General features: G+C 32.9%; 42 protein-coding genes and 1 pseudogene (1 of these 43 running past the window's edge). 12 read left to right on the forward strand and 31 right to left on the reverse strand.

Annotated elements, in window-relative coordinates:
- Window positions 1-623: 623 nt before the first annotated feature.
- The 8 genes from RCH18_RS01590 to RCH18_RS01625 all read right to left on the reverse strand — a co-directional run bounded on the left by RCH18_RS01590 (window position 624) and on the right by RCH18_RS01625 (window position 11,087).
- On the reverse strand, window positions 624-893 hold the full coding sequence (locus RCH18_RS01590; RefSeq protein WP_326935012.1) for a hypothetical protein: 270 nt from the start codon (window positions 891-893) through the stop codon (window positions 624-626).
- A gap of 130 nt (window positions 894-1,023) precedes the next feature.
- A complete protein-coding gene (locus RCH18_RS01595) occupies window positions 1,024-1,644 on the reverse strand; it encodes a hypothetical protein (RefSeq protein ID WP_326935013.1) in 621 nt (206 codons plus the stop codon).
- A gap of 86 nt (window positions 1,645-1,730) precedes the next feature.
- Window positions 1,731-1,967: a hypothetical protein gene (locus RCH18_RS01600; protein ID WP_326935014.1), complete on the reverse strand. Its 237-nt coding sequence runs from the start codon at window positions 1,965-1,967 to the stop codon at window positions 1,731-1,733.
- Between the two features lie 39 nt (window positions 1,968-2,006).
- Window positions 2,007-5,666: an MBG domain-containing protein gene (locus RCH18_RS01605; RefSeq protein WP_326935016.1), complete on the reverse strand. Its 3,660-nt coding sequence runs from the start codon at window positions 5,664-5,666 to the stop codon at window positions 2,007-2,009.
- An 11-nt stretch (window positions 5,667-5,677) separates the two neighbouring features.
- Window positions 5,678-6,661: a hypothetical protein gene (locus tag RCH18_RS01610; protein ID WP_326935017.1), complete on the reverse strand. Its 984-nt coding sequence runs from the start codon at window positions 6,659-6,661 to the stop codon at window positions 5,678-5,680.
- Window positions 6,662-6,672: 11 nt separating this feature from the next.
- The gene (locus tag RCH18_RS01615) at window positions 6,673-7,650 is read right to left on the reverse strand and encodes a hypothetical protein (protein WP_326935018.1); all 978 of its coding nucleotides are present in this window, start codon (window positions 7,648-7,650) and stop codon (window positions 6,673-6,675) included.
- Window positions 7,651-7,968: 318 nt separating this feature from the next.
- The gene (locus RCH18_RS01620; RefSeq protein ID WP_326935019.1) at window positions 7,969-8,934 is read right to left on the reverse strand and encodes a hypothetical protein; all 966 of its coding nucleotides are present in this window, start codon (window positions 8,932-8,934) and stop codon (window positions 7,969-7,971) included.
- A gap of 341 nt (window positions 8,935-9,275) precedes the next feature.
- Window positions 9,276-11,087: a hypothetical protein gene (locus tag RCH18_RS01625; protein WP_326935020.1), complete on the reverse strand. Its 1,812-nt coding sequence runs from the start codon at window positions 11,085-11,087 to the stop codon at window positions 9,276-9,278.
- Between the two features lie 1,563 nt (window positions 11,088-12,650).
- On the opposite strand from RCH18_RS01625, the gene RCH18_RS01630 reads away from it, so the two are divergent.
- Window positions 12,651-14,096, forward strand: a complete 1,446-nt coding sequence (locus RCH18_RS01630) for a LysM peptidoglycan-binding domain-containing protein (RefSeq protein ID WP_326935021.1) — start codon at window positions 12,651-12,653, stop codon at window positions 14,094-14,096.
- Between the two features lie 56 nt (window positions 14,097-14,152).
- Here the strand turns inward: RCH18_RS01630 and RCH18_RS01635 are convergent, their stop codons facing one another.
- Entirely contained in the window at window positions 14,153-14,662 is a 510-nt protein-coding gene (locus RCH18_RS01635; RefSeq protein WP_326935022.1) for a pyridoxamine 5'-phosphate oxidase family protein, read from the reverse strand.
- Window positions 14,663-15,497: 835 nt separating this feature from the next.
- On the opposite strand from RCH18_RS01635, the gene RCH18_RS01640 reads away from it, so the two are divergent.
- A complete protein-coding gene (locus RCH18_RS01640; RefSeq protein ID WP_326935023.1) occupies window positions 15,498-16,502 on the forward strand; it encodes a TlpA family protein disulfide reductase in 1,005 nt (334 codons plus the stop codon).
- Between the two features lie 160 nt (window positions 16,503-16,662).
- Here RCH18_RS01640 and RCH18_RS01645 read toward each other — a convergent pair whose 3' ends face one another.
- Window positions 16,663-17,706, reverse strand: a complete 1,044-nt coding sequence (locus RCH18_RS01645) for a glycosyltransferase family 9 protein (RefSeq protein ID WP_326935024.1) — start codon at window positions 17,704-17,706, stop codon at window positions 16,663-16,665.
- A gap of 759 nt (window positions 17,707-18,465) precedes the next feature.
- Here RCH18_RS01645 and RCH18_RS01650 point away from each other — a divergent pair.
- A complete protein-coding gene (locus RCH18_RS01650; RefSeq protein WP_326935025.1) occupies window positions 18,466-18,693 on the forward strand; it encodes a CDGSH iron-sulfur domain-containing protein in 228 nt (75 codons plus the stop codon).
- Between the two features lie 292 nt (window positions 18,694-18,985).
- Here RCH18_RS01650 and RCH18_RS01655 read toward each other — a convergent pair whose 3' ends face one another.
- The 4 genes from RCH18_RS01655 to RCH18_RS01670 all read right to left on the reverse strand — a co-directional run bounded on the left by RCH18_RS01655 (window position 18,986) and on the right by RCH18_RS01670 (window position 25,534).
- Complete coding sequence (locus RCH18_RS01655; protein ID WP_326935026.1) at window positions 18,986-19,519, reverse strand: hypothetical protein; 534 nt, start codon at window positions 19,517-19,519, stop codon at window positions 18,986-18,988.
- Between the two features lie 392 nt (window positions 19,520-19,911).
- On the reverse strand, window positions 19,912-21,030 hold the full coding sequence (locus tag RCH18_RS01660; protein WP_326935027.1) for a M12 family metallopeptidase: 1,119 nt from the start codon (window positions 21,028-21,030) through the stop codon (window positions 19,912-19,914).
- Window positions 21,031-22,394: 1,364 nt separating this feature from the next.
- Entirely contained in the window at window positions 22,395-25,181 is a 2,787-nt protein-coding gene (locus RCH18_RS01665) for a PAS domain S-box protein (protein WP_326935028.1), read from the reverse strand.
- A 203-nt stretch (window positions 25,182-25,384) separates the two neighbouring features.
- Entirely contained in the window at window positions 25,385-25,534 is a 150-nt protein-coding gene (locus RCH18_RS01670; RefSeq protein WP_326935029.1) for a hypothetical protein, read from the reverse strand.
- A gap of 1,241 nt (window positions 25,535-26,775) precedes the next feature.
- On the opposite strand from RCH18_RS01670, the gene RCH18_RS01675 reads away from it, so the two are divergent.
- Window positions 26,776-27,219, forward strand: a complete 444-nt coding sequence (locus RCH18_RS01675) for a hypothetical protein (RefSeq protein WP_326935030.1) — start codon at window positions 26,776-26,778, stop codon at window positions 27,217-27,219.
- A gap of 82 nt (window positions 27,220-27,301) precedes the next feature.
- On the opposite strand, the gene RCH18_RS01680 is transcribed toward RCH18_RS01675, so the two are convergent.
- From RCH18_RS01680 to RCH18_RS01705, 6 genes are all read right to left on the reverse strand, one after another.
- Window positions 27,302-29,806, reverse strand: a complete 2,505-nt coding sequence (locus tag RCH18_RS01680; RefSeq protein ID WP_326935032.1) for a beta-N-acetylglucosaminidase domain-containing protein — start codon at window positions 29,804-29,806, stop codon at window positions 27,302-27,304.
- Window positions 29,807-30,363: 557 nt separating this feature from the next.
- A complete protein-coding gene (locus RCH18_RS01685) occupies window positions 30,364-31,638 on the reverse strand; it encodes a peptidylprolyl isomerase (protein WP_326935033.1) in 1,275 nt (424 codons plus the stop codon).
- A gap of 32 nt (window positions 31,639-31,670) precedes the next feature.
- The gene (locus RCH18_RS01690) at window positions 31,671-32,795 is read right to left on the reverse strand and encodes a peptidylprolyl isomerase (RefSeq protein WP_326935034.1); all 1,125 of its coding nucleotides are present in this window, start codon (window positions 32,793-32,795) and stop codon (window positions 31,671-31,673) included.
- Between the two features lie 16 nt (window positions 32,796-32,811).
- A complete protein-coding gene (gene gldI, locus RCH18_RS01695; RefSeq protein ID WP_326935035.1) occupies window positions 32,812-33,468 on the reverse strand; it encodes a gliding motility-associated peptidyl-prolyl isomerase GldI in 657 nt (218 codons plus the stop codon).
- A 4-nt stretch (window positions 33,469-33,472) separates the two neighbouring features.
- Window positions 33,473-34,477 (reverse strand): DHH family phosphoesterase, encoded by a 1,005-nt coding sequence (locus RCH18_RS01700; RefSeq protein ID WP_326935036.1) that lies wholly within the window; start codon window positions 34,475-34,477, stop codon window positions 33,473-33,475.
- 60 nt (window positions 34,478-34,537) lie between these two features.
- The gene (locus tag RCH18_RS01705; RefSeq protein ID WP_326935037.1) at window positions 34,538-35,794 is read right to left on the reverse strand and encodes a voltage-gated chloride channel family protein; all 1,257 of its coding nucleotides are present in this window, start codon (window positions 35,792-35,794) and stop codon (window positions 34,538-34,540) included.
- Between the two features lie 350 nt (window positions 35,795-36,144).
- On the opposite strand from RCH18_RS01705, the gene RCH18_RS01710 reads away from it, so the two are divergent.
- The 7 genes from RCH18_RS01710 (at window position 36,145) to yidC (ending at window position 45,615) form a co-directional block, all read left to right on the forward strand.
- Window positions 36,145-36,813: a hypothetical protein gene (locus RCH18_RS01710; protein WP_326935038.1), complete on the forward strand. Its 669-nt coding sequence runs from the start codon at window positions 36,145-36,147 to the stop codon at window positions 36,811-36,813.
- A 56-nt stretch (window positions 36,814-36,869) separates the two neighbouring features.
- The gene (guaA, locus tag RCH18_RS01715; RefSeq protein ID WP_326935039.1) at window positions 36,870-38,399 is read left to right on the forward strand and encodes a glutamine-hydrolyzing GMP synthase; all 1,530 of its coding nucleotides are present in this window, start codon (window positions 36,870-36,872) and stop codon (window positions 38,397-38,399) included.
- 128 nt (window positions 38,400-38,527) lie between these two features.
- Window positions 38,528-40,453, forward strand: a complete 1,926-nt coding sequence (locus RCH18_RS01720; protein WP_326935040.1) for a LysM peptidoglycan-binding domain-containing protein — start codon at window positions 38,528-38,530, stop codon at window positions 40,451-40,453.
- 171 nt (window positions 40,454-40,624) lie between these two features.
- Window positions 40,625-41,026 carry an OsmC family protein gene (locus RCH18_RS01725; protein ID WP_326935041.1) on the forward strand — a complete coding sequence of 134 codons (402 nt, stop codon included), beginning with the start codon at window positions 40,625-40,627 and terminating at the stop codon, window positions 41,024-41,026.
- 612 nt (window positions 41,027-41,638) lie between these two features.
- Window positions 41,639-41,872 carry a DUF3820 family protein gene (locus RCH18_RS01730; RefSeq protein ID WP_326935176.1) on the forward strand — a complete coding sequence of 78 codons (234 nt, stop codon included), beginning with the start codon at window positions 41,639-41,641 and terminating at the stop codon, window positions 41,870-41,872.
- Between the two features lie 164 nt (window positions 41,873-42,036).
- Complete coding sequence (locus RCH18_RS01735; protein ID WP_326935042.1) at window positions 42,037-43,650, forward strand: CTP synthase; 1,614 nt, start codon at window positions 42,037-42,039, stop codon at window positions 43,648-43,650.
- 54 nt (window positions 43,651-43,704) lie between these two features.
- A complete protein-coding gene (yidC, locus tag RCH18_RS01740) occupies window positions 43,705-45,615 on the forward strand; it encodes a membrane protein insertase YidC (RefSeq protein WP_326935043.1) in 1,911 nt (636 codons plus the stop codon).
- 786 nt (window positions 45,616-46,401) lie between these two features.
- Here yidC and RCH18_RS01745 read toward each other — a convergent pair.
- On the reverse strand, window positions 46,402-47,364 hold the full coding sequence (locus RCH18_RS01745; protein ID WP_326935044.1) for a fasciclin domain-containing protein: 963 nt from the start codon (window positions 47,362-47,364) through the stop codon (window positions 46,402-46,404).
- Between the two features lie 335 nt (window positions 47,365-47,699).
- Here RCH18_RS01745 and RCH18_RS01750 point away from each other — a divergent pair, with 335 nt between their 5' ends.
- On the forward strand, window positions 47,700-48,422 hold the full coding sequence (locus RCH18_RS01750) for a toxin-antitoxin system YwqK family antitoxin (RefSeq protein WP_326935045.1): 723 nt from the start codon (window positions 47,700-47,702) through the stop codon (window positions 48,420-48,422).
- A 144-nt stretch (window positions 48,423-48,566) separates the two neighbouring features.
- On the opposite strand, the gene RCH18_RS01755 is transcribed toward RCH18_RS01750, so the two are convergent.
- From RCH18_RS01755 to RCH18_RS01800, 10 genes and pseudogenes are all read right to left on the reverse strand, one after another.
- Window positions 48,567-49,829 (reverse strand): alginate export family protein, encoded by a 1,263-nt coding sequence (locus RCH18_RS01755; RefSeq protein ID WP_326935046.1) that lies wholly within the window; start codon window positions 49,827-49,829, stop codon window positions 48,567-48,569.
- A 6-nt stretch (window positions 49,830-49,835) separates the two neighbouring features.
- Window positions 49,836-50,504 (reverse strand): SCO family protein, encoded by a 669-nt coding sequence (locus RCH18_RS01760; RefSeq protein ID WP_326935047.1) that lies wholly within the window; start codon window positions 50,502-50,504, stop codon window positions 49,836-49,838.
- A 28-nt stretch (window positions 50,505-50,532) separates the two neighbouring features.
- Window positions 50,533-51,306 carry a formylglycine-generating enzyme family protein gene (locus RCH18_RS01765; RefSeq protein ID WP_326935048.1) on the reverse strand — a complete coding sequence of 258 codons (774 nt, stop codon included), beginning with the start codon at window positions 51,304-51,306 and terminating at the stop codon, window positions 50,533-50,535.
- A 27-nt stretch (window positions 51,307-51,333) separates the two neighbouring features.
- Window positions 51,334-51,657: pseudogene (locus RCH18_RS01770) on the reverse strand (c-type cytochrome); the annotation flags it as partial.
- Between the two features lie 90 nt (window positions 51,658-51,747).
- The gene (gene nirK / locus RCH18_RS01775; RefSeq protein WP_326935050.1) at window positions 51,748-53,238 is read right to left on the reverse strand and encodes a copper-containing nitrite reductase; all 1,491 of its coding nucleotides are present in this window, start codon (window positions 53,236-53,238) and stop codon (window positions 51,748-51,750) included.
- A 97-nt stretch (window positions 53,239-53,335) separates the two neighbouring features.
- The gene (locus RCH18_RS01780) at window positions 53,336-53,584 is read right to left on the reverse strand and encodes a cytochrome C oxidase subunit IV family protein (protein ID WP_326935051.1); all 249 of its coding nucleotides are present in this window, start codon (window positions 53,582-53,584) and stop codon (window positions 53,336-53,338) included.
- 3 nt (window positions 53,585-53,587) lie between these two features.
- On the reverse strand, window positions 53,588-54,169 hold the full coding sequence (locus RCH18_RS01785; RefSeq protein ID WP_326935052.1) for a cytochrome c oxidase subunit 3: 582 nt from the start codon (window positions 54,167-54,169) through the stop codon (window positions 53,588-53,590).
- Between the two features lie 20 nt (window positions 54,170-54,189).
- Entirely contained in the window at window positions 54,190-55,155 is a 966-nt protein-coding gene (locus RCH18_RS01790; protein ID WP_326935053.1) for a DUF438 domain-containing protein, read from the reverse strand.
- 7 nt (window positions 55,156-55,162) lie between these two features.
- The gene (locus RCH18_RS01795; RefSeq protein WP_326935054.1) at window positions 55,163-56,938 is read right to left on the reverse strand and encodes a nitric oxide reductase activation protein NorD; all 1,776 of its coding nucleotides are present in this window, start codon (window positions 56,936-56,938) and stop codon (window positions 55,163-55,165) included.
- Window positions 56,939-57,050: 112 nt separating this feature from the next.
- Window positions 57,051-57,671: the 3' portion of a CbbQ/NirQ/NorQ/GpvN family protein gene (locus tag RCH18_RS01800; protein ID WP_326935055.1), read on the reverse strand. Its footprint extends 159 nt past the window's final position; only the last 621 of its 780 coding nucleotides appear in the window; its start codon lies beyond the right edge, outside the window; it ends in the stop codon at window positions 57,051-57,053.

The following is a 57,671-nucleotide window of genomic DNA, read 5'->3' on the forward strand; positions in this document are numbered from 1 at the left end:
TTTGAATATACTTTAATTGGCTATTGATTTTTTGTCCAGTTGAGCGTAGTCGAAACGTAAAAATGTTTAGTAATGCGTATAGATCTTTTAGCTATACAATTTACTAGACATTTTTTTTTGGAGCTAATTCTTCTCTGGTCTTTTTGGAATGTTCCAAGTATTTTTACACCACTTCATCTTTGAATATACTTTAATTGCTATTGATTTTTTGTCCGGTTGAGCGTAGTCGAAACCCTTTTTACAACTCATATATTCTCGACTAAAACTTGTCCTGGGCGCAGACGAAGGAGCCTGTCCTGAGCGCAGACGAAGGGCTCGATTTGACAAGAAACAAAACGGTAAATTTAGGATCAGTTATGGCAATAAATTATTGTCGCATTTAGCTGATGTAGTTTAGTTACTTATATGTTCTTGATGTACAACCAGTCAACCATCCTTTACCTTATAAAATTCAAAACTTTTAAAAGATTACATTAAAAACTTATATGGCTTATCTGGTAAAAAACAGCCACATTATTTTCTTCTAATTACTTAGTTAAGTTGTGAATACAAAAAAAAGAGAACCTTTAGCTCTCTTTTTAATCGCCTAACGTTATGTTGTTAGGTAGTATTAAATCATCTTGTTACTCTAATTTGAATTTATTTCCTAATCGCTGATTGACGATTCCCATTCCTACATAAAGCACGGGTGAAATTAAGGTTGCCTGAAGTTCGCCTATATAAACTTTTAATTGTTCATGATTTTTTAGAACGCCAAAAAACCAATCTAATAGTCCAGCAGAAACTAAAATAAACATCCCTCCTAAATGGATAAAATGCCATAACAACGCCATCCACCGCACCTCTATTTGACCTAAAAACTTGGTACCTATTAAATATACTGTTAGCGTCATAGAAAATTTAATCACGTCTCGCGTTTTTCTTTCAAACAGATGCATATTATTGTTTTCAAAAAAATAAAGATGATAACACGTATATAAAATGACGATCAGGATAAACCCAATAAACCATTTTTGTAAAGAATTAGGTTTTTTCAACGTTCACTGTTTTAAAGGTTACACCCTTAGCAAAATAATACCAAAGTATAAAAATCGAAAAATACACCATTATCTTGAATATAAAATGATGTGCAATATCAAAGTAAGTGTTGTAATGCAATAAAATAGCAACTAAACCAGCACAACGAAATATATTAACGAGATGGATAATCACTAGTCCATAAAAGCCAAATAGCAATTTCCGTTTTAAAGTAGCTGGTAAGGCGATTATAAATAGTAAATAAAGAACTAATAGTTGCAGTCCATTGCACACATCAGCAATACGCATTACCACCCGTTCCTGAAAATAGATATGGCTTGTCTTACCTACAAAGGATTGACCTTCAATTTGATTCTTTGTTATTAAAAATTGTGCGTGAAAATCATCAGATTGATAGAGCTGATTAAGTACCCATGCTGAACTCTTACCCACAAAATCAGTCAGTGGCTGATCGATTGTTCTAGGTTCATATAAAACAAAATTATAAAGACATTGCCAGAAAATAGAGAGCAAAGCAGCTTTTAAGATAAAAACCCGAATAGATTTGGGAAAATGCTCTAATTCTTGAACAATAATAGTCTTTAAACTTATAGCCAAATTTTTCATATAAAGTGTGTTAAACTACTAAATGGAATAATAAACAAAATCCCAATTGCGATAACACAATTGAGATTTTATTTTGATCTACTTTTTTATACCGTACTATTACTATATTTCTTGCGAATAGCATAATAACCTACCGCTGCACTTACAAGCACAAAAGGCAGAATCCAATCATCTACAGGAGCAGCGGGAGTGGTACCGGAAAAATCATTATCTCCTGTTAAATTATCATTAGGATTTTGACCTCCAGGACCTTGCGCAAATCCAATTGAACTTGTCACTACTAAAAACAGAGTGAGTATTGCTTTTCTTAAATTATTTTTCATTTGTTTAAATTATTTAATGTAGAATTATTTTTCTACGGTTTAGTAAATTACTTTTTTAGTTACTACTTTATTCGTGTCAGTGGTAACTTGTATGAGCAAGGTTTGTTCGGCTATAATTAGGTTTTTTATAGTAGTTGTAGTGGAATTCACTGTTTTTTGCTCTGCAATTAATTGTCCTGATAAATCAAATACTTTTACATTTTTGATAATAGCAGTTCCTGCATTGATGTGTAATGCACCATTTTGCTTATAGACATAAATCGCATTTTCATTAGTGGTTAGATCATCTAAACCAAGAGTTGACGCTGTTTTATATGTTAATTTAAAACGATTATTAAAAGTTCCTACAGCAGTAGTAAAGATGTATGCTGTACTTTGTAAGTTTGTTTCAATACCCGTAAGTGCATCCACTAGAAAAACGCTTTGCCCTTTGTCAAACAAACCTTCTACTTTGTCTTTAGCAATCGTATAATCACCTGCAACATTTGTCTTAAAGTTTAGTGACACTACATCAGCATCGGTAAATTCTGGACGACCTTGTATCACATATTCTTCGTTGTCAATATCCGAAGTCAAAGCGATTGGGCTGTCATTTATATATTTACCGTCAATGCCCATATCAACCCCTGTAGTAGCACCAGCCATATAGGCTATCAAAATCTGGTTTACCGCATCTTTTCCTTTAGAAAGATTAATCCAAATTTTGTCTTTTTCAGATTTTGATGTAGTTCTTAAAAAAGTTGCTGTATTAGCTGTACGCATTGCATTGGTAAATGTAATGGTTCCTGATGTTGGGGGCGTTGTAATAAATCCTTGACCTACAGCAATACTTCCACTAGGAGTATATCCGCCATTGGCAACTTCACCTGCTAAAGTGTAAGTAGCATAGGAAGATCCACCGTTTGTACTATTTTTATTTCTCCAAAAATAAAGTGTACCTATTCCAGTATTGCTATTTATAAATTTAGTGGCATCAATAGCTGAAGGGTATGGATTTCCAATTGCGTTATACGTCCCACCTTCAAGACCAGTTAAACTGATTGTCCCATTATTTAAAACTCCCGTAAACTGCCCTTTGAACACTAATTGCGTAGTTCCTTTAAAATAAGTAGAACCGGTCCCTAAGCTAGTAGGGTTTTCATTTGGCATTCTAATCAAGTATCCTTTTCCTAAAGAAAATGGAGTAGAGGCAGCATTTTTCACACTGTTGTATAAGTTAGTAAGTGCATTATAGGTATAAAAACGAATGTTAAGTTCTCCAGCGTTACTTGTAAATGGTGAAAAAGGAGCTAAATACGCATTTGGATTGCTTACCGGTGATGACCACAAGGTATAATCCAATCTAAATAAAGGATTACTGTCGCGTTTTACTACCGCATTTCCAGTGTTAAGAACGTCGCTTATTTGAATTAAATTGGCACCACTCTCAATCACTAAATTGTTTTCGCCAGCGTTATTAATCACTTCATTAGTTACCGTTAGGCTGTGTGGTGAAGAAAGGATTAGGGACGCTGCCTCGTTTATGCTAACTTTCTTAGCTGAAAAACCGTTTCCTACTGTTTTAGAGTTATACGCTCCAGCAATGATCGCCTCAATAGCACTATCAGGCGAACCATGAGACCATGCTGTGCCGTCCCATGTTGTGGTTCCTATAATAGTTAGTGTTCCATTTACATAGGTAAAGTTATAATTATTAGAAGTGGCATAACCACGAGGAGTAACAGCATAAGTGCCAGCAGTTTCGCCTGTTTGACGCGTAAAGGCAAGTGTACCATTTAAATTACTTTGGGTTTCATTATTAACAAAGCCTGAATAGGAAACAGAATATGCAGGTTCAGTTCTACCAGTCATCTTAAACGTGTCATTAGCAGTTACGGTCAAGGCTGCTTTGTTAATACTAAAGTTTACCGTTTTTTCATCGATATAATTTCCAGCTCCTGTTATCGTAATGGTTGCTTCTCCAGCGTTGATATTGTTTATATATTTTGTAATAGTATAATCAGTATTAGCCAGCAAAGTTTTGCTTCCGTATTGTACTACTGGCGTTGGTGTTTGTGATAAACCACTATACAATACTCCAGCCATTGGATTTACTGTAATGTCAGTAGAAACTGATTTTCTTGTAATATTCAAAAATCCTGCGCTGTACGTAATTGCATAATTAGGAGCTGATAAACCGCTAGCCGTAATAGCATAACCGCCAACATTCTCACCTGGAAATCTAGTAAAAGCTATTGTTCCTGTTAAAACTGATGACGAATCACCATTTACATATCCGGTAGTTGTGGCCGTGAATGTAGGATCAACCGTTGCAAAAACCTTTGTAGTCCAATCTACTGCAACCGCAAGAGGAGCAGGATTAATACTAAAGTTTGTTGTTCTAGTGCCACTGTAGTTTCCAGTTCCTGTGATTGTAATGGTCGCAGTTCCTGCATTTTTATTGTTGGCGTAGGATAGACTGTAGTTAGTGTTATTTACTAAAGTAGTCCCATTTTTTATTACCGGCAATACATTTTGAACAACGCCATTATAAGTTACTGGTGAAATTGGATCTACCGCAAGATCGCTAACTGACTTAGCTGTGATGCTGAAAGTTCCAGCTGTATAGCTTATCGTATAATTAGCAGAAGTATAACCTGCAGCCGTTATAGCATAAGAGCCAACATTCTCGCCTGCAATTCTAGTAACAGCTAGTGTTCCTGTTAAGTTAGCTCCGGCAGTCTCGTTATTTACAAAACCGCTATAGCTTACTGTCAATATAGGATCAACTTCGCCAAAAACTTTGGTCTTGTTGTCTGCAACAATGCTTAACGGAACAGCTTTTATGACAAAAGTTATAGTTCTAGTAAGGCCATAATTACCCGCTCCATTAATAGTGATGGTCGCCGTTCCTACATTTTTATTGTTGCTGTAGGTCAAGGTATAATCCTGATCTTTTGTTAAAACGGTAGTTCCTTCTTTTACAATTGGCTCTAAATTTTGTGACAATCCATTATAATTTACATCTGCTAGTGCAGCAACCGTAATATCTGTGGCAGCAATTGATTTTTGAGCATTGGCAATCATAAACTTAGTATTCTGCAAGGCGCCAGTATAACCAGTATAGGTTAAAACGTTTGTGCTTTCATCGATAACAGTATTGGCTGCTGGAAGTGACTTCCAAACCCCCAATGTCGTATTATAAACATACAAACGCTTGTTTGTAATTTGTGTCGTTTCTAAGCTCTCCCCCCAAGAAAAGGTTAAATCATGCACATCAGCCGCCACTGCATCTGCACTTGACAGGGTCCATTGTAGCGGTATAGCTGTATAAAAAGGATGATTCATTTGCGTTAAGCTCGCATTGTAGGTTTTGGTGGTGTTTTTATTCACTACCGCTACATCAGCCTTCGTTCTATTTGTTGCAACGAGCACATCCATATAAAAGTTTGCCGTGGTATTAATAGCCACATCGCGCACTTCATATTTTGACGTGCTATTCTCCATTAATACTTGACGCGTTGCAGGAGCTACGTTATATAATGACACCCCTTGTGGCAGTGACATTGTATTTGCAGCAGATCCAGCCATTTTTACACCACCCACCGAAGAAAAAGTACTAGCAGGTTGTATATAAATAATTTCACTTCCCTTAGAAACAAAGCTTTGGCTAAAGACAAAGTATGGGAAGAATACTAATAATAAAAATATTTTTTTCATATTTGTCTGTATTAATTTCCTAGATAAATAAACATGTTCACACTTAGTGTTTTGGGTTTCAATGTTAGTGCCGTACCAGACCCACCCGATGCAACACTTACAGTATGCGTATGAGCACCAGTTGTATTAGAAGTAGTTATAGGTATATCTACAAGATGTTGATGATTTCCTATGTTTGCAGAATCTGTAGTAAAGGAATGACGATAATTAGCGCTGTTTTGAATGACTAATTGTTGAGGTGCCGCATATACGTTGAGCTGATCAGATGATTGATCATTATTACCAGAAGGCCAAGTATAACCTCCATTCCTTGTTTGGACCAAACCCAACTTACCATTTCCTGTGCCTCCATTTGCATTGTGTGTATGTCCGTGATCTCCAGCAGTGCTTACGGAGTAATTGCTATGAGTATGATTGCCATTATCAAAAAGATATGAATTAGGAGCATCATAACTATGTTTATGACTACCTGCAGAAGCCGCTGTTCCTGCAAATGCTACACTGGGAAGGTTGGCAACTGCTATCGTTGTGCTATTTTCTTGCACAGATCCAATTGTGGTAGTACTTTTTAATAGATAGGTGTTAGTAGCATCAGGAAGTTTAGTAGTGATCCCTAGTGTTGTAGCACGGCTTTGTTGTGCTGTAGTTAGATTGGATATTGACCTGCCATCTAGGCGAAACCAACCCCCGTGATCAGTGGCTTGAATTCCTGATTTAATATCTCCTAATTTTGCTTGAGAGCCATAGCTATTCCAGCTTGTACCATCATAAAACAATAAATCGTTTAGTGTGGTGTCAAAAACATGTAAACCAGTTGCTGGTGCTGTTATATTGTTACGCTCTGTAGTGTTCATTCTAGGCAGTAGCATACCTTTGTTAGTAGATGCTACTTCAACTATTGACGATGTGGCCGGATTGTCTGTCCCAATACCTACTTGCGCTACAGCCGAGGAGATGCCTATTAAAAAGAATATCGGGTATAAAAGTGTTTTCATAGTAGATGGTATTAATTTCCTAGATAAATAAACATATTTACGGCCAAACTTTTTGGCGTAATAGTGATAGCACTGCCGCTCCCTCCAGAACTAACGGTTACAGAGTGGGTATGTGTATCAGCTGCTGTGGTACTGGAGGAAGCAAAGTCAACATAGTGATCATGACTTCCATCAGTAGTGGTATAAAAGGTGTGATTATGATTCCCAGCTTCATCAATAACCAAGGCCTTTGGTGCAGTACGTAAATTTGGTTCTTTGTAGTCGGAAATGTCAGAGTCTACATTGCCATATTGCGTATAGTTACCATTAGAAATAACTAGACCTTTAGCACCATTAGCTTGCCCACCACCTGCATTACCGCCATGTGAGTGACTTCCTTGATAGTCTGTATTCCCTGTATGTCGATGATCACCCCCAAAAGTGGAATAAGTATTACTTGGGTCTGCTGTATGGCTATGATCTCCTGCAGATGCTGCCGTGCCAGAAAAGTTTACACTAGGTAAGTTAGCCTGTGTTAAAGTAGTTGTGTTAGACCCAGTTACTGCTCCAAGAGTACCGCCTGCTTGAGATAAGTAGGCATTAGTAGCATCAGGCAAAGAAGTGCCAATAGACAGTGCTGTGGCTCTTGCCTGTTGCGAAGTGGTTAAGCTACTTTTAGTTCTTCCGTCTAATTTTACCCATCCATCATGATCTGCAGCGTGCAAGCCTGATTTGACATCGCCAAACTTAGCTTGTGCATGATTGACCCAGCCGATACCATCGTGGAAATAGAGTAGTTTTACGCTAGTATCATAGACAAACAATCCCTTCACAGGTGCTGTAATATCATTACGTTGTGCAGTAGTCATACGTGGCAACAACATCCCCTTTGTAGTTGAGGAAACCTCTAACATTGCAGAACTCGATGGGGTAGCGGTTCCAATACCCACTTGTGCATAAGTGGCTGAAATCATTGTTAAAAAAGCTAGCTGTAATAATATTTTTTTCATTTGTGAATATTTTTAATATTGAACTTTTATGATAATAACTGATCCTTTTCTAGCTAATCTAATTTCGAATAGCGTTTATTTTCTCCTTGGCAATAGCGTTCTTAGAAATGTAGCAAAAACGTTTACTTTACTTTAACATTCTAATAGTAGTACGGTGTGCAACAATTATTAGTAGTAACAGCATTTTTGTACTGATTACAGAAAATGCTACTATACTGCATCAAGCGTCGCGGTTGTTCACTAAGCCCGCTATAGCTACTAGATACATGCCTCTTAAATAGCGTCTCGGGTAGAAAAGTTTTTTTAGATCAGATAAAGTTAATTGCCTAGATAGATAAACATATTTACGACCAAACTTTTTGGCGCAATATTAAGAGCGGCTCCACTTCCTCCAGAATTAACGGAAACATCGTGTGGATGAGCGCCCATTGTGGATGTGTCAACGGCAGCAGGGTCAACAACGTGATAATGAGATCCAGCAGGGTCTGTGGTAAAATTATGGCTATGATTCCCACTGCCATCAATCACCAATGCCTGTAATCCATCAGACCAAGCTACTTCGCCATACGTTCGATCCCCACTACCGCCGATTGTCCATTGACCATCTACATAAGCCAAACCTTTTGCATTATTACCACCGCCTGCGTTAGTTGGATGAGAGTGCTGCCCTGCGTTATCTGTACGTCCTGTATGGTAATGCGATCCCTCAGAATATGAATACATAGCAGCAGGATCTATAGAATGCTGGTGATTTCCTGCAGATTGTGCCGTGCCAGAAAATGTTGCAGCTGGCAAATTAGCTACCGCTAGCGTAGTGGTGTTAGAGCCTGTAACTGCGCCAAGTGTACCGCCTGTCTGCGATAAGTAGGCATTGTTAGCATCAGGCAAAGCACTACCACTAAACAAGGCATTTGCTCTTGCTTGTTGTGAAGCGGTTAATGTAGTTTTAGCTCTACCATTTAATGCCACCCACCCATCGTGATCTGCAGTTTGCATCCCTGATTTAATATCGCCATACTTGTATTGAGTTGAATAATTGATCCAGCTCGTGCCATCATAGAAGTATAACGATTTAAGTTCTGTGTCATATACCTGTAAACCATCTACAGGCGTTCCAATGGCTGTGCGCTGTGTCGTTGTCATTCGCGGAAATAGCATCCCTTTTGTGGTTGATGATACCTCTAGCATCGCAGAGCTCGATGGAGTTTCTATTCCAATGCCCACTTGCGCGTAAGTGGTTGACATCACTGTTAAGAATGCCAATTGAAAGAAAAGTTTTTTCATAATTAATTTTTGTATTAGATTGTGGGGATCGCGGTTTTTTTGTTCCTAAAAAAATGGGCAGGTTGCGACCCATTGTGTTTCGCAAACAACAGTAGAAAAAGTAATTTTCCAATTTTCATAAATAATAAATTTTAAGTTATACTAGTAATTTTTATTCTACAGCGTTCTATTTTTACACGATAGACGGCGTAAAGTTTGGACAAAATTATAGCATTTCAAACCTAAAAAAAATAGACAGCGAATAGACTTTTTGTAAAGTAGTATAGACAAACGCAATTAAATCAGCCGGTTGAATCATGAAAACCGTGATGATGGCGTTTTTACGGATATTAGTTATTTAGTTATGCAATTACTGCTAGCCATAGTTGAAAGTCAACTTCCTTGTCTAGTTGTAGTTTTTTTACAATTCGGTATTTTTTAGTAATGACACTTTCTGGACTAATTTGCAAAAGATGTGCAATTTCCTTATTGGTAAGATTTAGTTTTAACAAATAACAAAATTCAAATTCACCCTTAGTCAATATTGGATAATTATTTTGTAATACTGAAACAAACGTTGGATTAATTGTTTGAAATTGTTCAATAATATTGGTGTAGTTTCTCTTTATTGGCATCAAAACTTTTCTAGATTTATTTCCCTCTGGCACAACTTCTGAGTTGCGATGTAGTTTCTCCAGAGGTATTTCTATCAGTAAATTATTTTGTACTTGCTCTACTAATCTTTTTTCTAACAATTTAATGTTTACTTGCTGCTCACTTATGATACTTTGTACATCGTTAGCGCTGGGCTGTTGGTTTTTTAGACGATCAAAAGTCACGCTAAAATCAGTATTTTTGCTTTTAGATTTTTTATACAGTACCATTCCCGCCATAATCCCCATTATAAGTAATAAGGTTAGAACGATGCTGGTAGTAGAGCCAAAGGATAAAAATTCTTGATCAGAATGGTTATCTTGTTGTAGGTTTTGATTAAAATGCTGTGGCTGTAATTCTTTTATTTGAAAAATATTATTTTTTTCCTTGATCAAAAATTTCAGATTGGTTACTTTCTCTTGACTGCTTGTTGTGGTGGTCACATCATTAGTCAATCTAGCGTATTTTTCTTTCCATTGGTAAAACTCCATTTGATCATAAGCAGAAGTTAACGAAATCAATTTCTTAAATTCATTATTTTCTGTTTGTTTTTTAAGTCGCTGTAAAGTAGTACTATCCTTTACGGCAAGTAATAAATTGCCGTATTGTGTTACTGTTAGCACCGTACGGATTTGATCGTACTGCAACCCGTATGCTATTGCCTTTTTATATTGTTGTCTTGCTGCTGGATAATTGCCCAGGAGTTCGATACATTTTGCCTCTCTGTCAAAAGCGAATAAGAGCAGTTCTTTATCATTAAATCGTTGTAAATTTGGCATTGCTCCTTGTATCAGCTGCAAGGCTACTTTTGGTTGTTGTAATTCTAAATAAATATCGGCGATGGTTATTTGCACTAAATAAAAATTATAGAGATCACCTAAGTCTTTAAACACGACTGCTATTTCTTTAAAAATTTTCAAAGCCTGTGGCATATTCGCCATTTTGACATATAAGTTCCCTAATTTTTGCTTCTCAATAGCGATTTTTTTGGTTGGAATAGGGTTTTCATTTCCCCAGATTTCAATGCTTTGAATAAGGTTTTCTAAGGCAGGTTTATACCATTCCTTAGCCGAATAGCAGGAAGCCAGCTCACCATAAATAGTGGCTCTAGCGGTGTTGTATTTTTTTTCATCAGCGATAACGAGATTTGATTCTAGTAGTGCAATCGCTTTATCAATTTCGCCTCTTTTTTTATAAATGACGGCAATATTGGTTTGTGTCCCTACATATCGCCGAGCGGTTTTATTGACTAAAGAACTTGATTTTTTAAAGTAGATCAATGCTGAATCCATCTGTGTTTGCACAGCAAAATAAACTCCTTTATTGTTTAAAATAATGCTATATACACTGTCTTTTTGATCTTTAGCGCGCTTTTCTAATTGATCTAATTCCATTTTAGCCTGTGTTGGATTGCTAAAAATTAAGCCATACGCTTTATCAGTCTCTGCTATAGAAACTTGATTTTGCGAATAACCAATAGTGACAATTATTAATAATAGGAGTGTGAGAAAATTATTCATTATTATTTTGTAGGATAAAAGCGGGCATGATTTAGAGCTAAAGCATTTTTTTATTTGATAAATTTATAACAGACATAAATTCTTAAGCGACACAACAACTTTTTATTAGTAAAAGTGGCTTTTAATAATTGCTAAGTTGCAAGAATCCTTTGTTCTAAAACACATACATGCAAGATTAAGATCATTTTGTGTTTCTAATTATTAGTAAACGGTTAGTAAGATTTTTCATTTATAACTATATAAATATGAATACGTAATGATTTTTAGGTTTCCAAAACAAATCGATCAAAGGTAATTAAAATCGATTATATGCTAAAAATATAATATAATTTTTAAAAAACAAATTTTAAAATAAAAAATAGCATTCAAAAGATCATTATAAAATAGGAGCGTCCTGCTTGTGGACCATAGGAAATAAGTTTTATTGTTGCGTTAAAAATGGCGTTTTGTTTGAAATATATTTACTAAAAAGTATAGGAAAGCAGCTGATTAGTAATATGTGATTTATTTCGAAAATTAAATGAATGTATCTATTGAATTGATTTAAAGTCAATATCATTATTATTATTATTATTATTCATTTTTGTGATTTGATGACTTTTAAACTTTCGCCTGTTTAAACAGTATGGAGATTTTTAAAACTTAACAATAAGTTTACTTTTAAAAATAAGCTTTAAAGTAATTGTGTTTTAAATTCACTATTTCATTTCTTGTAAAATCTAGCCCTTCGTCTGCGCTCAGGACAGGCTCCTTCGTCTTCGCTCAGGACAAGTTCCTTCGTCTGCGCTCAGGACAGGTTTAGTTGAGATTATATGACTTGTAAAAAGGGTTTCGACTGCGCTCAACCGGACAAAAAAGCGATAGCCTTTTCAGTATTTTCAGAGATGAAGTGGTAAAACAAAGGAAGTATCTACACAAATCTTGTAGCGATATTGCCGCTTACTACAGCCAGCTTTAACAAACCCAATATATTTATTTTACAAACTAATCCAGCTTACTCTAATTACTATGATAACAATAGTAGTTTGTCATACTGACGAAGGAAGTATCTTCACAAATCTTGCGGTTATGCAAATGCTTCAAATAATTAAATTAATAAAACAACTACAGTAAATGTAAATTTTACAGCTAACGATCATTATGTAATAGCTCAAATACCTGTAGTAAATATCTATAAAATAAAACTTAACAATAAGTTTACTTTCAAAAATAGGTTTTACACTATAAAACTAAGATTTTTGCAAATCATCAGAATTTATAATACCATAATTATACTATTATATAATGATTGTTTACTTCATTTAAGTAGGTAAAAATGATTATTATATAAGAATTATTAAAAATTTTGAAATAAAAGTATTGGTTTTTTAATTATAAAACCTAAATTAGCTTTTTTTAAAGTTTTCGCGATTTAATTATAAATAGGAAATTATACTGTAGTTTTTTTTCTTTCTACAGTTTTCATAAATTCCTTTCCTGTTAATTAAGACAATGTTTAATATATAGAATCCCATAAATCGCAATCTTTACTGTCATGGGATTATTAATTTGAAATATTTGAATATGAGTTTAAGAATAATTGTATTACTAGTTTTAATAAATACCAGCGTTCTGTTTTCACAGCAAAAAACTAAAAAACATATCATAGTAAAAGGAGAAACCATTTCGAGCATTGCACAAAAATATGATGTTAAGCAAAATGCAATATTTAAATTAAATCCAAAAGCTAAAAATCTTTTAAAACTTAATTCCGTTCTACTTATTCCAATCGCTTCAGATAACAGCGCCCTAAGCAAGGCGACTGAAAAATCAAAATCTACTTTAATTGTTTATACCAATAATACGCAACAACATGAGGTGAAAGCTAAAGAAACACTGTATGGAATTGCAAAACAATACGGAACGTCAGTTAAAGAATTAAATCTAATCAATTCAAATATAAATTTAGAAGATTTAAAAATAGGTCAAAAAATTAGTATACCAGCAAATTCTTCGATCTCTCCAATTGTAGAGGTTGCAAATAAACCAAATTTACAAAATCAACAGTTAGCAGCATCTCCAACTGAGTCACCATTGTCTCCTATAGAATGGGAAGTTTTACCTAAAGAAACTAAATATTCTATTGCTAAAAAATACGGGATAAGCATTAAACAATTTGATCATGCGAATCCTAATATTGGAGTAAAAGCATTAAGAGTGGGTCAAAGAGTAACGATTCCAGTATTGTCTATAACGAATGCAGGTGTCGCTACTGCCTCTCCAACTGTAAGCGATAAATCAAATATAGAAGTATCGTCAAAAACTCCCTTATTTTCTGCAAATATTTTGGGTGATAGTAATGAGATAGCGCTGTTAGCTAATCGGAATTTACAATCCATTACTAGAGAAGTTTTACCTAAAGAAACAAAATACGCCATAGCAAGAGAATATGGCATCACAGTTAAAGAATTAGAAGATCAAAATCCAGAAATAAAAGAGTTGTTATTAGTAGGTGTCAGATTGAACATTACTGCGCCAAAAGTAGCAATTGCTGAAAGTATAATTTCAATTAATGGTGAAAGTAGTGATCATATTAAAGCATCTAAAATAAATTTCAATACTAATTCAAAAGCTGTTTTTGATCACGCCTTTTTTGATGAATTAATAGAACGTGCTGCAGAAAACATTGGAACAAGATACCGAACTGGAGGTACTACTAAATCAGGATTTGATTGTTCAGGTTTAATGCTTACGACATTTGGAGCTTTTGATATTGTACTTCCTAGAACGTCACGCGAGCAATCTAGCGTTGGGACTAAAATAAATACCGATGAGGCTCAAAAAGGTGATTTAATATTTTTTAAAACAAATGGCCGAAGACACATCAATCATGTAGGAATGGTGGTAGAAGTTAATGCCGATGAAATTAAATTTATTCATTCTTCTGTAACAAATGGTGTCATTATTTCATCTACTAAGGAGCGATATTACGGCAAAAATTTTAGTCAAATTAATAGAGTAGTTCAATAAATTAACAGTAAAGATAAATAGAAACGCCTCATTATTTGAGGCGTTTCTATTATATATTAAATCTTAATTTCGCCCTCTGTACCACTTACTAAATTAGTACCTGTTACAAACGATGCAGCCATTTTTAAAATATTTATCATACGATTGCCATCGGTATCCCAGAAATAAGCACTTGATGGTGTCACTTTTATAAGTGAAATATTAGGATCATCTTTCCCTTCATCAAACCAAATTTTCACATCAGGAGTCCATAACTCTTCAATTTTTTCTCGATCGGTGGTTATAGTTGCATCGCCATTGACTACTACGTAACTTCCTTTACCAGGATGTGCAAAGAATAGTTGAACTTTTGGATCATTAAGGATCTCTTTATTTTTTTCGCTGTCTTTTTGGTTAAAAAACCAAATATTACCTTGATCACAAACTTTTACAGCACTCATTGGTCTTGTTGTTGCTCCATCATTAGTCTTTAGATCTGTGCAAAACAGACATATATTTATAGCTTCAACTAATTCTTTTAATTTGTCTATTCCTTCAATTGTATGTTCACTTTGGGTATTGCTCATAATAGTTGTGTTTATAAATGTTTATTATTATTTTTTACTTTTCTCAAAGTACTCAAAATCAATTGCAAAAAGCATTATACAATTTATTTTTAATGTTTCATTTTTCACATATTTAAAGTAATGAGTGAGGATAAGTAATTTGAAGAAAATAATGATACTATTTTTTACCATATAAGCCATGTAAGTTTTTTTATATGTTCAGCGTTTTATAAGGATAAAAGATGGTTGATTATTAATAAATTGAGAACATATAAGTAAGTAAAGTACAAGATGTACATACGGTAGTAATTTGTTCCCATAACTTATAAGTCACTAAGTAAGGAAGTGTATTAAAAAAATGTAATACCTATTGTGTTTTAAATTTACTGTTTTGTTTCTTGTAAAATCGAGACCTTCGTCTGCGCTGAGGACAGGCTCCTTCGTCTGCGCTCAGGACAGGTTTTAGTTGAGATTGTATATAAGTTGTAAAAAGGGTTTCGACTGCGCTCAACCGGACAAAATCAGTAGGCTATCATAATAGATTGAAATATGAAGTGGTGTAAGTAATTTGAAGAAAATAATGATGCTATGTTTTACCATATAAGCCATGTAAGTTTTTTTATATGTTCAGCGTTTTATAAGGTTAAAGGATAGTTGATTAGTTTTAAATTAAGAACATATAAGTACGTAAAGTACAAGATGTACATACGACAAAAATTTGTTCCCATGATTTTAGAAGATCATCAGCAATAATATTTTTAAAATTTGTCAATCAAATGCAATAATTTTATGTTAATTAATAACAGCAGTTGTCATTAATAATTTAGTTTTGATTCAATTATAAAAAATGAAATTTATGAAAAAAATAATCTTTGTAGCATTAACGTTTTTAGTTGTATTTAGTAGTACTGCGCAAACCAAAGCTACGGTATCCTTTCAGGCTGATATAGCAAATAGAAACTCGGATGCAATAAGCTTTTTAGATAGGAATAATGGAAAGGAAATTAAAAAAATAGCGGTTAATAAAGATGGAAATTTTAAAGATTCTTTTGCTGTTGAAGAGGGTTTTTATATGCTATTTGACGGTAAAGAGTATACGCAATTGTTTCTGAAAAACGGATATGATTTAAAGCTTAAAATGGACGCTCAAAAATTTGATGAGTCTATTGTTTATGTTGGAAAAGGAGCCATTGAAAATAATTTATTAGCTCAAAACACAGTGAATGATGCTAAGTTTGATTATCAGTCGCTTCTTGCATTACCTGAGCAAGATTTTTTAGTAAAAATTAATGCTAAAAAGGAATTAGATTTAGAGGCACTGACTAATAAAAAATTAGATCCAATATTTGTTTCGCTGCAGAAAAAAAACATAGAACAGTCTGTACTTGGTTTGACTAAATTTCATCAAGAAGCGATGAAGACTAATAAAATGAATGGCACTTTATCACCCGCATTTGATTATGATAATTTTAAAGGGGGAAAGACAAAATTAGAGGATTTTAGAGGCAAATATGTTTATATTGATGTGTGGGCAACATGGTGTGCACCTTGTCGCGCAGAGATTCCGTTTTTAAAGAAATTAGAGCAAAAATATCATCAAAAAGATATTGTATTTGTAAGTCTTTCTATTGATCAAGCTAAAGACCGTGAAAAATGGAAAAAATTTATTCAAGACAAAGAATTAGGTGGTGTTCAAGTTTTTGCTGATAATGATTGGAACTCTCAATTTGTAAAGGATTATAATATAACTGGAATCCCTAGATTTATCTTAATTGATCCCAAAGGTAATATAGTAAAATCTGATGCTCCTAGACCATCCAGCCCAACTATAGAAGCTGAATTTGACGCCCTTTTAAAGTAACATTTAATGGTACGTTTTACCATTGTATTTATAAATAAAAAACCGCCTGAACATAGTTTTAGGCGGTTTTTATTTTTAATGGCGATAGTGGATGTACTGATAATTCTATAATGAAATTATTGCATGAATGAAATCAATAATTTATCAATATGATTAGATATTAGATACTATTTTTTATTTCTTTTATCCAGTCCATTACATTTCCTTTATTAGTATCTATAGCGATACTTTGATTGTCATAAGGTTTATAAGTATCAATATTAGCACGTGAAAAAAGACCAACAGTTGGTGTCATTGATGCGCTTGCTAAATGCATAATTCCGCTATCAGCGCCTATAAATAATTCTGTGTTTGCTATAACTGCTCCAATTTCCCTAATATCTTTACTATAAAATGTAGGTGCTTTAAATTGAATTTGTGAAACATTCTCAACAGGTAAAATTTCAACTATGTTATAGTCCTTAAATTCAACTAATAAGGTATTATAAAAAGTTTCCCACCATGTTACCGAATAACATTTATCTGAAGTTGCAAAAGTGAAAATACAAATTGTTTTTTTATCATTATTTACCAATTTTTGAATAATGTTTTTCCCATGTTGTAGTTCTGCGGGATCAAGTTTTAAATTTAAAGAAGGGATTTTATTATTATTTTGTGGAAATCCTAATTGCATTAAATAATTTCTAAAATCATAAACAGGAAATTTGGCGATATGTTCATAGTCTAAAAATTGTTTTTGTAAGGCAAGATCAAGCTCTCCAAAAAATTTATACTTTGCGTTCGCAAATTGAGCTGACAATCGGCCAGAAGATGAATTTTTATCTACATTGATGACAAGATCATATTTTTGATTTTTAATTTTTATCCAAACTTTAAAGTAAGCAACAAGATTGTCGAAAGGCTTTTTTGGAAGTTCAATTATATTATTAATATTCTTATAATTTTGAAATACAATTGGCGCCAAGCCGCCTTTTACAAATAAATCAATTTTAGATTCTGGAAACGTAGCAATCACCTCTTCAACTAATGGAGTAATTAATAAAAGATTCCCTAATCTATGGTTTGGTCTTGAGATTAGAATACGATTGATTTCAATTTTTTTAGATAGATCAATCTTTTCAATTTGCCGAGAACGACCAATATTTTTTGTCAAACTTTTTGTTATTACTCTTCTAAATTCATTTACTTTTTCTAAAGCGCTCATTGATGTTACTTTAATTTTTGTGTATAATTTCTACTTTTGTGTACAAATAGATGTTGGTTTTAACGAAACTTGAGGTAAAGTTAAGTCCTAATCCTTATTTCTGTTTTATTTAAATGCTTAAATTAAAAACGATTGTATGTTTTAAAACTATTTATAGTTATGTAATTTTTATTAATACTCAAATGATCTTGATGGCAGGTAATTACAAATAATAAATGCCATTTAAGTTTTAAAAGCGATATTGTAAGGCAAAGGCAAATTTATACTTAACCTATTTAAAAAAGACAAATAAATTTTGTTTTTTTACTTTTCAAAATAGTTATTTCTATTGTCATTTTAAATAGTTCCTACAATCTAGATTTACAAAGGTGCAATGCGCAGTTACATAATTTGTTTTTTATTAATCGATAGTAATTGCACAATAATCACCTTATGATTTTACCTTGGGATTACACTAAATTATAATATATTTTTGCAGAAAATCAATGCTTTGTTGATTGAAAATTCTAATACTTAAGTTTATTACTGTTTTTAAATCAGGCTATTTCTCATAAATTGCTGCTTTGAACATACCCAATAATTAAAAATTGTTGTGACTTAGAAATTATTTACACTTTTTTTATCGATTTAAATAGCTTTGAAAGAAGGATTATAAAATAGAATTGATGTAAATTAGAACTTAACTGATAATTAATACTTGGATTTTGAAAACTAGCTAAAATAATTTGCAATCTTTGGACACTTAAAAATAATATAAATATGAGCACCACTAAACTAACAATTAATCGCAATGGATCTATTAAAATAGAGGGCGATTTCGAAATAACAGATTGTGAAGGTAATACATACGGATTAGAAGGAAGACAGGTTTTAGGTCTTTGTCGCTGCGGATTGTCAGTAAACAAACCTTTTTGTGACGGTTCCCATCGCAACGCGTTTGAACACGAACCAATAGCATTTAACTTGCCTCCTATGAAAACGAAATAGATTTCATTGTATCTATAACATAACAAAAGCTAAATCTTTACAGATTTAGCTTTTGTTGTTAAAAGAATGATCATTTTAAACTTTTATAGTTAATGAAACACTACATTTATTTTGCTCGCGGTTAATAAAAAAAATAGAACTATTTAATTATCTAAGCAATAGTTGATACCTCATTAAGATAAAATAATAGTTATTTTCTCGCTATTCCAAACATTCCAATACTATTTTTTATTATCTTTTTTAAGTTGGATCAAAGGCAACCTTGAGTAAAATTTTAATTGATTTGTTGTTTTTAATTTAATGATCCTTCTATTTCAAGTTCTTTACGATAGGTATTAAATTTTTCTTTGAATGCTATTTCAGCTTCTTCTGGAAAATCAAAAGTAAAAACTAAACTTGTTTTTTTATCGTTATTATCGATTCTTTTCTTTTTGTATTCTTGTAACCAATTATCATAATGTTTAATAAATTCTTCGGCATGTGGTATCAATTCTATAGGTAGTAAAAAACCTTTTTCGAGTAGTAATCCTAAAATGGTTTCGTTACATTCTTTTAATATTTTCTCTCTATATTCATTGTTGGCATCATACTTTAGGAGAGTGAGTTTACTCCGTATTAATTGAAGCCTGATAGGTGCCAGTAATTCCTCAAGTGATCTAAGTTTAAAGTTAAACCGAGCATCAAAAAAGGTTGCTCGTTTGGCAAATTCTTCTTCAATGGTTTTTTTCATTCGTTCCTCTCTCTTAGTAAATAAATAGCCTAAGAATCCAGAGATAAAAAGGGTTTCTATGAAAATTTTAATAATTAATTGAGTCACTGTTTCCATTATTTTTAATTTAGATTATTAATTTGAAGGAAAGCATAGATGGCGCTATTGTCAGAATTTCTTTTTTCGAAATAGCTAAATTTTTATTTATTAAATCTTTAATTACCTAGATTTCTCATAACCGATTAATGCTATTAGCGTACTCTTTCTAAATTGTATATTGATTAGTGAAAAACCACTAGTCAATATACTTTAAAAGGTGGATTAACGAGATGTGACAAAAACGTATAATTTTATAGAGTTACTACCTATTTTTTGTTGTAATCTTAAAAAAGAACTTCTAAACAATTCCAAAGGATGAAAACGTATCCCTTGTAATGTTGATCCGTTACGCATTTAAATTTAAAGCTTTTGAAATGAACTTCACTTTGTTGTGATATAATCAAGAAACTTTAGTATACCATAAGAGAACCAGTGCCTTCATCTCCCGCGTAAAACAGCCTTACTCTGATTATGTATTCGCGACCTTTAATTAGTCGCATATTAATTTTAGCATTATAATCCCTTCCGCTATCATCATCACCTGAAAGATATATTTCAGCTATAGCTGTTTTCTCTAACAAAACCATTACCATATCCATAGTTCCAAATGTTTCGATCGTATATTTTCGGGAACGAGTTGGTTTAAAGGTAAAGTTCTTCTGTTGGCCAGGTTTTACATTTATCGGTTTGGATTGATTCAGTTCTAAACGGATATAATCAGCTGGGACAAGTGGTGGATAAAACTTTTTGATAAACTCTTTGTCTTTTGCCGAGAGTCCACCTGCAGGGGTAATGCCATTTTTAAATGCTGTAGGCGAAAGAATTAAACCAGCACCAAATGGATAATGCATAATCGAATTAGGATCATGTGTTGATCCTTCAACTTCGCTAATAGGTAATTTGCGGATGATGTTATGAAATGTTTTTATTCGTGACCAGTTATTTGGTGGCTGAGCCAAGGCATTATAAACCGCTTCTTCATTCCATACAATTCCTGCAAGAGGATTTTGGTGCTCGTGCGGGCTGCCAAGTGTATGGCCTATTTCATGAACTGTGGTATCGACATCGGATGAAATATCCCAACCAAAATTCATCGTTCTTTCATTAGGTGATGGCACTGCATCAATAATATCTCTTCCTACATAAGACCAAGCACCATCGCCACGTAAAAAACCAATACGTATCTCAGCCTCATTTCGGTCATTCGTTTCCTCGAATAGTAAACCAATTCCCTCTTGCTTCCATACATCAAATCCTTTTTTTACGCTGGCTATTTGTGATGCTGTACCTTTCCAACTTGACGGAGATCCATCTGTTCCTCCATTAAAAAAGTAATATTTGAGTTTTGTTCCATTGATCCATTTTTTCATGACGAGTTGGATCATTTCCGCTCTATGCATTCCTACCGAAGGTGAAAACTCCCTTTCTGGTAATTCAACTAATGAGCAGTAATGCGGTGTTTTTACAGTTGCATCTTTACTTTTTTTATCCACTGATGCTGTGGATGCTGCAGTTTTTGTTGTTGCCATGATTTTAATTTTTAGAAAGTGAATATTTATTTATAGGATATTAATCTTCCTGGCCGTATAATTAGAAACAAAATAGCTGAGATAGAGCAATCTCACATTCTTATTTAAAATTATTAAATAATCAAAAAATTAAATTTTTTGCAAAGGTCAATAATGCTTTTTATAATCCAATTTTGTGATCTAAAAAGAAATAGTTCTTAACCTATTAATAATGTAAAGCAGTTATTTAGAAAGAATTTCTTACCTATTAATTACGAAAAAAATTCGTTAATTCTATTAGAATCTAATTCACTTATGTGCAACATTTGCATGCAACACTTATGAGGAACGTGAATAAGATTTTGATTCAAATTTTGCTGTCTATTTGGGGTAAATGGTGACAGATATTTTTTATAAATTATTTTAACAAGGTAATTAAATAGGTAATAAAAACAACTTTTATATTTTAATACTACTGTAATGATTTACCATTTTAAATTATGCCACAAGATAACTTTCGATTTAATTGCTTTCATTTGTTCATTTAAAAACTGAGAATTTTTAAAATCTACTATTGTAAAAGTTCATTTAGTTTTTACACTAAATAAACCTCATTTGACCAAAGTTTAATAAATATAATGTAAATGTAGTGGTTTTGCAGAATACAAAACATTTTTTTTTAAATTTAACTTACTGATTTCTAATAGTTTGAATTCGAAACTTATAAAAAAGATGGTTTAGGAGCTAGATTAAGAAAAGAAAATATAAACTTGGCATTAATAGATTAGCGTCGTTAAAATTAAAAATTTGGGAAATTAATAGGCTGTAAATAGTAATATAATAGCTGTAGAGGCTCGTTTATTAGTTTTTTTGTAATCCAATAATTAGAATCTCATTGCATTTTTATAATACTCCTGCTGATGAAACAGGCTTCAGAATGTACTGTAATAGTTTATCGTCGGCGGTAGATTTCCTAATTGTTTACGATATGAATGTTATTATTATAAATTAAATTTTCATTTTTTCTTCGTTTAAATAGCCTTTTTTTAGCATTTTATGCGTATATACTGAATATTTTACATTCAAGTAAATAGTAGTTTTATAATGTTTCATTTGTTTTAGTAATTTCGCTATATTAAATTGAAAATCAATTTTTATTATTCTTAATCGCTAATACAAACAACATATTCCTTTAAGAAATACATGTTATTATGATTTTCAGCTGCTTGTTGCTATCGCACAAAGAGTGAAAATTGTATCAGTAATGACAGATTATAGAGCTCTTACACAGCGACCACCAGAGATTTTCAGTTGGATACAAACTATATTACTTAGTGCTTTTCCTGCCATTACTTATACAAAATATTGTTAAACCTACTTCTTAATTACTTCAGCAAATATTGTTGTAATATCTTAAATAGTATTTCTTTATTAATTGGTTTTGTAATAATATCATTGCATCCTGCGTCTAATGCTTTAGTTTTATCTTTTTGCAGACTGTAAGCAGTAAGCGCAATAATTGGTATGTTTGAAAAGTCATTGCGTATTGCTCTTGTAGCATCAAATCCGTCCATTACAGGCATTTTTAAATCCATTAATATAATGTCAATCGCTGGGTTTTCTTTGATTGCATCTATTGCTTCTTGCCCATTTACTGCATTTATAATTTTGCATTTTGAAAGATTAAGCATGCTCATTGTCATTCTCATTCCAGTGGTGTCATCTTCAACAATAAGCACTGTATTTGCGGAAAAATCAGGTATTAAAAAAGAAGTGTTTTCTTCTGGGAACTCAATTATTTCATTTTCGACTAAATTGACTGGGAATGAAAAGGTGAACTCTGTGCCAATACCTGGCTCTGATTCAACCTTGATTGTACCGCCCATAACTTTGGCTATCTTTAGAGAGATGGCAAGACCTATGCCTACGCCTTCATAATTTCGGGCGTGTGTATCATCTACCTGCCTGAAAAACTCAAATATTATTTTTAGTTTATCTTTTGGAATCCCAATGCCTGTATCTTTTAATTTAATAGATAAATAGTTGTCTTTTTCCAGTGTCACTGTTAATGATATTTTCCCTTCAGGGGTAAACTTTACTGCATTTTTTATAATATTTGACATCACTTGTATCACTTTCGGACTATCGGTGATTATTTTTTTTGTAATAATAGCACTGTCAATCTTGTATTCTAAGCTTATAGAATCACTTTTCTTCGATTCCGATAAAATTTCTTGCAGTTGCTTTTTTAATTCAACATAAATATCGCGGATCAAGACATCTTGCTTGCGTATCTTTATTTCAGATTGCTCAATCATAGCAAGGTCAAAAATATCTTCGATGATATTTAATAGGTGTGAACCACTTTTATGTATTAATCTTGAGAACTCTTTTACTGTAGCGTCTTCTGTGATATCAGGAATTAAGCTACTTAATCCAAGGACATGATTTAGTGGTGTGCGAAGCTCATGGTTCACGGTAGCCAGGAATGCTGATTTTAACCGGTCGCTTTCTTCTGCATTTAATTTAGCTTCCAAAAGTTCACTAATAAGCTTTTTATTATCTGAAATATCTTGAGTCAAATTTACAAAATGTGTTATTTGACCATTATTTTTTATTGGAGATATTAAAGATTTGGCCCAGAATATGTCGCCATCTTTTGTTTTATTTCTTAATTCTCCTTCCCATATCTTTCCTGCTAGTATAGTATCCCATAATTCTTTGTAAAATGATGTAGGCTGTTTTCCTGAATTCAAAATGGAAGGATTTTTACCTATAACCTCGTGTGTTTTAAAACCAGTTGTTTTTTCAAAACTAGAGTTGACATAAGTGATTGTGCCATTTATATCAGTAATTAAAATGTTAACAGGGCTTTCTTTAACTGCTACAGTGAGTAGTTTTAATTGTTGTTCATTTATTTTTCTTTTAATCGCATTAGCGATAATATCAGCAAACAAATTAAGTAGTTGAGCGTCCTTTTCAGACCAAAGATTACTTGATAAAACATTATCAAATCCAACAAACGCTTTTAATTGTGTTTCACAATATATAGGTAAAACCAGCACAGATTTTACATACTGGTTCTCTAATATATCTTTTTCTGCTTTAGCATCAGAGGACATTAAAGAAACATCAGGAATGTGAATAATTTCTTTGTTATAAAGTTTATTCATCCACCATGGGAAAATGCTTAGCGGTAAATTCTGTAAGTTATCTATTTCCGCTGAAACACCTTCACCACACCATTCATGAGTATTGCTCATGGTTTCTTTTTCTGCATCTAGCATAAATAAATAAACTCTTGATGGCTGAGTTATTGCAGCCAGTTTTGAAAAAGATTTTATTATTGAGGCATCAATATCAACACTATGAATGAACTCAGATGAAATTTCACTTAATAGACTTTCAAGTTCTAATTTTTGATACAGTTGCGCTTCAGCTTGTTTTCGCTCTATTATATCTTGATGAACACCAGACATAAGTAAAGGCTTGCCGTCATCAGTCCATTGTGCAACTTTACCAGTGTCAAGCACCCAGACCCAGTGGCCGTCTTTATGTTTTATTCTTACTTCACATCTGTATTGAGCAGTTTTCCCTTCAAAATGAGCATTTAACAACTCATTGGATTTTTGAAGATCATCAGGATGAGTCAGTTTTATCCAAGTATCTATGCTAATTGGAGACAGTTCTTTAAGAGTATATCCTATAATTTTGACCCATTGCTCATTCACATTTGTTTCGCCGGTCTGAACATTCCATTCCCATAAACCCATTTCTGTATTATGAATTATGGTAGTCAGCCTTGAATTTTCGTTAATTTTATAAGTTATATCATTGAAAATTACCACTAAATAATTCTTTTCCGGCGAGTAGGAATGTACACTATAATGATTGCCTAAAGCTTGGGAGTAAAGCTCAAAGTTTTCTGCGCTGTTTGGTGCAATTTTTTCATAAAAGCTTGTCGAGTCGAATTTAACTTTATCAATTTTGGGGATATCTTCTTTAACTTTTTTCCCAATGATATTATTTTTTTGCAAGCCGCTAAGATTTTCGAAGGCCTCATTTACCTCGATAAATTCATAATCGACTGGAGTACCATTTTTATCCAAGACAATTTTAAGTAATGCATAGCCAAATGGGGCGCTAGTGAAGATTTTTTCTTTGTTTATCATTTTGATTTAAAAAAAATACCTGTTTAAGATAACAGATTTACTATATTATTTGTTTTAACATATTTACAACGGTTAACAACTACACAAAGGGCGAAACTTTTTTTATAAAACTTCATTTATAAAACAAATCTTTCAATAACCAAAAGATTGTCTTTGTAACACAAAACCCCGTCTTTTGTGTATGTACTGTTTTGCAATTGTGCTTATTCCAGATTAACAATAATTGCAATATTTTCTTCTACTTTTTCTATCAAATTAGTTGGTAATTTCCAAACTTTTTTCATTAATCTTCTGTTGTCCATTACTCTATTTTTGTCAATCATTATGTCATCATCTTCTTGTAAAATTGCCATTCCCTTTAACGATGAACTCTTAAAAGATCAGATTCATCTTGATTAGTTGTCGTTTTCAGACAAATAATAAACGCTGGATACAATATCTTATATAGCAAATTTGTTTAAACCATCAGCATTGCTCGAGATTTACCTGCTTCAATTCCTATTTGTGGATTCAATTCAGCAATCCAAATTCCGTATTGATTAATTTATATTTTCAATATTTTCAAATTCTCTTATAATGTTTAATGAATCTTTTTTGCTTAATTCGGATTCGGCTTTAAGTCGTCTCTCTAAAATTTGTATTTTCTAAACTTTGTTACAATAATCAATTGCTTCATTTAGACACCTATTTCTAGAAATACTAATGCTAGAAAGAATTTTTTTCAGTTTTTCCGAATAATAAATTATCTATTTTTAGTGATATTGTTCTCATCATTTTTAATTTATGTCACAAAGGTATAATTATTTAGATATAAAAGTATTTAGCACGATTTTTTTTACGCATGTTCCATACCGTCAGTTCCTCTAAAAACCTCTTAAATTCGCAAAACACTTTAACTATTTGGTAAATATAATTGATTTTCCGCAGAATATAAAGCGATTTTATAAGATAGCTTGCAATTATTGTTGGAAATTTTTGAGGTTAAAAAAGGTTTAAAATTAATAGTTACAAGCTCGAAAGAAAGGGCAATAATTATAGCTAATATTTTAGTAAATTTAGGTCAGCAAAATTAAAAATGCAGCTTAATTTGTATGCTTTAGATATTAAGTTTATGTCTACGAAACCTTGTTCGATGGTTTTCTTGATTGTAATAAAATAAAAATCTAATTGCCATTTAATTACACTCCCGCTGATAGAGTACTAGGCTTTAAAATGGTTTATGATGATTTTACATTTACGAGAGATTTAATACTTATTTCGATTGGGATTTGCTTTGTAAAGTAAATCCGTATTTTCGGAGAATTTCTGTAGTTTGCATAAGTCATTGATAAAAATAATGAAGCTTATCAGGAAAATCCGCAATTGTACTGTGTACTCGAAAGAAGGTCGACGTATTGCTTAATCTTCTTATGCATTGGTATTGAGAATTACAGTGTCTTCAAAATTTTAAAGTGAAAGAGTACTCTCTTTCTGCTAAACTTTACGAACTTTGCGGCGGTAATAACAGTCGGAATAGAGGGCAAGTAGCATTTTGGCGAAAGCCCAAAAGATATCATTTATAGTATCAATAAATTAAAAATAAAATTAAATAAAAATGAAAATAAATCTAAAAAACGGAATTGATCAGCTCCTTTTTGGAATGAAACAAAAAGATGTAATAGCTATTTATGGGAAGCCGGATAGAGATTATAAAGATGAGGATGACAATGTGATTTATGCTTACAATAAGCTTAAAATGCGTTTGACTTTTTATGTTGAAGAAGATTTTAAATTGGGATATATCGTGGCTTCTAGTGCTGAGTTATCACTTTTTGGACATAAAATAATCAATATAAAAATTACTGAAGTCAAAAAAGATCTTGCGGCTAAAGGGATTACAAAGTTTACACAAGAGGAATTTGATACTTTTGAAAATTATTTTAATGAAGAGAATTGGATTATATTTCAAACCGAATTTGATGAGGTAGTTAAATTTGAAATAGGCGCCATTATCAATCAAAAAGATGAATTTGACTGGAAATTCCCAGTTAAAAAGTAATCTTTATAGCTAAAAATAAAACCCGATAGTTGAAAAGCTATCGGGTTTTTTGTTGTTTATAATTTGTTCTATCAACGGCAAACTAATTTTCTAATATTTCATAAATTTTAAAGTCTTTGCTGCCGTTTGTGATTATTTCTAATGCAGTCGCTTTTTTTAATTGTTTGACTGGAATAACAATATAATTTTCTGTGCCTTTATATATTTGCGTTTTTTTAGCTCGTTTATTAACTTGGTTAAGCTCAAACATTTTGCCGTTATTTCTTAAAAGTAGGTTTACTGTTTTGGCATCTTTATTTAATGATAAAGGAATCTTTACGTTTTCCTTCGTACCTAGTTCTAAATAAGTGGCTAATGAATAATCGCGCACATAGACTGCTTGATCGACATCTTTATCAGCTCCTTCGACCATTATTTTAAACTCTCTCAGGAAAAAACTCTTTACCGAACTTCCGGTATTTTTAAACCGAATGTGTTTAATTCCTGTTGCCAAAACTTTAACAGTTCCTTTTCCTTTTTTCTGTTCTACTGTTAATGGTTCCCAATTAATGCCGTCTTTTGAGGTTTCAAACTGACCGTTTTCTAATAAAGAACTCGAATCTAAATTAAAGTGAAATTCATTTGCCTGTAAACTCTTGTCGATATGAAGACCAATGAATTCTTGCGAATTTAAATTGATAACTTCCAGAACGGGAGAAATGGCAATACTGTTATTATTGAGTTGTAAGGGTTGATTTTTTAATTTTTCAGTACTATTAATAAGTGCGGTCGTGCTCATTTTTTCGATTTTTCCAGTAGTAGGAATAAAATAATTTTGCGCTTGCTCAAAAATAGTTTTTACAAAAGGCATTAACACCAGCGAGCCCGTTTTTATTCCTGGCTGATATGGATTTTGATTGAACGTTTTATCGACCACTTTAATATTGTCTAAAAGGGTTTCGATAGTTAGATAATGATTCCAAGCTAGAGCTTTATTTGTGGCTTGTTGCGCTTCAAGATACAACATCGTTTCCAGCCCCACTTTTCCTAATAAATTGAATTGTGTCAACCATGGATCTATTTCACGCAATAAATTTTTGTTTTGTGATTTAGATCTAATTAGATCAGCAACTGGAATGATGTTTTCAAATTCGATTTTTATTTTTGATGCCAATTCCTGAGAATAGTTTCCGTTTTTGTACGCTGCTAAAAAAGAATCAACAATAGGTTTTATAAGCACTGATTCTACTCTTCTATATCCATGTCCGTTAGCGCCTAAATCGCTATTGTGCTCATTAAATAGTTGAAAAGCATCACTCGCTTCAGGCATTACATATTTTGCTGCCGCATACCAAGCAGACATAGGTTCGTAACTCTTTAGATTCCAAGAATAGAGCGCCACGCTAAATAAAGCTACTTTTGAAGCCTCGGCGCGTTCCATAGGATTAGACACAAATCCTGATAGTTCCTTTTTGATAGTGGTATCTAATCCGTAAGCTGCTCCCATCAATAAATGATCTCGCACATAATCACTTACAGGAAAGTTCCACCATATATAAGCTTTGCGCTTGATGCGCTTATTGATCCAGTCTAAATCAGCTGCGCTAACATCATCAATCACGCGATCACCTGTCCACATGACATGAATAGAAGGATGCAATTTATCTCCTAAAATATCTAAATAAGTATCCGGTTTAGGGTTAGACCACGATTTATTATATTCAGTAGGACACATGATTAAGGGTAAAACATCTTTTTTCTTTTCGACAAATTGGCTTTGCAAATAATTTAATAATTGTGCTTGTTTTTCAGCCTTTGTTCCCTCGCCAGAGATGTCATCAAAAAATACTGCATAGGAACGCACACCTAAATCATACATCAGTTCAAATTTGTTTAAAATGGCTAAACTGTCTGTCTTATTCCATTTTATATCTAATCCTGGATGAATGGCCCAAGTGAAATCTATTTCGTTATTTTTAGCTTCCTGAACTAATTCCTTAATTTGCTTTGCCTCTTTTTCTGGATATGGTTTTCTCCAGTTTGGGGAGGAATGGTAAGGATCGTTTTTTGGTCCATAAATATAAGTGTTCAATTTTAAAGCGCCATAAAACTTAAATTGTGAAATTCGGTCTACATGGCTCCATGGATTTCCATAAAAACCTTCTACTGAACCACGAGAAAGTACATCGGGGAAATCGACTATATCCACTAAAGGTAAACTATTGCCTTTTTTTAACTGTCTCAATGTTTGCAATGCATAAAAAGCAGCTCTGTTATCGAACACATTAATTTGGATAAACTCATTATTGATTTTTAATGTGTAACCACCGGACACGTTCAAATTTTTATCGGTGGTTTTTAATAAGCTGATCGTTATTGGAATTGCTTTATTTTGGCTTGTTGTGTCAAAAATTTCGTTTAGTATCGCCGTACTATTTGGTTTTAATTTAAAATTCCCTTGTAATTGATAGGATCTATCGGTGTTTACCGTTCCGTGCACAACATTTATTTGCTGCGGATTGGGATATATTGCACTATTGCTTTGCGCTGTTGTAAAATTTATTACAAATGAAAATAAGGCGATGAGTAAATACTGTTTTTGTTTCATAATACTGCGGTTGGTGGTTTGGTTAATTAGGAGAGCCTTTATACTCAAATATTAAGATGATCGTTTAAAAATTTGCCAAACGTAAAAGTATTGGATTCGTTTGGTAAAATAAAATGCTTTATAAAGAAAAATGTTTTTTTTAAGAATGCAAAAGGTATACGCTTTTGTAGTAATTTAAACCATTAAGTTAGTTAAGTTTAGATTTTTTAAACCACAAACGTACATTAAAAATTTGCTCCGGAAATTTTCTGATTGAGTAACATTACTATTTTAATAGGTTTATTTAAAACATTTAAGTGTAAGAATTTGTGATTCTATTTCCATAATGAAAACAAATAAGAAATTATGGCATATCAATATGTGTGTAAATTTTAATAATGCCCTTCTGAGTGGAGTCGATGGCTTACTAGGGTGTACGCTTTAACCAAAGCTTGTGTTGAGACTCTCGAAAGGCTCAACGAGATAAACCGACACGATAAATTAGGCTTGTAATTCAATAAAAAAACCCAACACATTCTAAAGATGCATTGGGTTTTTATCAATTTATTTTAAAAGTTTTACTGTTTTGGAGCGGGTTGTTTTTCAAACATTTCCAATTCAAAAACTAGAGTTGTATTAGGCGGAATAACATCTCCAGCACCAATATTTCCGTACGCTAAATCAGATGGAAGAAACGCAACCATTTTATCTCCATAAGACATTAATGATAAAGCTTCAAGAAATCCTGGAATCATACCGTCTTTTTTACCTGCTTGAAAAGGAAAGGGTTGGTAGCCCAATTGCTCCGCTCTTCTTGCGTCAAATTTTCCATATTCTTTGGACACATCTTCGTAACTGCTATCAAATAAAGTTCCGTCTTCAAAATAGCCCGCATAATGAAAAAAGAAAGTGCTTCCGTCAGCCGGTTTTATACCGTTACCACTTTTAATTATTTTGTATGTTAGACCAGAAGCAACCTTAGTTGCAGTGGCTTTTATAGTCATGAAATACGCTTCTTTTGCTTTAACAACGTTGCCATATTTTTCTAAATACTCTTTTTTAGTTGTTGCTTCAAGGATTGCTTGTTTGGCTTTATTTTCAGCATTAGCTAATTCTTGTCTCTTTTTATTCTCCCCATTTACTAAATCTTGCTTTTTTTGATCTTCTGATTTGTTATTGAAATAATCAGAAAAAACTTTCGGTGCATCAAATTTTTGCGCTAGTGCTCCTTTTCTAACAATAGTAACCTTTGTGATTACATCGTTTTGAACAATAGCATTTACAATGCTCATTCCCTCAGTCACATGACCAAAAACAGTGTGTTTTCCGTCCAACCACGGTGTTTCCTTATGCGTGATAAAAAACTGACTTCCATTAGTGGTAGGGCCTGAATTTGCCATGGAAAGTATTCCTGGTTTGTTGTGTTTTAAGTCGGTAAATTCATCCTTAAAAGAGTAACCAGGTCCTCCTGAACCATTTCCAGAAGGATCACCACCCTGAATCATAAAGTCATTGATCACACGATGAAATTTTAAACCATCATAATACGGTTTTCCTTTTAATTTTTCATCCGCGACAAAAGTGTTTGTTCCTTCAGCTAAAGCAATAAAATTAGCGACCGTTACTGGTGCTTTTTTATATTCAAGCTCAATGGTAATATCTCCTTTGTTTGTTGCAAGTGTAGCAAAAATCCCTTCCATTGCTATTGACTTTTTTACAACGGGTTTAACCGTTTTCTTCACAATAGATTTTACTGTTGTAGCTGGTTTTTTAGTAGAAACAGGTTTCTTAGTTGTTTGTGAATGTACATTTAACATTCCTAGAAATAATAAAAACAGAATTTTGAATTTCATTTTTTAAATAATTTAAGATCTAACTTTATATATTATTGAGGCATATTTTGCAACAGTTCAATTTCAAAAATGATATTGGCGTTTGGCGGAATCACATCTCCAGCGCCAGCGGCTCCATATCCTAATCGAGACGGAATAAAAATGACCGCTTTATCCCCAAAAGATAATTGTTCCAGTCCTTCAATAAATCCAGGAATCATACCATCTCTTTTTCCAGCTTGAAAAGGAATAGGTTGATATCCGTTTTGGGCTGCTCTATTTTCGTCGTATTTACCAAAAGTTTTTGCAACACTGGCAACACTTGCGTCAAATAATTCACCGTCTTCTAAGAATCCTGCATAATGGATAAAAACATTAGTTCCAGCTGAGGGTTTTTTGCCACCACTTTTCTTAATAATAATGTATTCTAATCCTGATGGAGTTCTAGTTGCTTTTACTTTTAAATCAGCAAAATAAGCCACTTTCTCTTCTCTTACGGATTTATATTTTTCGTCATAGACTTTTTTATTTTCTGTATCAATAGCCGCTCTTTTTGTTTGCTCTTTCGCTTCGATAGTAAAGTAATCATTGAATACTTTTGCAGCATTAAACTTCTTTGCTGCTTCACCGTTTCGAATGATTGTTACTTTTTTGATAAAATCATCTTGCCCTATTTTATTGACTACATCCATTCCGTTTTCTACGACATGACCAAAAATGGTATGTTTTCCCTCTAACCAAGGTGTAGCAAGATGAGTAATAAAAAATTGGCTGCTGTTTGTAGCAACTCCGTTATTGGCCATAGCCAAAACTCCAGCATTGTCAAATCGCAAATCTGAAAATTCATCTTTAAATTTGTAACCGGTATCTCCAGAACCCGTTCCAAGTGGATCTCCAGTTTGAATCATAAAATCTTTGATTACTCTATGAAATTTTAAACCATCATAAAAAGGTTTGTTTTTTAAACTTTCATTAGTAACAAATTCGTTTTTACCTTCGGCTAATGAAACAAAATTTGCTACTGTAATGGGTGCTTTTTGATAGTCTAATTGTAAAATTATATCTCCTTTACTAGTTTCAATTTTTGTATATAAACCATCAGGAAGGTTACTGTTTTCCTCTTTGCAAGAATAAAAGGAGGCTATTACAAGCAATGCGCATAAAATCTTTTTTTTCATTTTTAATTTTCATTTATTAATTTAAGGTGTCATTAGTTTTATTTGCAATAGGCTTTTCTTGCTTCTCAACAAGTGGAACGCCAGTAATGGGTTGTAGTTTGATTTGAGTTTCTTTTTTATAAGCTACTTCCGACTTAAAATCTCTCAAAGTTACCGTGCAAATTATAGGTTGGTTCATCCCAATTTTTTTTTCATCACCGCGGTAACCATATCCCAGCGTAGAAGGAAAGATAAAGTTTACTTTCTCTCCCTTTCGCATCAGTTTGATTCCGTCGCGTAAACCCATTATAATATTTTGTTTATCAACGTAATATGTTTGTGGTCTTAATTGTAACTCAGAGTAGATGAGTGAGCCTTGTAAATCCTTAATTTCATAATCAAAAAAGGCAATATCGCCTTTTTTAGGATTTATAGAGTCTAATTGATTTCTAATTTCATAAGAATACCAATATCCTTTTTTCGAAGCTATATATTGAATATTAGGATTACTTTTAATTAGGTTTTTTATTTGAGTTTCTTCAGTGGCCACTAATTCTTTGTTGCGAATGATCGATTTTTTCATAAAACTTCCTGAGGATTGCGATAGTGGTTTTCTCGCTTCCTGTGGCTGTTTACAACTTGAAAATAGTACAAAAACTAACAAAATACTAAAATATAAAATACTGTTTTTCATGGGTTTAAATGCTTATTTTTGTAACTAAACCTTCAAATTTTTGAATAGTTTCTTGCATAGAATCTACTGATTTTCCACCAGCTGCGTTTCTATGTCCTCCACCATTAAAATTATCTCTAGCAAATTGATTGACATCAAAATCACCTTGGGAACGGAAAGAAATTTTAATTATTTTTTCATCAGCATTTTCGATAAAAATAGCTGCAAATTGAATTCCTTTGATACTTAATCCATAATTCACAATTCCTTCAGTATCCCCTTTTACATAATTAAAGGAGTTTAGCTCGTCTTGATTTAAGGTGGTATAAGCCGTTTTATGCTCCATACGCAATTTCATGTTTTGAAGCGCTTGTCCCAATATTTGCAAACGTCCAAAACCACTATTATCAAAAAGCAAACTCGGAATCTCTGTATTTTCAACGCCTAAATCAATTAGTTCAGCAACTATTCTATGCGTATCGCCCGTTGTTTTTGGAAAACGAAAAGAACCTGAATCAGTGAGAATTCCTGTGTAAATGCATGTTCCTATAGTTTTATCAATATCTTGTTTTTTACCAAGTAAAGAAATAAAATTATAAATCATCTCACAAGTGGAACCAAATGAAGTATCAGAATAAGTGATGGCCGCATAATCATCAGGTTTTTGATGATGATCAATCATTATAAAAGGCGCTTTGAGCGGAGCAAGTACTTTTTCCATTTCGCCTGTACGATGTAAAGCATTGAAATCTAATGTGAAAATAAGATCAGCTTCTTCAAGGATAGTAGTACAATTTAACTTATCCTTTTCGAATATTTTGATGTTTTGGGCGCCAGGCATCCAGGCTAAAAAATCAGGAAATTCATTTGGAGAAACAATAATAGGTTCGTGATTGTATTTTAATAAAAAATGGTATAATGCTAAGGTAGAACCCATAGCATCGCCGTCAGGACCTCGATGTGGTATAATGGCAATCTTTTTTGGCGTTGTTAATAACAACTGTACCGCTTGAATATCTTGTATTTTCATAGGGTGCGAAATTACATTTTTTTAAGGTAAAGTTGAAATCATTAACACGATTTTCACCTATTACAAAAAGTCAGCTGGTTTTTGTCTTAATTTTTGATATAAAAAGTATTTTGGTCCTCTGATAATTTGGGAAGAGTAAATTCCTATTGAGCCCGATGAAAAATAAGCCACTAGACAAGCTAAACCAATAAAAACGCCACTTTCAACCCCAAAAAGCTCCATTCCCATAACCGTGCAAGCAATAGGAGTATGGGTCGCGCCTGAAAATACAGCTACAAATCCCATTCCTGCTAAAAGCGCAATGGGTAACGGTACCACTATTGATAAAGCACTTCCTAAAGTAGCTCCAACAAAAAATAAGGGTGTGACTTCACCACCTTTAAAACCAGCTCCTAAAGTAAAACCGGTAAATAATATTTTGAGTAGAAAGTCATAAGGCGCATTTGCCACGGAAAAAGCATCAACAATTATAGGAACCCCCAAACCTGTATATTTTGAACTTCCTATAAAATAAAAGGCTATTGCCAAAATTATTCCACCAATAAAAGGACGCAGTGGTGGATAAGCAATAGTTTTTGAAAATAATTTCCCCCATAAATGTGTGCTTCTAGAAAATAAAAGCGCTGCCATCCCAAAAAGTATGCTAACAAGAATGACCCACAATATAGTTTTTAAATCCATTTCTGGAATGAAAGGTATTGAATAATGGGTGTGTTTTACTTGCCAAAATTCAACAGTGAAATAAGCAATATAAGCAGTTAAGAAAGATAAAGGGAAGCTTTTAAAATTAATTTTGCTAAAAATTACCAGTTCCAAAGCAAATATTGCACCTGCTAAAGGTGTTCCAAAAATGGAAGCAAAACCAGCGCTGATTCCTAAAATCAAAATTGTTTTTCTATCGAAATTATCTAATTTGAATATTTGCGTAAATTGATCAGCAATTGCGCCTCCCATTTGAACGGCAGTTCCTTCTCGTCCAGCAGAACCTCCAAAAAGATGGGTTATTAAGGTGCCAAAAAGAACTAAAGGAGCCATTTTTAAAGGAATTGCTTTTTGAGGATTTGCATATTCTTCTAACAATAAATTATTGCCTTTTACTGCTGTTTTTCCCCAGTAATGATATGATAAACCTATCAGTAATCCTCCTATTGGCAAAAGCCAAATAATCCAATTGTTAGCAATTCTTGTTTGACTCATATACTCAAGAGCTACTAAAAAAAATGCAGATGCTGAACCTGATAATATTCCGATTAGTGAACAAATCAAAATCCATTTGAAACTAAAAAATAAGTTTTTTTTTATTTTTTCTAAATCCATTGTTGATGCGGTATGCTATTTTACAAAAGTATTATAAATCTTAATTTTAAGATGATTTTTCGTTGATATAATTTTGTTATTCTTGATAAACAAACAATTATTAACTTTGCAATTGTTTTGGTATGTTTATTGCAATTTCGACAAAAAGATGGTTTAAGTTCATATTTAGGAAAGTAAAATAGCCCTCTTTTCTCGACTGAATCATTATGTTGCTTGTGCTCGTGAGTATAATAAAAGCAAGTTTACTAAGTTATAATTTAGAGTATTTTGAAATAGTAATTATTTAGAAAACGCTCCACATATCTATTTTTTAAGTTTAAAAATAGGTTATAAACAATATTTAAAAAGTTATGAAAAGATTTTTAATACTTCTAATTACAGTAACTCTATCTATAAATGGATTTGCGCAAAGTGAATTTAATAATAAATTCAAGGCGATTCCGCTCAAAAATAACGCACCCAAAATTAAGAAAGAGACGCCACCTAAATTTGATATTCCACCTATAGAAAAACCAAATGTTTCTAAAAGTCCCGAAATATTTAGTCCTAATCCAGCTCCTTCAGGATCTATTGCTCCCGCAAATAATTTTTCAATGATTCCAAAAAACGAATTTATTAATCCTGGCGATGTATATAAAGACAAGTGGAATAAAAAAGAAGAAAATCCACAAGGAATTGTATATCGAAGAAATCAAAATTTAGGTAATTTTCAAACGAGCTCTACGTCAGCTAAAGTAATGTATCGCGATGCTGCGTATGTTGACGGTGATAAAATTAGAGTTTATCTAAATGATAAGGTAATTCAGAGTCAAGTAAACTTAGACAGTAATTTCAAGGGTTTTGAAATTGTTTTAGAAAAAGGTTTTAATAAAATAGATTTTGAAGCTTTAAATCAAGGAACTTCTGGTCCAAACACTGCTGAATTTAAAGTGTATGATGATAAAGGATCTTTAATTTCGGCCAGCCAGTGGAATCTTGGAACAGGTTTTAAGGCCACTATAATCTTAGTGAAAGAATAATTGATAATTTTCAAAATTCAGTTTTTCAATTCGAAATATAAAAAGTATTTTTGCGCATGCAACACAACGTACTTATTTTAGATTTCGGATCGCAATATACACAGCTCATTGCGCGTAGAGTTCGCGAATTAAATATATTCTGCGAAATTTTCCCTTTTAATAATTTTCCAACTGATTTATCTTCATACAAAGCCGTAATTCTGGGTGGAAGTCCATTTTCTGTACGAGCAGATGATGCGCCTCATCCTGACTTATCTCAAATACGAGGCAAATTGCCTATGCTTGCTGTGTGTTATGGAGCGCAATACCTAGCGCAGTTTAGTGGTGGAAAAGTAGAAGCTTCAAACACGAGAGAATATGGAAGAGCTAATTTATCTTATATAAAAGAAGATGAGGTTTTCTTTGAAGGCGTTTCACACAATAGTCAGGTATGGATGAGTCATAGCGATAGCATTAAAGATTTGCCGAATAATGGAGTAAAACTTGCCAGCACACATGATGTAGAATTTGCAGCTTATAAAATTGAAGGCGAGACTACTTATGCTATTCAATATCATCCTGAAGTTTTTCATTCTACCGATGGATCCAAGATGTTAGAGAATTTCTTAGTCAAAATTGCAGAAGTCCCTCAAAATTTCACCCCAAACGCTTTTGTAGAAGAGATGGTGGCAGAATTAAAAGAAAAATTGCAAGATGATAAAGTAGTACTTGGACTTTCAGGCGGTGTTGACTCTACAGTAACTGCGGTTTTATTACATCAAGCTATTGGTAAAAATCTATATTGCATCTTTGTTAATAATGGTTTGCTTCGTAAAAACGAGTTCCAAAGCGTTTTAGATCAGTACAAAGGAATGGGTTTAAATGTAAAAGGCGTTGATGCAGGTGATCGTTTTTTATCTGAATTAGCTGGAGTTAGTGATCCAGAAACTAAGCGTAAGATTATAGGACGTGTATTTATCGAAGTTTTTGATGATGAATCACATTTGATAGAAGATGTAAAATGGTTAGCACAAGGAACCATATATCCTGATGTAATTGAGTCGGTTTCTGTCAAAGGACCATCGGCAACTATAAAATCACATCATAATGTAGGCGGTTTGCCAGATTATATGAAACTGAAAATTGTGGAGCCACTTCGTATGCTTTTTAAAGATGAAGTGCGTAGAGTAGGAGCCTCCTTAGGAATTGATAAAGAACTGTTAGGAAGACATCCTTTTCCAGGTCCAGGATTATCGATTAGAATACTAGGCGATATCACACCGGAGAAAGTACAAATTCTACAAGATGTAGACGCCGTTTTTATTGATGGTTTAAAATCTTGGGGATTATATGATAAAGTTTGGCAGGCAGGCGCAATTCTTTTGCCAGTGAATAGCGTAGGAGTAATGGGTGATGAGCGCACTTATGAAAAAGTGGTGGCGCTTCGTGCTGTAGAATCTACGGATGGAATGACTGCTGATTGGGTTCATTTACCCTACGAGTTCTTGATGAAAATTTCTAATGACATAATTAATAAAGTTAAAGGTGTCAATAGAGTGGTATACGACATTAGCTCTAAACCCCCAGCAACAATAGAATGGGAATAACTCTTGAAATTGTATTTCAATAGTAAAATATTTTTAAAAAATTCGGCACAACAACGGTATCAAGTTTTCGGAATAAAATTTGATACCGTTATTTTTATTGATGAATTCAATACTTTTAAATAAATAACATGAAATATATTTTTGCATTTATTATTACAATTTTGCTAAACAGTAGCGTTTTTGCGCAAGGGAAAACAATTACACATAAGGTTCAAAAAGGAGAAACGATTACGCAGATTGCTCAAAAATACAATGTGAGTGCAAATGCTATTTATCAACTAAATCCTGATGCTCAAACAGGTTTGAAACCCAATAGTGTTTTAATTATTCCATCAGCTACCGCTCTTAAAGCAGTGGTTGCGGCAACTGAAAACAAAGTGATCACTCATGAAGTACTTGCAAAAGAAACGTTGTATGGTATCGAAAAAAAATTTAATATCTCTGATGAAGTTTTAAAACAAGCCAATCCATTCCTTGAACAAGATGGACTGCAAATAGGTCAGAAATTGACAATCCCTGTTAAAGTTGCAGTAAAAACTCCTATTGTAAAATCAGAAAAAGTAGAGAGAGTGGTTTATCATTATGTGCTGCCAAAAGAAACTAAATATTCAATAGCAAAGCAATACGGAATTACGATTCAGGAATTAGAACTTAAAAACCCTGAGGTGGTTGCAAATTTGCCTGAAGGATTTAAATTGTTAATAAAAGGTAAAGAGGTTCCTAATACTGCTTCTGCAGTTGAAGTGAAAAAGGAAACTCCTGTTTTAGATATAATAAAAAAACCAGCGACTACTAATTATACTATCAAAGCAAAAGAGACTTTATATGGTTTGTCAAAAATGTTTGAAATTTCGCAGTCAGAATTGATAGCGATGAATCCTTTTTTAGCGGATGGTGTTGTTGAAGGTATGGTTATAAAAGTTCCTGTTACTGTTGCAAAGACGATAGAAGTCAAAAAAGAATATGTTGAATTTGCTAAAAAAAGCAGTTCTAATAAAAAGAAATTAGCATTTTTACTGCCATTTAATATTGCAAGAATAGAGGGCGATACGATCAATTCGACGGCAATGCGTTTAAAAAAAGATAAGTTTTTAAACATGACCTTAGATTTTTATGCGGGAGCGCTCATGGCTATTGATTCAGCTAAAGCATTAGGTCTTAAACTTGATATTTCCATATTCGATTCACAAGAAACTAAAAATTCATCAGCTGTTGCTACTATTATTGAAGATAATAAACTACAAGATTCAGATGTTGTAATAGGACCATTTTATCAAAGCAATGTTGAAAAAACAGCTGAATTATTGATAGTAAATCAAGTGCCTGTAATCTCTCCTTTGTCTAAAGATCAAGGAGTGTCTTATAAAAATATATTCCAATCTATTCCCTCAGCAGATGCTGTAAAAAATGCTATGTTTAGTTTTATGCGTGCTAAAAATGGAAATATGATAGCAGTGGTAGATAATAAAAAAGGTTCTATCATCAAATACATTCAAGAAAATCAAAAAGATGTAAAATTTTCTGTCCTTACGGCAAACGGCGGAGTTTCTGCTGAAAATTTGAAAAGTTTATTTGTAAAAGACAGAATAAATTATGTGGTAATGGAAACTGGAAATACACAAATGATTAAAGCTACTATAAATACTATGTTAGGTGCTATGGCGGCATTTAATGTTCAATTAGTAATTTTAGAGCCTAACGAAACATTAGATACAGCTGAAATCAGCATGGTAAATCTTGCAAAATTAAAATTAATGTATCCTTCTGTCTCCCGTGAAAATGAGTCTCCGGAAGCATTATTATTTATAAAAGAATATAAAAAGAAAAATAAAGTGGCTCCAAATGATTTTGCAACAAGAGGATTTGATGTAACTTTTGATACAATGATGCGTTTGTCACAGGATAAAAATTTCTATGAAACCATAGAAAATGCTGCTACAGAACAAGTGGACAACAAATTTGAGTACTATAAAATTGAGAATGGAGGATACGCTAATAAAGGAATTTATATATTGTATTACGATACTGATTTAACTATAAAGGAAGCGAAATAGATTTTCCCTCTTTGCTTTTAAAGTTCAAAGGTTTTAAAAAGCACATATTCCAATGAAATAATAAGTCGGTTTATCTTTAAGGCGGAAGGAAGTTGTACTACAAATGCAGTCAAATTCCTTTTTCAATTTTAGTTTTATAATCCAAAAGTATAAAAATAAATAATATTCATTATGACATCAAAAGTAACTTACTTGGGGGATTTACGCACTTCTTCCATACATATACAATCAGGCACTGAAATCATTTCTGATGCACCACTTGATAACAACGGAAAAGGAGAAGCTTTTTCTCCTACAGATGCCGTTGCAAATGCTTTAGCTAGTTGTATGATGACGATTATGGGAATCAAAGCCAGAGATTTGGAAATTAATTTATTAAGTTCTACTGCTGAGGTAACTAAAATAATGAATGCAGAACCAAGACGTATTGGCGCTATTGAAATAGTTTTTCATTTACAAGGAGTTAATGATCAAAAAAATAAAACAATTTTAGAAAGAGCAGCAATGACTTGTCCCGTTTTTTTGAGTTTACATCCAGAAATTGACAAGCGAATTATTTTTATTTGGAAATAGTATTTGGAAAAAGAGTTTCAATTGAAATAATTAAAAGACCATAATATCGTTTTTTTTACCAATTGAGCCATATAAGTTTTCAATATAATTTTTAATCCTATTGAAAAACATAAGATTAAATGATGTTTTTTTTTGTTTTATAGTAAGTTCATTTAAGTACTTAAATAATTATGGTTAATAGAAACAATAAATTGTTTCTGTTACTTATAAGCTTAAACACAAAATCTAAAATATTGCCGATTTAAAAATAAATTGACAATATTTAAATTTTTATTTAAAGACCTCTTACATCTTTTTTTAAATCAAACGATAAAGCTCAGTTCACGAATATACACTACGAACCACGAACTACGAACCACAAACCACGAACCACGAACCACGATCCACGATCCACGAGTCACGAATCACGAATCACGAACCACGAACCACGAACCACGAACCACGAATCACGAATCACGATTTACGAATCACGAATCACGAATCACGAATCACGATCCACGAATCACGAATCACGATCCACGATCCACGAATCACGATCCACGATCCACGAGTCACGAATCACGAACCACGAATCACGAATCACGAATCACGAACCACGAACTTCAATCCCTAATGGATCAAAACCAAAAACAACTCATCAAACTTGCCCATACAAAAATGCCTTTTGGTAAATACGAAGGGTGGTTTCTAATTGACATACCAGAATATTATATTGTTTGGTATAGCAACAAGGGATTTCCAAAGGGAGAATTAGGAGAGCAATTGAAATTAATTTACGAATTAAAGCTTAATGGTCTTGAAGAGTTGATTCGAAATATAAAAAAGCAATATCCCAAACCACTTTAAATAGTTATTTCAAGAATAACACAAATTATAAGATTCTCAATTTTCTAATTATCGAATTGGCAAATTTTCTAATTTAATTTCTCATTGTCTAATGGTCAAATTCTCTAATTTAATTTGTACTTTTGCGACGTTTTTTACACAACTACAACACATATAACTATACAATGCATCAAACTAAATATATTTTTGTTACTGGCGGTGTGACTTCTTCCTTAGGGAAGGGGATTATTGCAGCTTCATTGGCAAAATTGTTACAAGCAAGAGGATATCGTACTACTATCCAAAAGTTTGACCCATACATTAATGTCGATCCTGGAACTTTAAATCCCTATGAACATGGGGAATGTTATGTTACGGATGATGGCGCAGAAACGGATTTAGATCTAGGACATTACGAGCGTTTTTTAAATGTACCTACATCTCAAGCCAACAATGTAACAACTGGAAGAATCTATCTTTCGGTTATTGAAAAAGAGAGAAGAGGAGAATTTCTTGGAAAAACGGTGCAAGTTGTGCCTCATATCACCAATGAAATTAAGGAAAGAATGCAATTGTTAGGCAATTCAGGTGATTATGATATTATAATTACTGAAATAGGTGGAACTGTTGGAGATATTGAATCGCTGCCCTATATTGAATCTGTTAGGCAATTAGTTTGGGATTTGGGCGAACACAATGCTATTGTAATTCATTTAACGTTAGTTCCTTATTTAGCTGCGGCTGGTGAATTAAAAACAAAACCAACCCAGCATTCGGTAAAAACTTTAATGGAGAGCGGCATAAAAGCCGATATTTTAGTTTGTAGAACAGAACATGAACTTTCAGAAGAGTTACGCAATAAACTAGCTTTGTTTTGTAATGTAAAAAGAGAAGCTGTTATACAATCTATTGATGCTTCAACGATTTACGAAGTGCCAAACCTAATGCTAGAAGAAGGTTTAGATGTAGTGGCTTTGAAGAAATTAGATTTGCCAAAGAAAGCGGCTCCTGATTTAAAAAACTGGAATATCTTTTTAAAGCGATTAAAAAATCCTAAACATACCGTCAACATTGGTTTGATTGGTAAATATGTTGAAATGCAAGATTGTTATAAGTCGATTTTAGAAGCATTTATTCATGCAGGTGCCGCTAATGAAACTAAAGTAAATGTTATTTCAATACATTCTGAACATATTGATGCTAATAACATCAAAGAAAAATTTTCTGGTTTAGATGGAATTTTAGTTGCGCCAGGTTTTGGCGAGAGAGGGATTGAAGGAAAAATTGCAGCCGTGCACTATGCGCGGGAGAATAAAGTTCCATTTCTTGGAATTTGCTTAGGCATGCAGATGGCTATAATTGAATATTCACGCAATGTTCTTGGATATGCTGATGCTAATTCAACAGAAATGAATGAACACACCGCTCACCCAGTAGTCAATTTGATGGAGGAGCAAAAAATTATTACTGACAAAGGAGGCACTATGCGTCTTGGAGCTTGGCAATGTGATATAAAGCAAGATTCATTAGCGTATAAAATATACGGTAAAGAAACGATTTCAGAGCGTCATCGTCACCGTTATGAATACAACAGTAAATATGTTGAGCAATTACAAAATGCTGGATTAATTTCATCTGGTATAAATCCTGATACAGGCTTAGTTGAAATTATAGAGATAAAAGATCATCCATTTTATATTGGAGTTCAATACCATCCAGAATATAAGAGTACGGTAGCCAATCCGCATCCTATTTTTGTAAATTTCATTGCAGCTGCTGTTCAGGCGAAGAAAAAATAACTAGAGACAATATAGTTTCGGTTAACTTTAAATTTAAAACTTTTTTTAACAACAATGGAACAAAAAAAATTTGACCTCAATTCGGTAATAGGTTTTGTATTAATTTTTGGTATTTTGGTTTACATCATGTATCAAAATCAACCAGATCCTAAGGTAATTGCCGCCGAAAAAGCTGAAAAGGAATTGGTCATCAAAGCCGCTAAGACAAAAGAATTACAGGATAAAACTGTTGCTCAAGCTACGCTTGCAGTAGCCACAACTGGTGATTCTACGCAATTAGCGCAATTGCAAAAAAACTTAGGGAATTTTGCTTATTCAGCAACACTTCCATCTGCAAAAGCAGGTCTTACTATTATCGAAAATGAATTAGTAAAACTTACTATTGCTAACAAAGGTGGTTATATTGTAGAGGCTACATTAAAGGAGTTTGAAAAATTTAAAAAAGGATCAGGTCAATTAGTACAATTAATAAAAGACAATAATGCTAATTTAAATATCCAGTTACTTACTAGTGATAACCGAACTTTAAACTCTAAAGACTTGTATTTTGAGCCTACTTTGACAAATATGGGAGCAGATCAAGTTTTATCTATGAAATTGAAAGCTGGAGCAAATGAATTTTTAGAATACAAGTATATATTGAAACCAAATCAATATATGATTGATTTTGATATTCGCTCGCAGGGATTAAATAAAGTTTTGAACACCGCTAAGCCATTGGATTTGGAGTGGGACTTAAAAACAATTAGAAACGAGAAAAGTGTTTCTTATGAAAATAGGTACACTGAAATCTATTTTGAGCATGAAGATGGGAAAATTGACTATTCTGGCTTAGGGCAAACAGAAGAGTCTGATCTTGAAAAGGCTTCTTTTATTGCGTACAAGCAGCATTTTTTTTCCACTATATTATTGACCAAAACACCGTTTGAGACAGCGAAGTTAGAATCAGTGAATTTAGTTGTTGATGATAAAGTTGATACATTATTTACAAAGCAGTTTAAAGCTAATATTCCTCTAGCCTTTACTAATGGAGAATTAGATCATAAAATGAGTTGGTATTTTGGACCAACTGATTACCAAACATTAAATAGTTACGATAAGAATTTAGAAAAAATTATTTCTTTGGGTTGGGGAATTTTTGGCTGGATCAATAGATTCATTTTTATTCCATTATTTGGCTTTTTAAGTACTTATATTTCCTATGGAATTGCTATTATTATTTTTACTATTTTAATTAAAATAGCTATGTCGCCTATTACTTTTAAATCTTTCTTATCTCAAGCTAAGATGAAAGTATTGCGTCCAGAGATTGCTGAGTTGGGAGAAAAATTCAAAAAAGACCCAATGAAAAAACAGCAGGAAACAATGAAGTTATACAACAAGGCAGGAGTAAATCCTATGGCAGGTTGTATTCCAGCATTGATTCAGCTACCGTTTATGTATGCATCGTTTCAGTTTTTCCCATCTGCGTTTGAGTTAAGACAAAAAAGTTTTTTATGGGCAGACGATTTATCTTCATTTGATGAAGTGATTAGGCTTCCCTTTTACATTCCTTTTTACGGAAATCATATTAGTTTATTTCCTGTTTTAGCTTCGATTGCGATTTTCTTTTATATGAAAATGACTTCTGGAGATCAGCAAATGATGGCACCACAACAGGAAGGAATGCCAGATATGGCAAAGATTATGAAAGTGATGATTTATGCTTCCCCTATAATGATGTTATTTTTCTTTAATAGTTACGGTGCAGGATTGAGTTTATATAACTTTATCTCCAACTTAATTACTATTGGAATTATGGTTGTTATCAAAAAGTATTTTATTGATAGTGATAAAATTCACGTTCAAATCCAAGAAAACAAATTGAAAGAGCCTAAAAAGCAAGGTAAATTCCAACGAAAACTTCAAGAAGTAATGGAACAAGCCGAAGCTCAAAAAGCATTAGATAAAAAGAAGAAATTGTAAATTATTTCATCAATAGTCTAATAATACTAAAGGAAATCAAATGAGATAATAATCATTTGATTTCCTTTTTTTTATGACAGTGTTTATCTTTGTGGTTACTTATTGATTGAAAATAGGATTTTTTTTAACAGTGTCACTTTAATTTGTCACGCTAAAAGCGTCTCAAAAACCTATTTCATGTCTATAGATTAATAATATTTTTTAGCAAACACTCACGCCACAATTTGTCACGCTAAAAGCGTCTCAACACTAAAGACCAAATCACAAGAAATTAGTTTCTACTTTAACACATCTGAAAAAAAATCTATCTCAATCAATATAAATACTTATCTAAACCATTTAGAAAATTTAGAAAAATTAAGCGCAGTTCAATCTAAAATTAATTTAACTCCCTTAATGATTAAAAAAACCTGTTACATGATTGTATTGTCTGTAATATATTTTGCCAAACTTTCCCGCCGCAAGTTGTCACTCTGGCAGCGTCTCAACATTTAGCAGCGCTTTTTATCGAATTTGATCTACTAAAAGCACAGTAAAATATCGTCTATAACATTTAATCATTGACTGTACTAAAACCAGTACGATCAGTGTAATTTTGCATTTCAATGGATATAAAATAGAGAAAGATAAATGCACAATTTGCGGAACAAGAGAAGAATGTAAATAATTTTCGCTTGCAAAAAAGCGCTTAAATAAATTGAAATTTATTTAAGCGCTTTCCAAAAAAATTAAAAACCATGCTAATTAAAACTAGATACAATTTTTAATCTATAAAAATTATAAGTATTAAAATGTTGGTAATAATACTTTATCAAGTACATGAATCACACCATTAGCACACTGTACGTCGGTAGCTACAATTGTTGATACCCTTGTTCTCGCATCTCTAATTTTAGCACCGCCAGCTAGTAACACTGTAAATGTTTGAGCCGGAGCTAAAATAGGGGTTACTACTTGTCCTTCAGTTAATGAAGCGGCTAAAACATTTGCTGGACTAACTACGTGATATTGTAACACTTTTGTTAGATTTGCTACAGAAACGCCCGCAATTCCTCCTGGTGCAAGTTCAGTATTTAACGCTGTAAACGCGGCGTTATTTGGTGCAAAAACAGTAAACGGTCCTGTACCAGCTAGTATTGTTGTAAATGCGGGTTGTCCTGGTCCTGTTAAAGCTCCTACAAGTGAAGAGAAATTTGGATTTGCAGTTGCATGTGTAACAATAGTTGGTAAACCAATCACTGCATCTACCACATGAATAACTCCATTAGAAGCCATTACATCAGCTGTTGCTACTTTAGAAACTCCATTTAATTTAACACCTGAGGTTAAATCAACATACATACTTAAATTATTAGTTGCTGATGCGGCTCCTTTAGCTAATGTTTTTACATAACCAGCCTTAAGATCAGTTGATTTCACAGCACCACTTACTACATGATTTAATAAGATTTGTGTAAGTGCATCCTTTGGTACATCATTAATAGTTGCATAAGGAGTAGTTTTTAAAAACGCAGTGAATGCTGCATCTGTTGGAGCAAAAACGGTATATGGACCAGCTCCTTTTAATGTATTCGCTAGATCAGCTCTAGTTAAAGCTTGTACCAAAATTTTTAAATTTGGATTTTTAACTGCAATTCCCGTTATTGTATTGTCTACTGGCATTACCGGATCATCATCATTGTCACATGAAATGAATACAGCTGCAAACAGAGCTAATGCAATAATTTTGAATTTTGATAGTTTTTTCATAATAGTTTTTTTAATTAATAGATAGAAGTTGTGATTCTGTTCATAAAAGTAGAGATAAAGTTAAACAAAAAATAAAATATTGTATAAAATTTGATATTTGTTTAAGTGTTAAAAATGAGATAATTAGCTAATTGCAGCAGTAAAGTAGATATTATTAACTTATTTTTTAATCTCAAATAAAAAATAAAGTTAAACAAGAATTAGTGATACCGTTTTTAACGAATATTGTTTTATTTCTAAGATGATTGTACGTGGTTTGTAATTTAAAAGTAATGGACAATTATATCTTTGTAATAATTTGAATTAATTTTGACAAATAATAAAGCAATCAAAATATGAAAGTTAAAAATAAAAGGATAGCAATTTTATATGTAACTCTTATGCTATTAATAAGCACAGGGTTTAGTAATGCACAAACGAATATTAATCAATTTGATGAACAAGGCAAGAAACATGGACTTTGGGTAGGCTTCTATAACGAATCAAAAAGACCTAAATACGAAGGTGCTTTTGAGCATGGCAAAGAAAGTGGGCTTTTTAAATTTTACGATGACACTAAAGCTAAGTCTTTAATTGCCACGCGAGAATTTAATGCCAAAGACAATTCAGCCTATACCATATTTTATGATCAAAAAGGTAATAAAGTAAGTGAAGGCAAAGTAGTCAATAAATTGTTTGAAGGAGAATGGAAATACTATCATCAAGCCGCTAAAAGTGTAATGACACTTGAGCATTATAAAATCGGAAAATTAGAGGGTGTTCAAACGACCTTTTATCAAAGTGGCAAAGTAGCAGAAGAAATAGTGTATAAAAATAATTTAAAAAATGGCGTTTATAAAAAATACACTGAAAATGGAACTATTCTGGAAGAATCTAATTTTGTAAAAGACAACTATCAAGGGACCGCGGTTTTTAGAGACGCTAATGGAGAAGTGGTTTCCAAAGGTGTTTTTACAAATGGACAAAAAACTGGGATTTGGCAATTTTATGATAAAGGAGCTTTAGTAAAAGAAGTAAATATGAGTATTTCGCAGAATGAAATAAAGACAAAAAAATAATGGTAGCTATATTTTTATCCTAACGATCTCAATTTTTGATTTTAAATATAGAGGCTATTATTTTACCACTACTATTTTAATAGAATAAAAAAACGGCAATCAAAGTATATTGATGGCCGTTTTTTATTGAATTAATAATAGGTATTATTTTGAAGTGAAAATTCTAGGACTGAATGAAACCATTACCCAAACCCAGTTATTAGTGTCTGCTGCATTGGCAACAGTCTTAACACGTTCTAAAGTTGAAGAGGAAAACATTTGAGAATATCCGGCCATAGCAACAATATCTTTTCTAACAGTATATGTAGCTGTTAAATCAATCTCTGTTCCTAAATAAGCATCCATCTTTTGACTAGTTGCGTCTAAAACCGTATTTGGTGCATTAAAGACATGTGGTATAAAGGCAAATTGCCATTTATTAGAGATATAATTTAATTTTAAATAGGTATCATTTAAACCAACATTATTTTGATGGTTTCCTACATAAAAATAGTCCATGAATCCGTTGAACCCATGATTGGTCCCAAAAATAGGGAGAAACGATTTACTATCTGAACTGAAATCATTTTGATCTTTTCCAGAAAGGAATTCGTGCCCTAATCCTGCTTTAAATTTTTTTGAAGTTGCGTATCCAAAGTATGCTCCAGCATACCAAGAATTTACTTTTCTGTCAGCAGATTCTCCTGTTTGACCATAAAGACCTACATTGATATCCCATTGTTTTTCTTTGAAAGTGAGGTAAGTCCCAAAAGTTTGTTTATAATCTACTTCTAGATCCGTAAGTGTTTTTTGAAATTCATAACCCGTATTCAAAAACAATAAACTCATTCCTACTTGGTTTAATTTCGTGTGATACCAAGCGTATTGCATGGTTTTATAGTTTGTTGTATAAGGCGTTTTAGAGGCAAGTAAATTTTCTGCATTGGAGTTTAGCGCAAATCCTAAATCTAATTGATTGTTTTCACGATGGAATGTTATCAAGGCCGCATCATGACTTTGGCCTTGTTGTGCCCAATCGATTTCTCCAAATATTCGCTGATTATCATAAGAAATAACTTGACGGCCAATGCGAGTGCTCCATTTCGAATTTAGCTCATATTCTGCCCATGCTTCAAAAACAGCAATTCCATTTTTGTCTGTTGTTGCCGTTGTAGTTGCATCTCCCCAAGTGCGGATATTTTGAAAGGTAATCTTAGTTTTTAGCTTTTCATAATTGTAATTCAAATTAAGACGAGAACGTTGTGACACAAATGCAGTGGCTTTCTCGTCATTAGCAATTAAATTTTTATAACCGTTTCTATATTCAAATCTCGGTCTCAGTTGTAAATTAGCTTCAAATTCCTGTGCGTGACTTGCTATGCCTATCATCGCTAGAAATGATAAACTAATTTTTTTTAGTAAATTCATGATAGTTTAATTTAACTTTTGCGCTTCCTCCGAAATTTTATTTATGGTTTGATCTGAATTTACTCCTAATCCTTCTTGTTGATAAGCTAATTCCCCTTCGGCATTAAAAACGGAGATAATATTAGAATGGGAAAAATCTAAAGGAGCGATTTTTTTATAATTTACCGCTAAAACTGCAGCAAACTCACGAGTATTTTCCTCTGTAGAACGTAAAAAAAGCCATTGATCACCATCCATTTTGTTTTCAATTGCAAAGGCTTTTAATCTTTGTGGCGTATCTACCTCAGGATCTATGCTTACCATGACAAATTGTACATTGTCTTTAATTTTTTCTGGGATTCGCTGTTCAATATTTCTCATATCAGCAACAAGTCTCGGACAAGCAGCTTTACAAGAGGTGTAAATCATGACCATTACTAATACTTTGCCCTTTAAATCTTTCATTTCTAAATTTTTGCCATTTTGATCAGTCCACTTTGATGGTAAATTGTAAATAGAAAGTTCTGTGATAGGTGAATCAATTTTGGATTTTGTTTCAGCTTTATTATTACATGAGTAAAATAAAATGGATAAAGAACATACTATCAATAAACATGATTTGTTACTAATAAATCTAATTTTTAAAATGGTTTTTATCTTTTGTAAAATTGCTGAAGTATAATAAATGGGTGTCATTGTTTTGATTTTTTAATGAAATAAAAGGCTATTTTTTATCTTTTGCGCAACGAAAACCTAAATTCTTGGTTGTATATTTAGCTTTTAAACTTCCCCTAAAAGCGTAACGCATAAAGGCAGCGTAATTCATTAAATCAGTTGCATTTACTGATGCGCTTCCGCAAAATAAATCTTTATCAGTATCTTTATCTTTTCGGGATTCGCCCGATAGGAAGATACTATTAAAATCAGAAGTCCATTCCCAAACTAATCCATGCATATCATAAACGCCCCAATAATTTTTAAATGTTTTTCCCACAGGATTTGCATAAGTATTAGGTTTTTCATACCAAGACATTATATATCGATTAAAGCTCTCCTTGCTACGTGCATCGATTCGCTTTTCATCGGCCATAGCAACAAATTCCCACTCATCCATTGTAGGCAGACGTCCACCCTCACATTCACAGTATTTTTTAGCAGCAAACCAAGAAATATTAGTAACAGGAGCATTACTTAAATTTGATTTACCATAATCGAAATCACTTGCCCATTGAGATAAATAACTTTTATCAGCAAAAATTCCTTTCATTTTAGAGCGGCTATTTTCTGGAAATTTTTTTAGAAATGCTAGAAATTCTGCATTAGTCACAGGATAGACATCGAGATAGAAACTCTTTACTTCAACCGGTGTTTTAGTAGTGGCACCATAAAGGGGAACAAAAGTTCCCCCACTTATAGTTACCATTTTAGCTTGTTGAGCAGATAGCGATGTTGCTATAAATAATAGAATTAATACTATCTCTATTTTTCTTTTTAACATGGCTCTTTTTTTTAAATTGTAAAAACTTTATTTTCTTTGTGCTTTAACCATGGCAGGAGTTACAATAGTTTTATTGTTACCCCAGTTTGCGTAAACATAAGTCATAACGTCAGCCGCTTGTTGATCATTAAGGGTTTGTACAGGCATCTCGCCATTATACTTTTTACCATTTACAACTATAGGTCCTTTAAGTCCTTTTACAACTCCTTTGATTGCGCGATTGACATCTTTATTTAAATAGTCTGATTTGGCTAGTGGAGGGAAAGCACCTGGAATACCTAAACCAGTAGGTTGGTGACAAGCAATACAAACTTGATTGTAGACTTTTTTACCTTTTTCTATATTTTGACTGTACCCTTGGAAAGCCAAGGCAATCATTGCGATTGAAAAAACATATTTTTTCATAATTTATTTATTTTTGTTAAAATTATTGTCATTTTGTTATTCGTGAATATCTTTCACTTTTTGAACTGGTTTAGCTCGTAACGCTTTTACTTTGTCTGCAGTAACTACAGTTTTATTATTTCCCCAACTGTTATATACGTATGTTAATACATCAGCTACCTCATCATCGGTAAGATTTTGGCTTGTCATAACATTGTTGTATTTTTTAGCGTTTACCGTAATTTCACCACTTAGTCCGTGTAGCACAGCAGCTACAGCTCTATCCGTATTAGCATTCAAATAATCTGATTTTGCTAATGGAGGGAAAGCGTTAGCAACTCCTTGACCTTCGGTTTGGTGACATGCTGAACAAGTTCTTCCATATAATGCTTTGCCTGAAGAGATTTGATCGGCCACTGTTTTTACTCCAGTGCTCTTAGTTGTTGTAGCAACCTTAGGCATATTTTGGATAGTTCCACCTTCTGGCAAATAGATTCCTTCTTGTATGGTTCCTGAATATACTTTCTTGTTTTCATCGCCTTCCACTTTCAGCATTCCCAAAGCTCCTTTGTTAAAAGCTCTAAAAATAGAGTGATCTACCAGTATATATGTCCCAGGAACCTCAACTTTGAACTCCACTATTGCGGCGCCACCTGCTGGGATTAAAGTAGTTTGAACATTTTTATTGATTAAATCGCCACCTTCAACGTGTACTCTGTCAAATATTTCACCAATAGCATGAAAAGAAGAAACTAAATTTGGACCACCATTACCCATAAAAATACGTACTGTTTCTCCTTTTTTAGCAGTCAATGCTTTATCTCCTGTTAATGCACCTACTTTTCCATTAAATACCACATAGTCCGGTTGTTCTTTGATAGCTTTGTCCATATCAAATGGTTGGTTTCCAGGATCTCCATAAGCACCTTTAGTGTAGAAATCACCCTGCATAATGTAATATTCTTTATCAACGGGAGGTAATCCGCCTTCTGGTTCTACTAATATTAATCCATACATTCCGTTTGCTATGTGCATTCCTACTGGGGCTGTTGCACAATGATATACATACAAACCTGGATTTAATGTTTTAAAATTGAAAACTTTTTCGTGTCCTGGTGCCACAAGTGATGATGTTGCTCCTCCACCTGGTCCAGTTACGGCATGTAAGTCAATGTTATGAGGCATTTTATTATCTGGGTGGTTTTTTAAATGAAATTCTACTTCATCGCCAACACGTGTTCTAATAAAACTTCCTGGTACAGATCCACCAAATGTCCAATAGGTATACTTTACACCGTCTACCATTTCGCCTTCTTTTTCTGTGATCTCCATATTAACGATGAGTTTCATCGCAGGACGATCTCCAACTGGTGCTGGGACAAATGGCGGAGCAGTAAGCTCTGCTGTTTTTTGACCATCGATCTTTATGCTTTCATAGTATTTAGCATCTTTTTCCTGATCTTTATTGCAAGAGAACAGTGTAATGGAGAGAAAAAATGCGATGGCAATTAGCTTACTTTTCTGTTTGAAATTGAATTGCAAATTCATAATAATAATGTTTAAGTTTATCTTGATTTATAGTGTAAAATTAAAGGATACATACATCCTTTATTATGATATTTATCATGTTATTAACTTTTTTTTATTAATTGTTTATAGCTAAAATTATAACCACGATAATTAATAATAAAACAGAAAGCAAACTAATTTTCCAAAATGAATTTGCTTCTTTTAATTCCATGAATTGAAAAGCTACTAAAATAAATTTTATCGCTGAAAAACTCATAATCAAAGAAATAACAACTGAACTTATCGTAAAATAATTTGAAATTAGTGCTGTGCTTACGGTTAATAAAATTAGAAATACGTAGCTAAGTAGAAGTGATTTTTTCATATTTTAGTAAATTAAATAAAGAACAGGAAATAATAAAAGCCAAATTAAATCACACATGTGCCAGAAAGCGGCGCAAGCTTCAACATCTACTACTTCTGTATCAGAATTTTTGTTCATCATTCCGTTGTTTGTCCAGATTAAAATAACTAATCCCATAAGTACATGAAGTAAATGGAATCCAGTTAAAAGCCAATAAAAAGCATAGAATGTATTAGTGTCTACTGTAATTCCAGATTCAATTTTGTGATAATATTCGACACTTTTTAATATTAAAAACAACAGTCCCCCTAGCATCGTTAATTTAAAATAAAAAGAGGATTTTTTTAAATTTTTCTCTTTAAATTCGTGTACTGCGAGTGCCATAAAATAACCGCTCGTTAAAAGGAAAACGGTATTTATAGCGCCAAATGTGCTATTTAGCTGCATGCGAGATTCATGGAACAATGCTGGCTCTTCATTTCCGTATATAACAAATGCGATTAACGCCATCCCGAAGGTAATAAGCTCCAGAAATATGATGATCCACATCAGGATTCCTCCTGGTGGAAAATATAAATCTTTATAATTGATTTTAAGTGTTTCCATTTTAGTTTTTTAAGTTTAGATTATTCCCAATCTAGTAATCGTTTTTCGCCTTCAATTTTTTTGATATCGGTAATATCTTGTGACATTTCAATAACGCCTTTGTAATTTTTATCAGTATCTCTAACAGCAAAATATCGAATGTAAATCAACCGTTCTTTGAAATTAATCCAAAATGAAGATTCACTTTTAGTTCCTTTTCTAAATTCCTCTAAGATTTTGAGAACAGTATCAACACTTTTTGGCGGATGACAAAACTTCACCTCACGACCTATAATTCCAGCACTACGCGGAAAAACACGTTCTTCGCCACGATTATAAAAAATCACTTTGTCATTCTCGTCAACATAAGTAATATCTAAAGGCATGGTTCTAAAAAGTAAATTCACTTGTTCTACGGTCATGTAACCTTCATCATAATGGGAAGTGTTTTCAAGCGAAAACGGCATTTCTCTCTGAGTAAAATCTTGACTTGGATGAATATATTCTTGGTGTGGATAAGCAACAGGAGGCTGTGAGAGCATCCAGCCAATTTCTTCTTCGCCAGCACGCATCGTAATCCAATCGTTCTCTTGTAATAAATCGAGTGCATTAGGGAATAAAACGGTTTCTTCTACATTTAACAATCTGTTAATTCCATCGACTAAAAATGGAGTATTGCTATTTATTTTTTCTGTATTATTAGTTTTTAGATAATAACGAATCAAGCGAAACTGTTCTCTTAAATTATCATGAAAAGACCACATTCCTTGAGAAGGTCCGTTCCAACCTTTTTTTTCCAAAAAAGGAAAAAGCTGATTTTCTTTTCGTGCAAATCGTTTTTCAATTGTACAAAGCTGGTTGAATATATTGGTGTATTTCTGTATTTCTTGAGTAGGATCTGTAGCACTCAATTCTTCTAAAAGAGTGGTGATAATCTCTTTTTCTTGAAAATACACCTGAATTGGGTGTCCTTCTGGAAGTGCTACGTTATTTGAAATATCGTTCATTATATGTTTATTTTTGATGTTTAATTTTTTCATACAACTTGACCATTGATTGCAATAATTCAACTGGAGTTGTCAGTATTTGATAATGATTTTGCCCAAACATCTGCGGTAAATAATACTTAGCTTGAGCTTCAATAGCTAAGGCATAGGAATTAATATTTCTTCGGTTTAATTCTCTAAGCGCTTGCTTTACATCGCTCACACCATATTTGCCTTCATATTTATCATAATCATTAGGTTTTCCATCTGAAATTAAAATAACCCATTTGTTTTTTGTATTTCTGGTGTCTAGTCTTGCCCCAGCATGTCTTAATGCAGCACCAATCCTGGTGTAACCGCTCGGTTCTATGGCGCCAATTTTATGCTTGGCAGTATTCCAATTTTCATCAAATTCCTTCACAGTGAGATAAGTAGAAAAATTGCGTGTTTTGGAGTAAAAGCTATCAATAGAAAAATCAATATTAAATTCATTTAGGATTTCTCCAAAGAGGATAGAGACTTCTTTCTCTACATCAATCACACGGTTCCCTGCGGCATAACCATCACTAGAAAGGCTAATGTCGAGCAAAATCAATATCGATAAATCTTTATCTTTTTTTCGGTTCGAAATATATACGTTTTCAGATGGGGTTCGTTTTGAATGTACATCAACATATAAATCAGTAATCGCATCAATATCAAATTCATCGCCTTGCAATTGCCGTTTTTGTTGTTGCATACGATTATTAACATTGGTCAACATTTTACGCAAGCCTAATAATGTTGAAGCATTTTTTGCTATTGTTTTTTTGTAATAATCGCTGTCGGTTTTCTGTTGTGATTTAGGATACACTTTACAAAAATTGTCTTTATATATACGTTTGCTAAAATCCCATTCGTTGTAAGTAAGATGAAATCCTTTGGAATCAATCTCGGCACTTTCAGAAATGGAAGTGTTCTCTACAAAGTCCGATTGATACACAGAATGTGCCGTATCATCGACGCGAACTGTATATTTCATATTTAATTCTTCAAGAGCCTCTTGATGCTCTTCTAGTTCGTCAGAACCATCAAAGTCTCGCCATGTTCCATTAAATTCTTCGGCAGTTTCTGCTTTTTCAAAATTGTGAAGTAACACATAATCTTCTTGTTGCTTTTTGTCTAATTCAACGGTTATGACTTGTTCCACCGCATTTGACTTTAGGGTAGTTAGCGGTTTATTGTCATTTGCTTTTTTAGTTAAATCAGAGAAATTTTCTAAAACCGAATCTGATTTGATCTCTTTGTCATTTTGCATCCATTTCCCATATATCCATGAGAAATCAGTAGCTTTATTTGCCGTTGCTTTTTCCGAATAATGCTGTTTTAATTGGTCATAAAATCTCTTATCAATAGAAAATTCTTTAAACAAAATATCTAGAATTTCTTCTGATGTTTCAAATGCTTTTTGTTGGGATAGCAGCAGGGACTGCTCATTTTCTGCTGAAGTCCAGTTTAAATTCAAACGCTTTTGCACACTTAAGTATAGTATTCTAAAAAGATAATAAGTGAAGTTATCTTTTTTTGTAGGCAACTCACTAAAAGAAATGGGAAGAAAAAAATTGTTGTTTCTATAACCTCCTTCTCGTTCCGCTGGAAAAATTTCAATTGGATTTCCAGTTAGAGCTCTGGCTAAAATAGTCAGTCTGGATTTGACATTGTCTAGAGTAACCGTTCTAGCAATGATTTCAGGGCTTGGTTTTTTACTTTTTTTTAAGTGCTTAAATAACTTCCCTACTATATATTCATCTATTTCGAATCCCATATTTTTAGTATTCAGTGTTCGGTGGTCAGTGTTCGTTGTTCAGTTATCAATTTAAAACCCTCTTTCACATCATTCAACTGAACACTATGAACTGATTATTGAACACTAGTTTTTATATCATCAAATCGCATAAATCTTTTAACGCTTGAACGGTTTGTAAATCATCAGATAATGGTTCTACTACTGCAACGTGAACTGATAAACGTTTTGGAAGACCGCTACGAATAATTTTAGCAGCGTCAATTAAAAGTCGGGTTGAAACCGTTTCTGTTAAACCTAATTCCGTTAAATTCCTAATTTTGTTACCAATGGCAACTAATTTTTTAGCTACATCTTGATCGATTTGTGTTTCATTAACTAGTATCTCAATTTCAATTTTTGGTTCAGGATATTCAAATGATACGGCAATAAATCTTTGACGCGTGGATGGTTTGAGCTCTTTAAATCCGCGTTGATAACCGGGATTAAAGGAAGCTACTAACATAAAATCGTGATGCGCTTTTACAGTTTCGCCTAATTTGTCTATAAATAATTCCCTTCTGTGATCTGTGAGAGAGTGTATGGCTACAATGACATCTGGTCGAGCTTCTGCCACCTCGTCGAGATAAATAATAGCTCCTTCTTTTACAGCAGTGGTCAATGGACCATCAAGCCAAACGGTTTCTGCTCCCTTAATGATAAATCGTCCTATCAAGTCAGTAGATGAAGTTTCCTCGTGACAACTGATAGTTAT

The sequence above is a fragment of the Flavobacterium sp. PL11 genome, from assembly GCF_035985025.1.
Lineage (GTDB): Bacteria > Bacteroidota > Bacteroidia > Flavobacteriales > Flavobacteriaceae > Flavobacterium.

Excerpts from the sequence above, each read along its gene's own strand:
- gldI (WP_326935035.1), bottom strand. The coding sequence starts at position 33,468 with ATGAAAAACAGTATTTTATATTTTAGTATTTTGTTAGTTTTTGTACTA.
- RCH18_RS01645 (WP_326935024.1), bottom strand. The coding sequence starts at position 17,706 with ATGAGCGCTTTAGAAAAAGTAAATGAATTTAGAAGAGTAATAACAAAA.
- RCH18_RS01765 (WP_326935048.1), bottom strand. The coding sequence starts at position 51,306 with ATGTTAAAAAGAAAAATAGAGATAGTATTAATTCTATTATTTATAGCA.
- RCH18_RS01610 (WP_326935017.1), bottom strand. The coding sequence starts at position 6,661 with ATGAAAACACTTTTATACCCGATATTCTTTTTAATAGGCATCTCCTCG.
- RCH18_RS01790 (WP_326935053.1), bottom strand. The coding sequence starts at position 55,155 with ATGAACGATATTTCAAATAACGTAGCACTTCCAGAAGGACACCCAATT.
- RCH18_RS01665 (WP_326935028.1), bottom strand. The coding sequence starts at position 25,181 with ATGATAAACAAAGAAAAAATCTTCACTAGCGCCCCATTTGGCTATGCA.
- RCH18_RS01590 (WP_326935012.1), bottom strand. The coding sequence starts at position 893 with ATGACGCTAACAGTATATTTAATAGGTACCAAGTTTTTAGGTCAAATA.
- RCH18_RS01680 (WP_326935032.1), bottom strand. The coding sequence starts at position 29,806 with ATGAAACAAAAACAGTATTTACTCATCGCCTTATTTTCATTTGTAATA.
- RCH18_RS01745 (WP_326935044.1), bottom strand. The coding sequence starts at position 47,364 with ATGAAAAAACTATCAAAATTCAAAATTATTGCATTAGCTCTGTTTGCA.
- RCH18_RS01755 (WP_326935046.1), bottom strand. The coding sequence starts at position 49,829 with ATGAATTTACTAAAAAAAATTAGTTTATCATTTCTAGCGATGATAGGC.
- RCH18_RS01640 (WP_326935023.1), top strand. The coding sequence starts at position 15,498 with ATGAAAAAAATAATCTTTGTAGCATTAACGTTTTTAGTTGTATTTAGT.
- guaA (WP_326935039.1), top strand. The coding sequence starts at position 36,870 with ATGCAACACAACGTACTTATTTTAGATTTCGGATCGCAATATACACAG.
- RCH18_RS01625 (WP_326935020.1), bottom strand. The coding sequence starts at position 11,087 with ATGAATAATTTTCTCACACTCCTATTATTAATAATTGTCACTATTGGT.
- RCH18_RS01750 (WP_326935045.1), top strand. The coding sequence starts at position 47,700 with ATGAAAGTTAAAAATAAAAGGATAGCAATTTTATATGTAACTCTTATG.
- RCH18_RS01685 (WP_326935033.1), bottom strand. The coding sequence starts at position 31,638 with ATGAAATTCAAAATTCTGTTTTTATTATTTCTAGGAATGTTAAATGTA.
- RCH18_RS01600 (WP_326935014.1), bottom strand. The coding sequence starts at position 1,967 with ATGAAAAATAATTTAAGAAAAGCAATACTCACTCTGTTTTTAGTAGTG.
- RCH18_RS01660 (WP_326935027.1), bottom strand. The coding sequence starts at position 21,030 with ATGGCAACAACAAAAACTGCAGCATCCACAGCATCAGTGGATAAAAAA.
- RCH18_RS01670 (WP_326935029.1), bottom strand. The coding sequence starts at position 25,534 with ATGGCAATTTTACAAGAAGATGATGACATAATGATTGACAAAAATAGA.
- RCH18_RS01615 (WP_326935018.1), bottom strand. The coding sequence starts at position 7,650 with ATGAAAAAAATATTATTACAGCTAGCTTTTTTAACAATGATTTCAGCC.
- RCH18_RS01605 (WP_326935016.1), bottom strand. The coding sequence starts at position 5,666 with ATGAAAAAAATATTTTTATTATTAGTATTCTTCCCATACTTTGTCTTT.
- RCH18_RS01675 (WP_326935030.1), top strand. The coding sequence starts at position 26,776 with ATGAAAATAAATCTAAAAAACGGAATTGATCAGCTCCTTTTTGGAATG.
- RCH18_RS01730 (WP_326935176.1), top strand. The coding sequence starts at position 41,639 with ATGGATCAAAACCAAAAACAACTCATCAAACTTGCCCATACAAAAATG.
- RCH18_RS01795 (WP_326935054.1), bottom strand. The coding sequence starts at position 56,938 with ATGGGATTCGAAATAGATGAATATATAGTAGGGAAGTTATTTAAGCAC.
- RCH18_RS01650 (WP_326935025.1), top strand. The coding sequence starts at position 18,466 with ATGAGCACCACTAAACTAACAATTAATCGCAATGGATCTATTAAAATA.
- RCH18_RS01635 (WP_326935022.1), bottom strand. The coding sequence starts at position 14,662 with ATGAGCAATACCCAAAGTGAACATACAATTGAAGGAATAGACAAATTA.
- RCH18_RS01780 (WP_326935051.1), bottom strand. The coding sequence starts at position 53,584 with ATGAAAAAATCACTTCTACTTAGCTACGTATTTCTAATTTTATTAACC.
- RCH18_RS01690 (WP_326935034.1), bottom strand. The coding sequence starts at position 32,795 with ATGAAAAAAAAGATTTTATGCGCATTGCTTGTAATAGCCTCCTTTTAT.
- nirK (WP_326935050.1), bottom strand. The coding sequence starts at position 53,238 with ATGAATTTGCAATTCAATTTCAAACAGAAAAGTAAGCTAATTGCCATC.
- RCH18_RS01720 (WP_326935040.1), top strand. The coding sequence starts at position 38,528 with ATGAAATATATTTTTGCATTTATTATTACAATTTTGCTAAACAGTAGC.
- RCH18_RS01725 (WP_326935041.1), top strand. The coding sequence starts at position 40,625 with ATGACATCAAAAGTAACTTACTTGGGGGATTTACGCACTTCTTCCATA.
- RCH18_RS01630 (WP_326935021.1), top strand. The coding sequence starts at position 12,651 with ATGAGTTTAAGAATAATTGTATTACTAGTTTTAATAAATACCAGCGTT.
- RCH18_RS01700 (WP_326935036.1), bottom strand. The coding sequence starts at position 34,477 with ATGAAAATACAAGATATTCAAGCGGTACAGTTGTTATTAACAACGCCA.
- RCH18_RS01710 (WP_326935038.1), top strand. The coding sequence starts at position 36,145 with ATGAAAAGATTTTTAATACTTCTAATTACAGTAACTCTATCTATAAAT.
- RCH18_RS01620 (WP_326935019.1), bottom strand. The coding sequence starts at position 8,934 with ATGAAAAAACTTTTCTTTCAATTGGCATTCTTAACAGTGATGTCAACC.
- RCH18_RS01595 (WP_326935013.1), bottom strand. The coding sequence starts at position 1,644 with ATGAAAAATTTGGCTATAAGTTTAAAGACTATTATTGTTCAAGAATTA.
- RCH18_RS01655 (WP_326935026.1), bottom strand. The coding sequence starts at position 19,519 with ATGGAAACAGTGACTCAATTAATTATTAAAATTTTCATAGAAACCCTT.
- RCH18_RS01735 (WP_326935042.1), top strand. The coding sequence starts at position 42,037 with ATGCATCAAACTAAATATATTTTTGTTACTGGCGGTGTGACTTCTTCC.
- yidC (WP_326935043.1), top strand. The coding sequence starts at position 43,705 with ATGGAACAAAAAAAATTTGACCTCAATTCGGTAATAGGTTTTGTATTA.
- RCH18_RS01705 (WP_326935037.1), bottom strand. The coding sequence starts at position 35,794 with ATGGATTTAGAAAAAATAAAAAAAAACTTATTTTTTAGTTTCAAATGG.
- RCH18_RS01760 (WP_326935047.1), bottom strand. The coding sequence starts at position 50,504 with ATGACACCCATTTATTATACTTCAGCAATTTTACAAAAGATAAAAACC.
- RCH18_RS01785 (WP_326935052.1), bottom strand. The coding sequence starts at position 54,169 with ATGGAAACACTTAAAATCAATTATAAAGATTTATATTTTCCACCAGGA.